55 protein-coding genes and 2 riboswitches (1 of these 57 cut by a window edge) are annotated in these 49,412 nt (G+C 65.9%); of the genes, 42 read left to right on the forward strand and 13 right to left on the reverse strand.

What is annotated here, in order from left to right; translation table 11 throughout:
• The 4 genes from ACYVHH_RS03840 to ACYVHH_RS03855 form a co-directional block, all read left to right on the forward strand.
• Positions 1–75: the end of a gluconokinase gene (locus ACYVHH_RS03840; RefSeq protein WP_460563737.1), read on the forward strand. The gene continues 474 nt to the left of window position 1, outside the view; 75 of the gene's 549 nt are visible here — the last part of the coding sequence; its start codon lies off the left edge, out of view; it ends in the stop codon at positions 73–75.
• Positions 72–554 carry a TRAP transporter small permease gene (locus ACYVHH_RS03845; protein ID WP_460563738.1) on the forward strand — a complete coding sequence of 161 codons (483 nt, stop codon included), beginning with the start codon at positions 72–74 and terminating at the stop codon, positions 552–554. Before ACYVHH_RS03840 ends, ACYVHH_RS03845 begins: the two co-directional genes overlap by 4 nt.
• Entirely contained in the window at positions 551–1,828 is a 1,278-nt protein-coding gene (locus ACYVHH_RS03850) for a TRAP transporter large permease (protein WP_460563739.1), read from the forward strand. Before ACYVHH_RS03845 ends, ACYVHH_RS03850 begins: the two co-directional genes overlap by 4 nt.
• Positions 1,829–1,890: 62 nt before the next feature.
• Positions 1,891–2,907, forward strand: a complete 1,017-nt coding sequence (locus ACYVHH_RS03855) for a TRAP transporter substrate-binding protein (RefSeq protein WP_460563740.1) — start codon at positions 1,891–1,893, stop codon at positions 2,905–2,907.
• A gap of 96 nt (positions 2,908–3,003) precedes the next feature.
• On the opposite strand, the gene fba is transcribed toward ACYVHH_RS03855, so the two are convergent.
• From fba to ACYVHH_RS03870, 3 genes are all read right to left on the reverse strand, one after another.
• Positions 3,004–4,068 (reverse strand): class II fructose-bisphosphate aldolase, encoded by a 1,065-nt coding sequence (fba, locus tag ACYVHH_RS03860; protein WP_460563741.1) that lies wholly within the window; start codon positions 4,066–4,068, stop codon positions 3,004–3,006.
• Between the two features lie 78 nt (positions 4,069–4,146).
• A complete protein-coding gene (glpK, locus tag ACYVHH_RS03865; protein WP_460563742.1) occupies positions 4,147–5,640 on the reverse strand; it encodes a glycerol kinase GlpK in 1,494 nt (497 codons plus the stop codon).
• Positions 5,641–5,657: 17 nt separating this feature from the next.
• Positions 5,658–6,428, reverse strand: coding sequence for a DeoR/GlpR family DNA-binding transcription regulator (locus ACYVHH_RS03870; protein WP_460563744.1), 771 nt, complete (start codon positions 6,426–6,428; stop codon positions 5,658–5,660).
• A gap of 160 nt (positions 6,429–6,588) precedes the next feature.
• Between ACYVHH_RS03870 and ACYVHH_RS03875 the strand changes: the two genes are divergently transcribed.
• From ACYVHH_RS03875 to ACYVHH_RS03905, 7 genes are all read left to right on the forward strand, one after another.
• Positions 6,589–7,665 carry an ABC transporter ATP-binding protein gene (locus ACYVHH_RS03875; RefSeq protein WP_460563745.1) on the forward strand — a complete coding sequence of 359 codons (1,077 nt, stop codon included), beginning with the start codon at positions 6,589–6,591 and terminating at the stop codon, positions 7,663–7,665.
• A complete protein-coding gene (locus tag ACYVHH_RS03880; protein WP_460563746.1) occupies positions 7,665–8,741 on the forward strand; it encodes an ABC transporter ATP-binding protein in 1,077 nt (358 codons plus the stop codon). Before ACYVHH_RS03875 ends, ACYVHH_RS03880 begins: the two co-directional genes overlap by 1 nt.
• Positions 8,738–9,631 carry a carbohydrate ABC transporter permease gene (locus tag ACYVHH_RS03885; RefSeq protein ID WP_460563747.1) on the forward strand — a complete coding sequence of 298 codons (894 nt, stop codon included), beginning with the start codon at positions 8,738–8,740 and terminating at the stop codon, positions 9,629–9,631. Before ACYVHH_RS03880 ends, ACYVHH_RS03885 begins: the two co-directional genes overlap by 4 nt.
• Complete coding sequence (locus ACYVHH_RS03890; protein WP_460563749.1) at positions 9,624–10,481, forward strand: carbohydrate ABC transporter permease; 858 nt, start codon at positions 9,624–9,626, stop codon at positions 10,479–10,481. The genes ACYVHH_RS03885 and ACYVHH_RS03890 overlap by 8 nt, the downstream gene beginning before the upstream one ends.
• 21 nt (positions 10,482–10,502) lie before the next feature.
• On the forward strand, positions 10,503–10,811 hold the full coding sequence (locus ACYVHH_RS03895; protein WP_460563750.1) for a DUF2160 domain-containing protein: 309 nt from the start codon (positions 10,503–10,505) through the stop codon (positions 10,809–10,811).
• 106 nt (positions 10,812–10,917) lie between these two features.
• A complete protein-coding gene (locus ACYVHH_RS03900; protein ID WP_460563751.1) occupies positions 10,918–12,651 on the forward strand; it encodes an ABC transporter substrate-binding protein in 1,734 nt (577 codons plus the stop codon).
• Between the two features lie 60 nt (positions 12,652–12,711).
• Positions 12,712–14,295 (forward strand): glycerol-3-phosphate dehydrogenase/oxidase, encoded by a 1,584-nt coding sequence (locus ACYVHH_RS03905; RefSeq protein WP_460563752.1) that lies wholly within the window; start codon positions 12,712–12,714, stop codon positions 14,293–14,295.
• Between the two features lie 33 nt (positions 14,296–14,328).
• On the opposite strand, the gene pyk is transcribed toward ACYVHH_RS03905, so the two are convergent.
• The gene (gene pyk, locus ACYVHH_RS03910; RefSeq protein WP_460563754.1) at positions 14,329–15,762 is read right to left on the reverse strand and encodes a pyruvate kinase; all 1,434 of its coding nucleotides are present in this window, start codon (positions 15,760–15,762) and stop codon (positions 14,329–14,331) included.
• Positions 15,763–15,994: 232 nt separating this feature from the next.
• Positions 15,995–16,089: riboswitch (cyclic di-GMP riboswitch) on the forward strand.
• A gap of 162 nt (positions 16,090–16,251) precedes the next feature.
• Here pyk and ACYVHH_RS03915 point away from each other — a divergent pair.
• The 17 genes from ACYVHH_RS03915 to flgJ all read left to right on the forward strand — a co-directional run bounded on the left by ACYVHH_RS03915 (position 16,252) and on the right by flgJ (position 29,659).
• Positions 16,252–16,572, forward strand: coding sequence for a flagellar hook-basal body complex protein FliE (locus tag ACYVHH_RS03915; RefSeq protein ID WP_460563755.1), 321 nt, complete (start codon positions 16,252–16,254; stop codon positions 16,570–16,572).
• 43 nt (positions 16,573–16,615) lie between these two features.
• A complete protein-coding gene (gene fliF / locus ACYVHH_RS03920; protein WP_460563801.1) occupies positions 16,616–18,274 on the forward strand; it encodes a flagellar basal-body MS-ring/collar protein FliF in 1,659 nt (552 codons plus the stop codon).
• A complete protein-coding gene (locus ACYVHH_RS03925) occupies positions 18,258–19,286 on the forward strand; it encodes a FliG C-terminal domain-containing protein (protein WP_460563756.1) in 1,029 nt (342 codons plus the stop codon). The genes fliF and ACYVHH_RS03925 overlap by 17 nt, the downstream gene beginning before the upstream one ends.
• A complete protein-coding gene (fliH, locus tag ACYVHH_RS03930; protein WP_460563757.1) occupies positions 19,283–20,011 on the forward strand; it encodes a flagellar assembly protein FliH in 729 nt (242 codons plus the stop codon). The genes ACYVHH_RS03925 and fliH overlap by 4 nt, the downstream gene beginning before the upstream one ends.
• Positions 20,008–21,318, forward strand: coding sequence for a flagellar protein export ATPase FliI (gene fliI, locus ACYVHH_RS03935; RefSeq protein ID WP_460563758.1), 1,311 nt, complete (start codon positions 20,008–20,010; stop codon positions 21,316–21,318). The genes fliH and fliI overlap by 4 nt, the downstream gene beginning before the upstream one ends.
• A complete protein-coding gene (locus tag ACYVHH_RS03940) occupies positions 21,315–21,749 on the forward strand; it encodes a flagellar FliJ family protein (RefSeq protein ID WP_460563759.1) in 435 nt (144 codons plus the stop codon). Before fliI ends, ACYVHH_RS03940 begins: the two co-directional genes overlap by 4 nt.
• 96 nt (positions 21,750–21,845) lie before the next feature.
• Positions 21,846–23,198 (forward strand): flagellar filament capping protein FliD, encoded by a 1,353-nt coding sequence (gene fliD, locus ACYVHH_RS03945; RefSeq protein ID WP_460563760.1) that lies wholly within the window; start codon positions 21,846–21,848, stop codon positions 23,196–23,198.
• A gap of 44 nt (positions 23,199–23,242) precedes the next feature.
• Positions 23,243–23,629, forward strand: a complete 387-nt coding sequence (gene fliS, locus ACYVHH_RS03950; RefSeq protein ID WP_460563761.1) for a flagellar export chaperone FliS — start codon at positions 23,243–23,245, stop codon at positions 23,627–23,629.
• Entirely contained in the window at positions 23,622–23,930 is a 309-nt protein-coding gene (locus tag ACYVHH_RS03955) for a hypothetical protein (protein WP_460563763.1), read from the forward strand. The genes fliS and ACYVHH_RS03955 overlap by 8 nt, the downstream gene beginning before the upstream one ends.
• Positions 23,927–25,024 (forward strand): flagellar hook-length control protein FliK, encoded by a 1,098-nt coding sequence (locus tag ACYVHH_RS03960; RefSeq protein ID WP_460563764.1) that lies wholly within the window; start codon positions 23,927–23,929, stop codon positions 25,022–25,024. Before ACYVHH_RS03955 ends, ACYVHH_RS03960 begins: the two co-directional genes overlap by 4 nt.
• A gap of 15 nt (positions 25,025–25,039) precedes the next feature.
• Complete coding sequence (locus ACYVHH_RS03965; RefSeq protein WP_460563765.1) at positions 25,040–25,510, forward strand: flagellar basal body-associated FliL family protein; 471 nt, start codon at positions 25,040–25,042, stop codon at positions 25,508–25,510.
• Positions 25,511–25,518: 8 nt separating this feature from the next.
• The gene (locus tag ACYVHH_RS03970; protein ID WP_460563802.1) at positions 25,519–26,235 is read left to right on the forward strand and encodes a FliA/WhiG family RNA polymerase sigma factor; all 717 of its coding nucleotides are present in this window, start codon (positions 25,519–25,521) and stop codon (positions 26,233–26,235) included.
• Between the two features lie 22 nt (positions 26,236–26,257).
• Positions 26,258–27,181 (forward strand): flagellar motor stator protein MotA, encoded by a 924-nt coding sequence (gene motA, locus ACYVHH_RS03975; RefSeq protein WP_460563766.1) that lies wholly within the window; start codon positions 26,258–26,260, stop codon positions 27,179–27,181.
• Positions 27,165–28,199: a flagellar motor protein MotB gene (locus ACYVHH_RS03980; RefSeq protein WP_460563767.1), complete on the forward strand. Its 1,035-nt coding sequence runs from the start codon at positions 27,165–27,167 to the stop codon at positions 28,197–28,199. The genes motA and ACYVHH_RS03980 overlap by 17 nt, the downstream gene beginning before the upstream one ends.
• Before the next feature lie 44 nt (positions 28,200–28,243).
• Entirely contained in the window at positions 28,244–28,531 is a 288-nt protein-coding gene (gene flgM, locus ACYVHH_RS03985; protein WP_460563768.1) for a flagellar biosynthesis anti-sigma factor FlgM, read from the forward strand.
• The gene (flgN, locus tag ACYVHH_RS03990; RefSeq protein ID WP_460563770.1) at positions 28,528–28,953 is read left to right on the forward strand and encodes a flagellar export chaperone FlgN; all 426 of its coding nucleotides are present in this window, start codon (positions 28,528–28,530) and stop codon (positions 28,951–28,953) included. The genes flgM and flgN overlap by 4 nt, the downstream gene beginning before the upstream one ends.
• The gene (gene flgJ, locus ACYVHH_RS03995; RefSeq protein WP_460563771.1) at positions 28,940–29,659 is read left to right on the forward strand and encodes a flagellar assembly peptidoglycan hydrolase FlgJ; all 720 of its coding nucleotides are present in this window, start codon (positions 28,940–28,942) and stop codon (positions 29,657–29,659) included. The genes flgN and flgJ overlap by 14 nt, the downstream gene beginning before the upstream one ends.
• Here the strand turns inward: flgJ and flgA are convergent.
• On the reverse strand, positions 29,644–30,369 hold the full coding sequence (gene flgA, locus ACYVHH_RS04000) for a flagellar basal body P-ring formation chaperone FlgA (protein ID WP_460563772.1): 726 nt from the start codon (positions 30,367–30,369) through the stop codon (positions 29,644–29,646). The genes flgJ and flgA overlap by 16 nt on opposite strands.
• Between flgA and flgB the strand changes: the two genes are divergently transcribed.
• The 14 genes from flgB to ACYVHH_RS04070 all read left to right on the forward strand — a co-directional run bounded on the left by flgB (position 30,368) and on the right by ACYVHH_RS04070 (position 42,438).
• Entirely contained in the window at positions 30,368–30,733 is a 366-nt protein-coding gene (flgB, locus tag ACYVHH_RS04005; protein ID WP_460563773.1) for a flagellar basal body rod protein FlgB, read from the forward strand. The genes flgA and flgB overlap by 2 nt on opposite strands.
• Before the next feature lie 2 nt (positions 30,734–30,735).
• The gene (flgC, locus tag ACYVHH_RS04010; protein ID WP_460563775.1) at positions 30,736–31,155 is read left to right on the forward strand and encodes a flagellar basal body rod protein FlgC; all 420 of its coding nucleotides are present in this window, start codon (positions 30,736–30,738) and stop codon (positions 31,153–31,155) included.
• 4 nt (positions 31,156–31,159) lie between these two features.
• A complete protein-coding gene (locus tag ACYVHH_RS04015) occupies positions 31,160–31,831 on the forward strand; it encodes a flagellar hook capping FlgD N-terminal domain-containing protein (RefSeq protein ID WP_460563776.1) in 672 nt (223 codons plus the stop codon).
• An 11-nt stretch (positions 31,832–31,842) separates the two neighbouring features.
• Positions 31,843–33,030 (forward strand): flagellar hook protein FlgE, encoded by a 1,188-nt coding sequence (gene flgE / locus ACYVHH_RS04020; protein ID WP_460563777.1) that lies wholly within the window; start codon positions 31,843–31,845, stop codon positions 33,028–33,030.
• A 10-nt stretch (positions 33,031–33,040) separates the two neighbouring features.
• Entirely contained in the window at positions 33,041–33,769 is a 729-nt protein-coding gene (locus ACYVHH_RS04025) for a flagellar basal body rod protein FlgF (protein ID WP_460563778.1), read from the forward strand.
• A gap of 43 nt (positions 33,770–33,812) precedes the next feature.
• Entirely contained in the window at positions 33,813–34,601 is a 789-nt protein-coding gene (flgG, locus tag ACYVHH_RS04030; RefSeq protein ID WP_460563780.1) for a flagellar basal-body rod protein FlgG, read from the forward strand.
• The gene (gene flgH, locus ACYVHH_RS04035) at positions 34,601–35,263 is read left to right on the forward strand and encodes a flagellar basal body L-ring protein FlgH (protein WP_460563781.1); all 663 of its coding nucleotides are present in this window, start codon (positions 34,601–34,603) and stop codon (positions 35,261–35,263) included. The genes flgG and flgH overlap by 1 nt, the downstream gene beginning before the upstream one ends.
• A gap of 20 nt (positions 35,264–35,283) precedes the next feature.
• Entirely contained in the window at positions 35,284–36,414 is a 1,131-nt protein-coding gene (locus tag ACYVHH_RS04040; RefSeq protein WP_460563782.1) for a flagellar basal body P-ring protein FlgI, read from the forward strand.
• A gap of 11 nt (positions 36,415–36,425) precedes the next feature.
• On the forward strand, positions 36,426–36,872 hold the full coding sequence (locus ACYVHH_RS04045) for a rod-binding protein (protein ID WP_460563783.1): 447 nt from the start codon (positions 36,426–36,428) through the stop codon (positions 36,870–36,872).
• Between the two features lie 44 nt (positions 36,873–36,916).
• Positions 36,917–38,293 carry a flagellar hook-associated protein FlgK gene (flgK, locus tag ACYVHH_RS04050; protein ID WP_460563784.1) on the forward strand — a complete coding sequence of 459 codons (1,377 nt, stop codon included), beginning with the start codon at positions 36,917–36,919 and terminating at the stop codon, positions 38,291–38,293.
• 11 nt (positions 38,294–38,304) lie between these two features.
• Positions 38,305–39,216 (forward strand): flagellar hook-associated protein FlgL, encoded by a 912-nt coding sequence (gene flgL / locus ACYVHH_RS04055; RefSeq protein WP_460563785.1) that lies wholly within the window; start codon positions 38,305–38,307, stop codon positions 39,214–39,216.
• A 20-nt stretch (positions 39,217–39,236) separates the two neighbouring features.
• Positions 39,237–40,328 (forward strand): hypothetical protein, encoded by a 1,092-nt coding sequence (locus tag ACYVHH_RS04060; protein ID WP_460563786.1) that lies wholly within the window; start codon positions 39,237–39,239, stop codon positions 40,326–40,328.
• Positions 40,329–40,440: 112 nt separating this feature from the next.
• On the forward strand, positions 40,441–41,271 hold the full coding sequence (locus ACYVHH_RS04065) for a flagellin N-terminal helical domain-containing protein (RefSeq protein ID WP_460563787.1): 831 nt from the start codon (positions 40,441–40,443) through the stop codon (positions 41,269–41,271).
• Between the two features lie 132 nt (positions 41,272–41,403).
• Entirely contained in the window at positions 41,404–42,438 is a 1,035-nt protein-coding gene (locus tag ACYVHH_RS04070; protein WP_460563788.1) for a hypothetical protein, read from the forward strand.
• On the opposite strand, the gene ACYVHH_RS04075 is transcribed toward ACYVHH_RS04070, so the two are convergent.
• The 8 genes from ACYVHH_RS04075 to pgk all read right to left on the reverse strand — a co-directional run.
• A complete protein-coding gene (locus ACYVHH_RS04075) occupies positions 42,413–44,500 on the reverse strand; it encodes a flagellar biosynthesis protein FlhA (RefSeq protein ID WP_460563789.1) in 2,088 nt (695 codons plus the stop codon). The two genes, ACYVHH_RS04070 and ACYVHH_RS04075, sit on opposite strands and share 26 nt — an antisense overlap.
• A gap of 13 nt (positions 44,501–44,513) precedes the next feature.
• Positions 44,514–45,638 carry a flagellar type III secretion system protein FlhB gene (gene flhB / locus ACYVHH_RS04080; protein ID WP_460563791.1) on the reverse strand — a complete coding sequence of 375 codons (1,125 nt, stop codon included), beginning with the start codon at positions 45,636–45,638 and terminating at the stop codon, positions 44,514–44,516.
• Positions 45,631–46,413 carry a flagellar biosynthetic protein FliR gene (fliR, locus tag ACYVHH_RS04085; protein WP_460563792.1) on the reverse strand — a complete coding sequence of 261 codons (783 nt, stop codon included), beginning with the start codon at positions 46,411–46,413 and terminating at the stop codon, positions 45,631–45,633. Before fliR ends, flhB begins: the two co-directional genes overlap by 8 nt.
• An 18-nt stretch (positions 46,414–46,431) precedes the next feature.
• Complete coding sequence (gene fliQ / locus ACYVHH_RS04090; RefSeq protein ID WP_460563793.1) at positions 46,432–46,704, reverse strand: flagellar biosynthesis protein FliQ; 273 nt, start codon at positions 46,702–46,704, stop codon at positions 46,432–46,434.
• Positions 46,705–46,726: 22 nt separating this feature from the next.
• Positions 46,727–47,488 carry a flagellar type III secretion system pore protein FliP gene (gene fliP, locus ACYVHH_RS04095; RefSeq protein ID WP_460563795.1) on the reverse strand — a complete coding sequence of 254 codons (762 nt, stop codon included), beginning with the start codon at positions 47,486–47,488 and terminating at the stop codon, positions 46,727–46,729.
• Positions 47,489–47,496: 8 nt separating this feature from the next.
• A complete protein-coding gene (locus ACYVHH_RS04100) occupies positions 47,497–47,871 on the reverse strand; it encodes a FliM/FliN family flagellar motor switch protein (RefSeq protein ID WP_460563796.1) in 375 nt (124 codons plus the stop codon).
• Positions 47,872–47,878: 7 nt separating this feature from the next.
• Positions 47,879–48,754 (reverse strand): FliM/FliN family flagellar motor switch protein, encoded by an 876-nt coding sequence (locus ACYVHH_RS04105; RefSeq protein ID WP_460563797.1) that lies wholly within the window; start codon positions 48,752–48,754, stop codon positions 47,879–47,881.
• A gap of 149 nt (positions 48,755–48,903) precedes the next feature.
• A riboswitch (cyclic di-GMP riboswitch) is annotated at positions 48,904–48,999 on the reverse strand.
• 105 nt (positions 49,000–49,104) lie between these two features.
• On the reverse strand, positions 49,105–49,412 hold a 308-nt coding region (pgk, locus tag ACYVHH_RS04110; RefSeq protein ID WP_460563798.1), incomplete at its 5' end, for a phosphoglycerate kinase.

The raw sequence follows: 49,412 nt of genomic DNA on the forward strand, positions 1-49,412 counted from the left end.
ACGGCAGAGGTGGTGGCATGGGTGCGCGCCTCATCTCCCGCAGCGGTGGCAGCCACCGAGGAGGACCGTTCATGAATCTGCGTCAATGGTCCCGGCATGGGGCGGAGGCCTTGATGGCCCTGTGCCTGATCGTCATGGTCGTGGCCGTCTTTGGCAACGTGGTGCTGCGTTACGTCTGGGGCACGGGCTGGGTGGTGTCCGAGGAGCTGTCCCGCCTGCTCTTCATCTGGCTGGTCTGCGTGTCTGCCACGCTGGCCTTCGGCGAAGGCAAACACCTGGGCTTCGACCTGGTGACCAGCCGGTTGCGTGGCGTGCCCGCGGCGGCAGCCCGCTGGCTGACGCTTGCCCTGACGGCAGTGGCGCTGTACTACCTCATCACCGGTTCGTGGGCGCAGGTGGTGGTCGGGTTGGACAGCCGCAGCCCGGTGATGAACTACCCGCTGGCACTGGCCGCCGCCGGAACGCTCTTCATGGGCGTGGTGATGGCCGTGCTGCTGCTGGTGCAGGCCGCGTGCGATCTGACGGGTGAGCGCGCCCAGGAGCAGCAGCCATGACGATTGCACTCTTCCTTCTGGTGCTGTTTGCCGCGATGACGGTGGGCGTGCCGATCGCCTTCGCGCTGATGCTCACGGCTCTGGCGCTGATGGTGCACCTGGACTTTTTCGACGCACAACTCCTGGCGCAGAACGTCCAGGCAGGCTTCGACAGCTTTCCCCTGCTGGCCGTGCCTTTCTTCATCCTGGCGGGTGAACTGATGAACGCTGGCGGTCTGAGCCGCCGCATCATCGAACTGGCGCGGGCCTTTGTCGGCCACATCCAGGGGGGCCTGGGGTACGTGGCCATCGCGGCATCGGTCATGCTCGCGTCGATGAGCGGTTCGGCCATTGCCGACACGGCTGCCCTGGCCACCCTGCTGCTGCCCATGATGCGCAAGCAGCATTACCCCGACGGCACCAGCGCGGGGCTGATCGCCTCGGGCGGCATCATCGCGCCCATCATTCCGCCTTCGATGCCCATGGTCATCTACGGCGTGACGACCAACACCTCCATCAGCAAGTTGTTCCTTGCGGGCATCGTGCCCGGGCTGATGATGGCCGCCGCCCTGGTGCTGGTGTGGCGGCGCGTAGCCGGAAGCAAGGCCCTGCCAGTGGCGGAAAAGACCGCCTGGGCGGAGCGCCGCCGCGTGCTGGGTGGCAGCTTGTGGGCCTTGATGATGCCGGTCATCATCATCGGCGGCCTGCGCATGGGCTTCTTCACCCCCACCGAGGCGGCCGTGGTGGCCGCCGTGTATGCGCTCGTCATCGCCATGTTCGTCTACCGCGAGCTGAACCTGCCGAAGCTGTACCGGGTGCTGGTGGACGCCAGCCGCACCACGGGCGTGGTGATGTTCCTCTGTGGTGCGGCCACCGCCGCCTCGTACATGATCACCCTGGCAGACCTGCCGAACCAGCTGGCCGAGTCGATGGGCCCGCTCCTCGGGCAGCCCGTGCTGTTCATGGCCGTGGTCTGCCTGTTCCTGCTGGCCGTGGGCATGGTCATGGACCTGACGCCGACCATCCTCATCCTGGGGCCGGTCCTGGCGCCGCTGGCGGCGAAGGCCGGGGTCGATCCGGTGTACTTCGGCTTCGTCTTCATCTTCACGGGCTGCCTGGGGCTGCTCACGCCGCCGGTGGGCACGGTGCTCAACGTGGTGGCGGGCGTGGGCCAGTTGCGCATGGAGCCCGTCATCCGTGGCGTCACGCCGTTCCTGCTGGTCTATTTCGCCATGCTGGTGCTGCTGGTGCTTTTCCCATCCATCGTGCTCGGCCCGCTCAAGCTGATGTTCTGACCTTTGCCACACCTCTTGTTTTTCCCGGGCGGCCATGCCGCCATCAACCCAAGGAGATCACCATGAAACTGAAACAACTTGCCGTGACGCTGGCCGTGAGCCTGGCAACACTGGGCGCCGGCTGGGCCCAGGCGCAGGACATCAAGCCCCGCATGATCCGCTTCGGCTATGGCCTGAACGAGCAGTCCAACCAGGGCCGCGCTGTCAAGCTGTTCGCCGAAGAAGTGGAAAAAGCCTCGGGCGGCAAGATGAAGGTGCGCGCCGTCGGCGCGGCCGCGCTCGGTTCCGACGTCCAGATGCAGCAGGCCCTGATCGGCGGCGCCCAGGAGATGATGGTGGGCTCCACCGCCACGCTGGTCGGCATCACCAAGGAAATGGCCATCTGGGACACCCCCTTCCTGTTCAACAACGCCAAGGAAGCGGACGTGGTGCTGGACGGCCCGGTCGGCCAGAAGGTGATGGACAAGCTGCAGGAAAAGGGCCTCGTCGGCCTGGTCTACTGGGAGAACGGCTTCCGCAACCTGACCAACAACAAGCGCCCGGTGGCCAAGCTGGAGGACATGGACGGCATCAAGCTGCGCGTGATGCAGAACAACGTTTTCATCGACAGCTTCAAGACCTTGGGTGCCAACGCAGTGCCGCTGCCCTTCTCTGAGCTGTTCACCGCGCTGGAGACCAAGACCGTCGACGGCCAGGAGAACCCGTTCAACACCATCCTGTCCAGCAAGTTCTACGAGGTGCAGAAGTACCTGACCGTGACCAACCACGTCTACAGCCCGTGGATCGTGCTGGTCAGCAAGAAGTACTGGGACGGCCTGAGCCAGGACGAGAAGAATGTGCTGCTCAACGCGGCGCGCAAGAGCCGTGATTTCGAGCGCAAGGACACCCGCGAGGAAGCCGCCAAGGCGCTGGCCGACCTGAAGGCCAAGGGCATGCAGATCAACGAACTGTCGCCCGCCGAGGCCAACCGCATGCGCGATCGCCTTACCCGCGTGAACGCCAGCGTGGCCGCCAACGTTGGCATGGACCTGTGGAAAGAAACGCAGGACGCCGTGGCCAAGGCCCGTGCGGCCAAATGACGCAGCGGCGCTGATGCCCTGACCCGAAAAAAACAAACCCCGCTTCAAGGCGGGGTTTGTTCTTGGGGCGGCACCTGTTGTGCCGCCGCGATAGGGTCAGTTCACCACCTGGGCCAGCTCGCCCCGGGCGTACCGGGCGGCCACTTCGCTCAAGGAATAGCCCTTGACTTTGGCGGCCTGGCCTTCGCAGCCGAACTCCAGGTAGCGCTGCTTGCACACCGACTGGGCAGCGGCGCGTGCGGGCTTGAGCCATTCGCGGGCGTCGAACTTGTCGGGGTTTTCGGCCAGGAACTTGCGCACTGCGCCGGTCATGGCCAGGCGGATGTCGGTGTCGATGTTGACCTTGCGCACGCCGTGCTTGATGGCTTCCTGGATTTCGGCCACCGGCACGCCGTAGGTTTCCTTCATCTTGCCGCCGTACTGGTTGATCAGGGCCAGCAGGTCCTGCGGCACGCTGCTGGAGCCGTGCATCACCAAGTGGGTGTTGGGAATGCGCGCGTGTATTTCCTTCACGCGGCTGATGGCCAGCACGTCGCCAGTGGGCGGGCGGGTGAACTTGTAGGCGCCGTGGCTGGTGCCAATGGCAATGGCCAGCGCGTCCAGGCCGGTGGCCTTGACAAACTGGGCGGCCTCTTCGGGGTCGGTCAGCATCTGGCTGTGGTCCAGCGTGCCTTCGGCGCCAATGCCGTCTTCCTCGCCGGCCTGGCCGGTTTCCAGGCTGCCCAGGCAGCCCAGCTCGCCTTCCACCGACACGCCCACGCGGTGCGCCATTTCCACCACGCGGCGGGTCACGTCCACGTTGTAGTCAAAGCTGGCGGGGGTCTTGCCGTCTTCCTTCAGCGAGCCGTCCATCATCACCGAGCTGAAGCCCAGGTCGATGGCGCCCTGGCAGATGGCGGGGCTCTGCCCGTGGTCCTGGTGCATCACCACGGGAATGTGGGGGTAGGCTTCACAAGCGGCCTGCACCAGGTGCTTGATGAAGCTTTCGCCTGCGTACTTGCGCGCACCGGCGCTGGCTTGCAGGATGACGGGGGCGCCCACTTCGTCGGCAGCGGCCATCACGGCCTGCACCTGTTCCAGGTTGTTGACGTTGAAGGCGGGAATGCCGTAACCGTGCTCGGCCGCGTGGTCGAGCAGTTCGCGCATGGAAACGAGCGCCATGGGGATCTCCAGGTGGGGGCGAAGGGGTGAAACTCCCCGCATTTTACCGGGGGGTTACCACCCGGTTACCCGTGCGGTTTACCCGGCGGTGGCCTGGCGCACCGCCTTTTCCCACCGGGCCATGCGTTCCAGCGCCTGCTCGCGCGGCAGCGTGGGGTGGAAGGTGCGCTCGGCACGCCAGCGCTGGCGCAGGTCGTCCAGCCCGCGGAACACGCCGGTGTGCAGGCCCGCCAGATAGGCCGCGCCCAGGGCGGTGGTCTCGGTCACGGCGGGGCGCACCACGGGAATGCCCAGCAGGTCGGCCTGTATCTGCATCAGCAGGTCGTTCACGCAGGCGCCGCCGTCCACACGCAGCTCGCTCACCGGCACGCCGCCTGCTGCCACGGCATCGCGGTCCATGGCCTGCAGCAGCGCCGCGCTCTGGAAGGCAATGCTCTCCAGCGCCGCGCGGGCAATGTGCGCCACCGTGGAGCCGCGCGACAGGCCGACGATGGTGCCGCGCGCGTCGGGCGCCCAGTACGGCGCGCCCAGGCCGGTGAAGGCGGGCACGAACATCACGCCGCCCGCGTCGGGCACGCTTTCGGCCAGGGGTTGCACCTCGGCGCTGGAGGCGATGGCGCGCAGGCCGTCGCGCAGCCACTGCACCACCGCACCGCCTATGAACACGCTGCCTTCCAGCGCAAACTGCGGCTGCCCGCCGGGCTGTGCTGCTGCGGTGGTGATGAGCCCGTTGCCGCTGCGCTGGAAGCGCTCGCCCGTGTGCATCAGCATGAAGCAGCCGGTGCCGTAGGTGTTCTTGGCCATGCCGGGGTCGAAGCAGGCCTGACCGAACAGGGCGCTCTGCTGGTCGCCCGCCACGCCACCAATGGGAATGGCCTGCCCGAACAGTGTAGGCAGTGTCTCGCCAAAGGCCGCGCTGGAAGGCAGCACCTTCGGCAGCAGGGAGGGGGGAATGTCCAGCGCCTGCAGCAGCGCCTCGTCCCACGCGTTGCTACGGATGTTGAAAAGCATGGTGCGCGCCGCGTTGCTCACGTCCGTCACGTGGGCGCTGCCACCGGTGAGCTGCCAGATCAGCCAGCTGTCCACCGTGCCAAAGGCCAGCTCGCCGCGTTCGGCCAGTTCGCGTGCGCCGCGCACGTTCTGCAGTATCCAGTGCAGCTTGGTGGCCGAAAAGTACGCGTCTATGCGCAAGCCGGTGCTCTCCAGCACGGCTTCGCCCAGGCCGCGCGCGCGCAGGTCGACGCAGGTCGGCTCGGCGCGGCGGTCTTGCCACACGATGGCGTTGTACAGCGGCTCGCCGGTGCGGCGGTTCCACACCACCGTGGTCTCGCGCTGGTTGGTGATGCCGATGGCCGCCACGTCCTGCGCTTGCAGACCCGCTTTGGCCAGGGCTTCCCGTGCGGTGTCGAGCTGCGTGGTCCAGATCTCCAGCGGGTCGTGCTCCACCCAGCCGGGCTGGGGGTAGATCTGGCGGAACTCGCGCTGCGCCATGGAAACGATGCGCCCGCTCTCGTCAAAGACGATGCTGCGTGAACTGGAGGTGCCCTGGTCCAGGGCAAGCAGGTGTTTCATGGCGGGTCCTTGGGCACTTATGGCTGTGTGGCCACCACGCATTCCACGTCGGCCTTGCTCAGCAGTTCGGTGAAGGTCTGAGGCGGCGCCTCGTCGGTGAAGAGGATGTCCACGTCGCGCAGCGGCCCCAGTTCGACCATGGCCGGGCGGTTGAATTTGGTGTGGTCTGCCGCCAGCCACACCTCGCGCGACTGCTCAATGATGGTGCGCGCCACCTTCACCTCGCGGAAGTCGTAGTCGCGCAGCGTGCCGTCGGCTTCGATGCCGCTGATGCCGATGAGTCCGATGTCCACCTTGAACTGGCGGATGAAGTCCACCGTGGCCTCGCCGACGATGCCCTGGTCGCTGCCGCGCACCACGCCTCCGGCCACGATCACCTCGCAGTCGCGGTTGGCGCTCAGCAGCGCGGCAATGTGCAGGTTGTTGGTGATCACGCGCAGGCCCTGGTGGTGCCGCAGCTCGTGCGCCACCGCCTCGATGGTGGTGCCGATGTTCATGATCAGCGAGCAGCCGTTGGGGATGCGCCGGGCGATGGCCCGCGCCATGCGCGCCTTGCCCTCCGACGCCAGGGCCTGGCGCTGGCGGTAGGCGATGTTCTCGGTCGTGGAGCCCGGCAGGCGCACGCCGCCATGGAAGCGCGCCAGCAGCCCTGCATCAGACAAGTGGCGCACGTCCCGGCGCACGGTCTGCAGCGTCACGCCAAAGCGTTCGGCCAGTGATTCGATGGTCGTCGGGCCGTGGGCGCGCACGGCTTCGATCAGTTCGGTCTGGCGGGGGTTGAGTTCCATGATGCTGCGATTATTCAGCCAAAAACGAACACAAAAGAACCCGTTTTTGGTGATTTAAGGGTAAACACCGAGCAAAAAGAAACAATATCGAACCTTAGAATCCGTCAAACGAAAACACAGGAAAGTCAATGGACCGCATTTCGAACATTGGAGAGCTGCCATGCAACTGACCCTGCAAGGGGTGAGCAAGACCGTTGCCGGGCAGCCCTACCTGTACCCGCTGGACCTGGCGCTGCAACCCGCGCAGGTAACGGTGCTGCTGGGCGCCACCCAGGCGGGCAAGACCACCCTGATGCGCCTGATGGCCGGGCTGGACCGCCCGAGCGAAGGCAGCGTGCTGGTGGACGGCAGCGACGTGACCGGTGTGCCCGTGCGCGAACGCAACGTGGCCATGGTCTATCAGCAGTTCATCAACTACCCGTCGATGACGGTGTTCGACAACATCGCCTCGCCGCTCAAGCTGGCAGGCGTGCGCGACATCGACGAGCGTGTGCGCGCCCTGGCCGCCAAACTGCACATCGAGATGTTCCTGGACCGCCTGCCCTCGGCCCTGTCGGGCGGGCAGCAGCAGCGTGTGGCGCTGGCGCGCGCCCTGGCCAAGAACGCGCCCCTCATGCTGTTCGACGAGCCGCTGGTCAACCTTGACTACAAGCTGCGCGAGGAACTGCGCGAAGAACTCACCCACCTGTTTTCCACGGGGGATTCCACAGTCGTCTACGCCACCACCGAGCCGGGCGAGGCCCTGCTGCTGGGCGGCTACACCGCCGTGCTCGACCAGGGCGAACTGCTGCAGTACGGCCCCACGGCCGAGGTATTCCACCGCCCGGCGTCCATCCGTGTGGCGCGCGCGTTCAGCGACCCGCCCATCAACCTGCTGCAGGCCGATGCCGAGGAGGGCGGTCTGCGCCTGCGCAACGGCGCCTTCATGCCGCTGGCACTGCCACCCGGCGCGCCGCGCGATCTGGTCGTGGGTGTGCGCGCCAGCGCCCTGCGCGAAACCGCCCGCGATGGTGACATTGAACTGGCGGGCAGCGTGGAGCTGGCCGAGATCTCCGGCTCCGACACCTTCGTCCACGTTCACACCGTGCTGGGCGATCTGGTCGCGCAGCTCACGGGCGTGCACGATTTCCAGCTGGGCGAGCCCATCCACCTGTACCTGCACCCCTCCCGCGTGCACGTATTCGACGCGTCCGGCCCGCTGGTGCTGGCGCCGGTCCGTCTTTCGGAGAAACGCTGATGGCCGAAATCCAGCTCGACCTGGCCCACGCTTACCGCGCCAACCCGCGCAGCGATGCCGACTACGCCCTGCTGCCGCTGAAGATGACCTTCCGCGACGGCGGCGCATACGCCTTGCTCGGCCCTTCGGGCTGCGGCAAGACCACCATGCTCAACATCATCTCCGGGCTGCTCGTGCCGTCGCAGGGGCAGGTGCTGTTCGACGGGCGTGATGTCACCCGCGCCAGCCCGCAGGAACGCAACATTGCCCAGGTGTTCCAGTTCCCGGTCATCTACGACACCATGACCGTGGCCGAGAACCTGGCCTTTCCGCTGAAGAACCGCAAGGTGCCCGCCGCGCAGATCAAGGCACGCGTCGGCCAGATCGCCGAGATGCTGGAGATGAGCCACCAGCTCGACATGCGTGCCGCCGGGCTCAGCGCCGACCAGAAGCAGAAGATCTCGCTGGGCCGCGGCCTGGTGCGGCCCGACGTGTCGGCCGTGCTGTTCGACGAACCGCTCACGGTGATCGACCCGCACCTCAAGTGGCAGCTGCGCCGCAAGCTCAAGCAGATCCACCACGAACTCAAGCTCACGCTCATCTACGTGACGCACGACCAGGTCGAGGCGCTCACCTTCGCCGACGAGGTGGTGGTGATGACGCGCGGCCGCGCGGTGCAGGTGGGCTCCGCCGACGCCCTGTTCGAGCGCCCCGCGCACACCTTCGTGGGCCACTTCATCGGCTCGCCGGGCATGAACTTCCTGCCCGCGCATTGCGCTGGCGGTGACTTGACGGTGCTATCCCAGCGCGTGGAGCGCAACGACGGCAAAACATTGCCCGAGGGCGAGTTGCAACTGGGCATACGGCCCGAGTACCTGGGCTTGGCCGAAGGGCCCGGCCCCGGCTGTCTGCTGGCGCAGGTACGCCAGGTGCAGGACATCGGCACCTACCTGCTGCTGACCTGCGAGGTGGGTGAACACCTCGTCAAGGTGCGCCTGTCGCCCGAGGCTGCAGCCCCCGTGGTGGGCGCCAGCGTGCACCTGCGGGTGCTCGACCGGCACACCTGTTTCTACCGCAACGAGGAGCTGGTGGCATGAACCCCAACGACAAACCCGTGAACCAGAAGGCCTGGTGGCTGGTGCTGCCGGTCTTCATCTGCGTGGCCTTCTCGGCCGTGCTGCCACTCATGACCGTGGTCAACTACTCCGTGCAGGACATCATCTCGCCCGAACGGCGCGTGTTCGTCGGCACCGAATGGTTCGTGGCGGTGATGCGCGATAGCGAACTGCACGCAGCCCTCGGGCGCCAGCTCGCGTATTCGCTCTCGGTGCTGGCCATCGAGATTCCCCTGGGCATCGCGCTGGCACTGTCCATGCCCGCACAGGGCTGGAAATCGTCGGCGGTGCTGGTCGTCGTGGCGCTGTCCCTGCTCATTCCCTGGAACGTCGTGGGCACCATCTGGCAGATCTACGGCCGTGCCGACATCGGGCTGCTTGGCTACACCCTGCAGCAAATGGGTTTCGAGTACAGCTACACCGGCGACCCCACCCACGCCTGGCTCACCGTGCTGGTGATGGACGTGTGGCACTGGACGCCACTGGTGGCGTTGCTCGCCTTTGCCGGGCTGCGCTCCATCCCCGACGCCTACTACCAGGCTGCGCGCATTGACGGCGCCAGCAAGTTCGCGGTGTTCCGCTACATCCAGCTGCCCAAGATGCGCGGCGTGCTGATGATCGCCGTGCTGCTGCGTTTCATGGACAGCTTCATGATCTACACCGAGCCCTTCGTGCTCACCGGTGGCGGCCCGGGCAGCGCCACCACCTTCCTGTCGCAGTACCTCACGCAGAAGGCCGTGGGCCAGTTCGACCTGGGCCCCGCCGCCGCCTTCTCGCTCATCTACTTCCTCATCATCCTGCTGTTCTGCTTCGTCCTCTACAACTGGATGCAGAGCATGGGCAACACCCGCAAGGAGGGTCAACATGGTTGAGACGCCGCAGGGCCGCCCCAAGGCGAAAGCCCCCTCCCTCTTCCCTTCCCGTTTCCAGGCGCGATCACTCTTCCTGATCGCCTACCTCGTCTTCGCGCTGCTGCCCATCTACTGGATGGTCAACATGAGCTTCAAGACCAACAACGAGATCCTCTCCAGTTTCTCGTTCTGGCCGCAAAGCTTCACCTGGGACAACTACAAGACCATCTTCACCGATGCGTCCTGGTACTCGGGCTACATCAACAGCCTGATCTACGTGGCCATCAACACGGTGATCTCCATCACCGTGGCGTTGCCCGCGGCTTACGCCTTCAGCCGTTACCGCTTCCTGGGTGACAAGCACGTCTTCTTCTGGCTGCTCACCAACCGCATGACGCCGCCCGCCGTGTTCCTGCTGCCCTTCTTCCAGCTCTACACAACGCTGGGGTTGATGGACACGCACCTGGCCGTGGCCCTGGCGCACCTGGTGTTCAACGTGCCGCTGGCGGTGTGGATTCTGGAAGGCTTCATGAGCGGCATCCCGCGCGAGATCGACGAAACGGCGTACATCGACGGCTACAGCTTTCCGCGCTTCTTCCTCACCATCTTCCTGCCCCTCATCAAGGCGGGTGTGGGTGTGGCGGCCTTCTTCTGTTTCATGTTCAGCTGGGTCGAGCTGCTGCTGGCGCGAACGCTCACCAGCGTCAACGCCAAGCCCATCGTCGCCACCATGACTCGCACCGTCAGCGCCAGCGGTATGGACTGGGCCACCCTCGCTGCCGCTGGCGTGCTCACCATCGTGCCGGGCGCCATCGTCATCTGGTTCGTGCGCCACTACATCGCGAAGGGCTTCGCGATGGGGCGCGTGTAAACACCTACAGAAAGACAAATCATGTTCAGCTGGATGGTCTGGACCACACCCGTGGCCGTTTTCTTCATCTGCATCGCGCTGCTGCTCGCTGGCATGACGGTGTGGGAGATCAAGTCCCCCAACGTTGCGCGCAAGGGCTTCCTGCCCATGGTCACCACGCGTGGCGACCGGCTCTTCATCGGCCTGCTGGGTGCGGCCTACATCAACCTGGCCTTCGTTGGCCTGTCGGGCTGGCTCACCGAATGGTTCGCGCTCGAGGAAGACCCCAGCGTCTGGTACAGCTTCGTGCTTTCCATGGTGTGGCTGGTTTGGGTCATGCGCAAGGGATGAGTGTGCGGCTGCACATTGAGTTTTCACCAAGGTCCGGCCTGGAGTTCCCCGGGGCCGAGCCGTTTGATCAACCTGGGGAATTGACAACCGAGACTGAGGAGACGAGATGAAGTTGCGTTATTCCGTGCTGGCCGTGACGGCCGCCCTGGCCCTGGGCTCCCACGTGGTGTGGGCCGACGAGGCTGCCGCCAAGAAATGGATCGACGGCGAGTTTCAGCCCTCCACGCTGACCAAGGACCAGCAGATGGCCGAGATGAAGTGGTTCATCGACGCGGCCAAGAAGCTGCAGGCCAAGGGCGTGAAGGAAATCTCCGTGGTGTCCGAGACCATCACCACCCACGAGTACGAGTCCAAGACCCTGGCCAAGGCCTTCGAGGAGATCACCGGCATCAAGGTCAAGCACGACCTCATCCAGGAAGGTGACGTGGTCGAGAAGCTGCAGACCTCCATGCAGTCCGGCAAGTCCATTTACGACGGCTGGATCAGCGACTCCGACCTGATCGGCACGCACTGGCGCTACGGCAAGGTCATGAGCCTGACCGACTACATGAACGGCGCGGGCAAGGAATGGACCAACCCCGGTCTGGACTTGAAGGACTTCATCGGCACCAGCTTCACCACCGCACCCGACGGCAAGCTGTACCAGCTGCCCGACCAGCAGTTCGCCAACCTGTACTGGTTCCGCGCCGACCTGTTCGAGCGCAAGGACCTGAAGGACAAGTTCAAGGCCAAGTACGGCTACGACCTGGGCGTGCCGCTGAACTGGAGCGCCTACGAGGACATCGCCGAGTTCTTCACCAACGACGTGAAAACCATCGACGGCAAGCCCATCTACGGCCACATGGACTACGGCAAGAAGGACCCGTCGCTGGGCTGGCGCTTCACCGACGCCTGGCTGTCCATGGCGGGCACGGCGGACAAGGGCATCCCCAACGGCAAGCCGGTGGACGAGTGGGGCATCCGCTCCACGCCCGACGGTTGCAACCCCGTGGGTGCCTCGGTCTCGCGCGGCGGTGCCACCAACTCGCCCGCGGCCGTCTACGCGCTCACCAAGTACGTGGACTGGATGAAGAAGTACGCGCCCAAGGAAGCCACTGGCATGACCTTCGGCGAAGCCGGCCCCGTGCCCGCGCAAGGCCAGATCGCACAGCAGATCTTCTGGTACACCGCCTTCACCGCCGACATGACCAAGCCGGGCCTGCCGGTGGTCAATGCCGACGGCACACCGAAGTGGCGCATGGCTCCCGGCCCCAACGGCCCGTACTGGAAGCAGGGCATGCAGAACGGCTACCAGGACGTGGGTTCCTGGACCTTCTTCAAGGACCATGACGCCAACCGCACCGCTGCTGCCTGGCTGTACGCGCAGTTCGTCACGGCCAAGACCACCAGCCTGAAGAAGACCATCGTGGGCCTGACCCCGATCCGCGAGTCCGACATCCAGAGCAAGGCCATGACCGACCTGGCGCCCAAGCTGGGCGGCCTGGTGGAGTTCTACCGCAGCCCCGCCCGCGTGGCCTGGACGCCCACCGGCACGAACGTGCCCGACTACCCCAAGCTGGCCCAGCTGTGGTGGCAGAACGTGGCACAGGCCGTGACCGGCGAGAAGAGCCCGCAGCAGGCCATGGACAACCTGGCCGACCAGATGGACCAGGTCATGGCCCGCCTGGAACGCGCTGGCATGGACCGCTGCGCGCCCAAGCTCAACAAGAAGGAAGACCCCAAGAAGTGGCTGAGCGACAAGGGTGCACCGTGGGCCAAGCTGGCCAACGAGAAACCCAAGGGTGAAACCATCGAGTACGAGAAGCTGCTCGCCGCCTGGCGTGCTGGCCGCGTGCGCTGATCGGACGCCTTTCACAGCCCAGTGAACCTGCCGTGGCCTTGCGGCCACGGCTACAAGAACATGACACGCGCAGAACAGTGGGCCAGGCTGGCCCGGACAGCCGTTTACGACCTTGCCGTCATCGGTGGCGGTGCCACCGGGCTCGGCGTGGCACTTGATGCTGCGCTGCGCGGATTCTCCGTTGTCCTGCTGGAGTCGCACGACTTCGGCGGCGGCACGTCCTCACGCTCGACCAAGCTGCTGCATGGCGGTGTGCGTTACCTCGCCCAGGGCAACGTGGCCCTGGTGCGCGAAGCGCTTGCGGAGCGCGCCACGGTGCTGCGCATTGCCCCGCATCTGGCGCAGCCACTGCCCTTCGTCATGCCTTCCTACCGCTGGTGGCAGACGCCGTTCTACGGCATCGGCCTCAAGCTCTACGACTTGCTCGCTGGCCGCGCGGGCCTGGGCGCCACACAATGGCTTTCCGCTGGTGAAACTGTGGCCGCGCTGCCCGGTGTGCGCCGCGAAGGTCTGCAAGGCGGCGTGATGTACTGGGACGGCCAGTTCGACGATGCCCGCCTGGCGCTGGCGCTCGCCCGCACCGTGGAACGGGCGGGTGGACTGCCCCTCAACCATGCGGAGGTGCGTGACCTGCGCTCCCTTGATGGCAAGGCAGAAGGCGGCGCACGGTTCGAGTTGCAGGTGAGTGACCGTCTTCAGGGAGGGCATGCAACGGTCTCGGCGCGCGCCGTGGTCAATGCCACCGGTGTCTGGGTGGACCAGGTGCGCCAGCAGGCCATGGGGCATGGCGGCCAGGTGCCGCCTGAGCGGCTGGTCTCGCCCAGCCAGGGCGTGCACGTGGTGGTCGACCGCTCCTTCATGCCTGGTGGGCACGCGCTGCTGGTGCCCAAGACCGAGGATGGGCGCGTGCTGTTCGCGGTGCCCTGGCTGGGCTCCATCATCCTCGGCACCACCGACACACCGCGCCAGGACCTGCCGCGTGAACCCCAGCCCTTCGAGGCCGAGCTTGACTTCATCCTTGGCGAGGCCGGCAAGGTGCTGAGCCGCCCCGTACGGCGGGAGGACATCCGCAGCGTCTGGGTGGGCCTGCGCCCGCTGGTGGCGGCACCATCAGGTACACAAGGGGCCACCAAGAAACTGTCGCGTGAGCACACCATCGTGGCCGACGCCAACGGGCTGGTCACCGTCACGGGGGGCAAGTGGACCACCTACCGCGCCATGGCCGAGGACGTGCTTGACGCCTGCTTCGAAGCGGGCGTGCTGCCCGCGCGCGCTGGGGGTGCGAGCCGAAACCACCTGCTGGTCGGTGCGGACGGACCAAGCCAGCATGCCGCGCTGCACCAGGCACCGGGCGAACATCTGTACGGCAGCGAACGGGCGAAGCTGCACGCCTGCCCGGGGGCTGGCCACGTACTTGGCATGGGCTTGACGGAAGCCATGGTGCGCTTCGCCGCGCGCAGCGAATACGCCGTCACCGTGGAAGACGTACTGGCGCGGCGCTCCCGAGCCCTGTTCCTGGATGCGCGCCAAGCCATCGCGCTGGCCCCCCAGGTGGCCGCTCTGCTGCGCGAGGAAACCGGCCTGGATCCGCAACTCGACGCCTTCCAGGCACTGGCTCTGCGTTACCTGCCGGCCACCGGGTGAGGCCTGGGGGCTGCCCCGGCGCAGGGGCAGCGTTCAGCCGCCAGCGCGGCAGATCTTCAACATGTTGGTGCCGCCCGGCGTGCCCATCGGCTCGCCGCAGGTGATGGCGTAGACGTCACCTGGCTGCATGATGCCGCGTTCCTTCAGGTGGTTCTCGGCCTGCAGCAGCGCGGTATCGCGGTCTGCGCTGGTGTCCATCAGCAGTGGGCGCACGTTGCGGTACAGCGTCATGCGGCGCTGCGAGCTCAGCTTCGACGTCACCGCGTAGATCGGGATGTCCACCTTGTGGCGGCTCATCCACAGCGCGGTCGAACCCGAATCGGTCAGCGCCACGATGGCCTTCGCCCCCAGGTGCGAAGCGGTGAACAGCGCACCCATGGCGATGGACTGGTCAATGCGGCCAAAGGTCTTGCCCATGAAGTCCGACTCCAGCTCGAAGCTGTCGGCCTTCTCGGCTTCCTCGCAGATCTTGGCCATCTCCTGCACCGTCTGCAGCGGGTACTTGCCTGCGGCGGTCTCAGCGCTCAGCATCACGGCATCGGTGCCGTCCAGCACGGCGTTGGCCACGTCACTCACCTCGGCGCGCGTCGGCACCGGGTTCACGATCATGCTCTCCATCATCTGCGTGGCGGTGATCACCACCTTGTCCATCTCGCGGGCCAGTTTGATCATGCGCTTCTGCAGCGCGGGCACCACCGCGTTGCCCACCTCCACCGCCAGGTCACCGCGCGCCACCATGATGCCGTCGCTGGCACGCAGGATGTTTTCCAGCTCGGGGATGGCCTCGGTGCGCTCGATCTTGGCGATCAGCCCAGGCTTGTGCCCCGCCGGTGCCGCGACGTTGCAGAGCTGGCGGGCCAGCTCCATGTCGGTGGCGTTCTTCGGAAAGCTCACCGCCACGTAGTCGGCCTGCAGGCCCATGGCGGTCTTGATGTCGTCCATGTCCTTGGCGGTGAGCGCGGGCGCGGTCAGGCCGCCGCCCTGCTTGTTGATGCCTTTGTTGTTGGACAGCTCGCCGCCAATCACCACCTCGGTATGCACGGCCGGCCCGTCCACGCGCAGCACCTTCAGCACGATCAGGCCGTCGTTGAGCAGCAGCGTGTCGCCAGGCTTCACGTCGCGCGGCAGTTCCTTGTAGTCCAGGCCCACGCCCAGCAGATCACCTGGTTCCGTGCGCGCCGCGTCAAGCACGAAAGCCGCCCCTGCCTCCAGCATCACCTTGCCCTCGGCGAACTTGCCGACGCGGATCTTGGGGCCCTGCAGGTCTGCCATGATGGCTACCTCGCGCCCGGCACGCTGCGCGGCTTCGCGCACCAGTTGAGCGCGGTCGATGTGGTCTTGCGCCTTGCCGTGCGAGAAGTTCAGCCGCACCACGTTCACGCCCGCGCGGATCATGGCTTCGAGCATGGCGGGTTCGCTGGAAGCGGGGCCCAGGGTGGCGACGATCTTGGTGGCGCGCAATGGCATGGTGCTTGTCTCCTGAACATGTTGAGGGCGGTTTTTGCGGACCGGCGCCGCTGCCCATGTAACTCGGTTTCGATTATCGTGGATCGTGGTTACCTAGGGGTTACCAGTTACGTAGGACGTTGTCAGGCGTTCCTGTAAGGAAGCCGGATGGCTGTTGTAAACAGGCCAAAGAACCGGGAAATTTTTCAGACAGGGGGGCTGTACACGTCAAAACAATTTGTTAACATTGGTAACAACTTGTTGGCACACCCGCGCGAAAGGCGGGGTCGCAAAGCCTCCGGTCTAACGTCTGCCCTCCTGGCAGATCACGATAGCGGGGTTGCCGGCAAGGACGTGCCCAGCGCCCTGGGAGGGCGTCCTTGCTGTCAAGGGTCAGTGTGCACTTTGGGTGCACATTGGACTCGCTTTGCCTCCTCGTCTTTCTGCTGGGGTGTGCCGGTTCCCGGTCACCAGTGTCCCTGCGGGTGTCACGCAGAAAGAGGTTAGAGCATGTCTTCTCAGATGTTGGTCCAGATCCAGGCCAGCCTGGCTCAGATGCAGGCGTCGATCGAGCCTGTGGTTGCGCCGTCTGCCGCTGATCCAGGCCCCGCCATGTCTTTTGCCGAGCACATGGGGGCCATGGTGCGTTCCGTGGACGACCAGGGCAAGCAGGCCAGTGACCGCATGGCGGCGGTCGAGCGCGGTGAAAGCGACGACCTGGTGGGCGCCATGCTCAGCAGCCAGCAGGCCAGCCTCTCCTTTTCCATGCTGATGCAGGTGCGCAACAAGGTGGTTGGCGCGGTCGACGAGCTCATCAAGCTGCAGCTCTGAGTCCCGGGAAAGCCTCACCGTGATGAACACGCTCAAACCCCTCATGCTCCAGTGGCAGCCCAAGTCCGGCTGGGGCCGCTGGTTCCGGCCGCAGGCGCTCAAGCCCCTGTTGCCGGTGGTCGTGCTGGCCATTGGCCTGACCGCGCTGACCATGATGTTCCTGTGGAACAGCCAGTCGGCCTACAAGCCGGTTTTCGGTGCCCGGGAAAACGTACCCACCGCAGAGATGCTGGCCGTGCTGGATGGCGAAGGCATTGCCTACCGGCTCCACCCCGACAGTGGGCAGGTGCTGGTGCGTGACGACCAGCTCGGCCGGGTGCGCATGCTGCTGGCCGCCAAGGGCGTGGTGGCCAAGCTGCCCCAGGGGCTGGAACTGGTCGACCGCAACGACCCGCTGGGCGTCAGCCAGTTCGTCCAGGATGTCCGCTTCCGCCGGGGCCTGGAGGGCGAGCTCGCCCAGAGCATCATGGCGCTGGAGCCTGTCAGCCAGGCACGCGTGCACCTGTCGATCGCCCGCTCCTCATCGTTCGTTGCCAGTTCCACAGACAAGAGCTCGGCTTCCGTTGCCCTGACCCTGCACCCTGGCCGCACCCTGGGCGCGGAACAGATCGCCGCGATCATCAACCTGGTGGCCGGCAGTGTGGCCAACCTCGACGCCAAACGTGTCAGCGTGGTGGACCAGTCGGGCAACCTGCTGTCTGCCCGTGTCGACCTGACCGAGGGGTTCGAGGTGGGCAGCCTTGGCAACGAAGCCGCTCATCGCATGCAGGAGGAAGTCCGGCGCAACGCGCAGGCGCTGCTGGCTCCCCTGCTGGGCGATGGGAATTTCCAGGTCAGCGTCACCGTCGAGGTGGACAACGACCGCGTGCAGGAAACCCATGAACGCTACGGCGACGCGCCCAAGATCACCAACGAGGCGATGCGCGAAGAGCTTGACCGCGACCGGCTGGCGCTGGGTGTGCCGGGCTCCCTGAGCAACCGTCCGGTGGCCGCGCCCGACAAGACGCCCGGCGCCGAGGAGGGCAACACCGCCCAGCGCAGCGCCACCACCCGCCAGTATGCCTACGACCGCAGTGTGACCACCATCCAGCGTGGCCGCGGCCAGCTGCGCAAGCAGAACGTCGCGGTGGCCTTGAACCATGCCGTGGCACCCGCAGGCCAGGGCTGGACTGCCGAAGACCTGACCCGCATGGAAAACCTGCTGCGTGGTGGCCTGGGCATAGACGAGGAACGGGGCGACAAGCTGGTGGTCTCGGCCATGCCCTTCCCCTCCAGGACCGAGCCGGTGCCCTGGTGGCGCGAGCGTGAGAACGTGAACGACATGGCCACCTGGGGCGCGTACGCGCTGGCGGCGCTGCTGGCCTACCTGCTGGTGGCCCGTCCGGCCCTGCGCATCCTGCAGCAGGCCGTGGCCAAGCCCAATCAGGCTGAACTGGCGGCGCTGCAGGAACTGCCTGTCGCGCAGGAGCCCGACATGCTCGCGCAAAAGGCCTTGCCGGAACCGGCCATGGCCCCCGGTGGCCTGCAGGCCGACGAGCGTGGCATGCCCGTGGTGCCGCTGCTGGAGGACTACGACTTGCCGCCACCCGGCTCGCCCGTGGATGTGCTGGTGAACCATCTGCGTGTGCTGGCGGGCAAGGAGCCGGAGCGCGTGGCCGAGGTTGTCAAACAGTGGGTGCAGAAAAATGGCGCAGAACACTGATCTCAATCCCGCCGCAGACGGCGATGAACCCAACCAGCTGGAGCTGGCCGCCATCGTGCTGCTGAGCATGGGCGAGAAGGCCGCGGCCGATGTGCTGCGCTGCCTCTCGCGCGAGGAGCTGCTGGCCGTGACCCAGGTGATGTCGCGCCTGAGCGGGATCAAGGTCGGCGAGGTCCGTACCGCCTTGCAACGTTTCTTCGACGACTACCGCCAGCAAAGCGGTGTGCACGGCGCGTCCCGGGCGTACCTGAAGAATGCGCTCGATCTCGCCCTGGGGTCGAACATCGCCAACAGCGTACTCAACAGCATCTACGGCGACGCCATCCGTCCGAAGATGGCCCGCTTGCAGTGGGCTTCGCCCAAATGGGTGGCCGACCGCATCAGCCGGGAGCACGTTCACATGCAGGCGGTGTTCCTGGCGTTTCTGCCGCCGACCCTGGCCAGCGCCGTGACCGATGCCCTGCCCGCGGAAGGGCGGGACCAGGTGCTCATGCAGGTAGCCCGCCTGGACAACGTGGACCACGAGCTGCTGATCGAACTCGAAGAGCTGGTCGAGAACTGCCTGGAGAGTCTGGACACCCAGAGTGCGGCGGTAGAGGGCATCAAGCAGGCAGCCGAGATCCTCAACCGCCTGCCGGGGAACCGCCAGGAAATGGTGGCTCAGATGCGCTCGCGCGATCCGGAGATCGTCTCCCAGATCGAGCGGAGCATGTACGACTTCTACATCCTGTCGCGCCAGAACGAGGCCGTCATCACCCGCATCATCGAAGAGGTGCCGCTGGAGCTGTGGGCCGTGGCGCTCAAGGGGGCCGAGCCGGAACTGCGCCGCGCGATCCTGCAGGCCATGCCGCGCCGTCAGGCGCAGAGTTTCGAGGACACGATGCGCCGCACAGGGCCGGTGCCAATGAGCCGGGTCGAACAGGCCCGCGAAGCCATCATGAACGAAGTCAAGAACCTCGCAGACGCGGGCGAGATCGAGATTCAGCTCTTTGCAGAGGCGGTGGTCGAATGAAGTACTTCCGCCCCCACCGTTTTCCCAACCTGTCCCGCGCCCAGGCCACGCAGTCCGCGCAGTTCGATGGTGCCGCCGTGCAGGATGCCGGTACCGGCTGGCAGGAAGGCTATGAACAGGGACAGGCCCGCGGTTTCGATGAAGGCTACGCGAGCGGGCTGGAACAGGGCCGGCAGGACGGTCTGGCCGAGGGGCGCCGCAAAGGCCTGGAGCTGGGCCGAGAAGACGGGCGTGCCGAGGCCGTGGCCGAATTCGCCAATCTGGCCGTTCCCCTTGACAAGGCCTTGACCAGCCTGCGCAAGCTGCACGACGACTACCAGTCCGCCATGCGACGCGAACTGGTGGACCTGGTGGCCAAGGTGTCGCGGCAGGTGATCCGTTGCGAACTCGCCCTGCAGCCCAAGCAGCTGGTGACGCTGGTCGAGGAGACCCTGTCGGGGATGCCTCCTGCGAACGGCAAGGTCGAGGTGCTTTTCAATCCGCTCGACCTGGAGCGGGTTCTTGACCTCGATCCGCAGCGTGCGCAGATGTGGAACCTGGTGGCCGATCCGCGCCTGGAGGCCGGTGAGTGCCGGGTCAAGAGCGGCGGGCAGGAGGCCGACGCCGGTTGCCGCCAGCGCTTGCAGGCCTGCATCGACCAGATCGAAGCCCAGGTCCTGGGCGACGAGCCTGCCGACGAAACCGCCAGCGCGGCCGTGGTGCAAAACGAAGGGGCCGAGCAGTGATCACTGACCTCATCCGCAAGCTTGAACTCGACGAGGTGCCCGTGGCCACGCCCACCGGGCGCCTGGTCGGCGCATCAGGCTTGCTGCTGCAGGTCAGGGGCTGTCCATTGCATACGGGGCAGCGCTGCAACATCGAGACCGCCCACGGTCAGTGGGTCGAGGCCCAAGTGGTGGGCTTTCGTGAAGACGTTTCCTTTGTCATGCCGTTCAAGCAGACCGAAGGCCTGTCCGCCGGTGCGCGTGTGCTGCCCGTGCCCCGCGGCAGCGGGCTCATGGTCGGCCCTTCGTGGCTGGGGCGCATTGTCAACGGGCTCGGCGAGCCGGTGGATGGCAAAGGCCGCCTGGGTGGCGAGCAGCTTCTGGAGGTGGAGCCACCCAAAGTCAATCCCCTGCGCAAGCAGCCCGTGCACGAGCCGCTGGACGTGGGGGTTCGCGTGATCAATGGCTTGCTCACGCTGGGCCGGGGGCAGCGCGTCGGTCTCATGGCTGGCAGCGGTGTGGGCAAGAGTGTGTTGCTGGGGCTGATCACCCGGCAGACCGTGGCCGACGTGGTGATCGTCGGCCTGATCGGCGAGCGCGGCCGCGAGGTGCGGGAGTTCATCGACCTGTCCCTGGGCGAGGCCGGCCTGCGCCGTTCCATCGTGGTGGTGGCCCCTGCGGACGAGTCCCCCCTGATGCGTTTGCGCGCCACCGAGCTGTGCCACACCCTGGCGGCGCATTTTCGCGACCAGGGGCAGCACGTGCTGCTGCTGGTGGATTCGCTCACCCGTTTTGCCATGGCGCAGCGCGAGGTGGCCCTGGCCCTGGGCGAGCCGCCAGCCACGCGCGGCTACCCGCCATCGGTATTCAGCCTGCTGCCGCAGCTGGTGGAAAGCGCTGGCAACGGCGAGCACAGCCAGGGCAGCATGAGTGCCATCTACACGGTGCTGGCCGAGGGTGATGACCAGCAGGACCCGGTGGTGGACACAGCCCGGGCCATCCTTGACGGCCACATCGTCATGTCGCGTGCGCTGGCAGAGCGCGGGCACTATCCCGCCATCGACGTCGGGGCCTCCATCAGCCGCTGCATGTCGCTTGTGACGGATGCCTCGCACCAGCAGGCAGCTCGTGCTGTCAAGGCTTTGTTGGCCCGCTACAACCAGGTTCGCGAACTGCTGCCGCTGGGGGCATACGTGCCCGGCGCCGATCCGCAGACAGACCGTGCGGTGGAACTGTACCCGCGCATCGAGGGCTACCTGCACCAGGGTGTTCACGAGGCGGCACCCCTGGCCGAATGTCTGAACCGCCTTGAGGGGCTGTGCGCATGAAGACGCCTCAACAACTCCATGCTTTGGGGCACGTGGTGTCGCAGCGCGCCCGCGAGCAGGAACGCCTGGGCGTGGAGCTGGCTCGCCAGCAGGCCGTGCGGGAGCGTTACCGCACCAATCTGGAACGCCTGGAGCGCCTGTGCGAGCAAAGCGGTCCCAGCGGCGCGCAGCCCATGGCCCTGTCGATGAACTGTGCCAACTACAAGCAGGCCGTGATCGGTCTGGCGCAGAACCACAGGGAGCAGCTGGGCCAGCACGAGGCGGAGATGGCCGCGACGCAGCGCGCGCTGGTGGCCGCCACGCAGCGCCACGAGGCGCTCGACCAGTTGCTGCGCCGCCGTCACCAGAGCTGGGCGGCTGACCAGGCCGTGCGTGCCCAGAAGCAGCAGGACGAACAGGCCTCGCAGGTGTGGCTGAGGGGGCAGCGATGACGGCTCGTGCACTTTGCTCCTTAATTTGTGCCCGGTTTGGGTCGCCTTATGCCGTACAGCCGGGGGTGGGTCCCCGGTTTACCGGAGGAAAACACCATGGCTGACATCAATCCGACGTCGTGGGCCACGCAGCTGGCCACGGCTTACACCCAGGGCACCCAAAGCCTGATCACCCAGCAGACCAAGACGGCCGACGCGACAGCCAGCGCCCTGACGAAGTTGCGCACGGCGCTGTCCAACTTCAATGCCGCGCTGGGCAGCTTGTCTGGCAAGAAGAGCCTGCTGCAGAACACGGCCACATTGAGCAACACGGCCGTGGGCACGGCCAAGGCTTCGGCCTCCGCGCAGGCGGGCAGCTATTCCTTCTTCGTGGAGCAGCTGGCCAGCGCGCACCAGGTCGCCTTCGAAGACCTGCCAGCGGTTCCCGTCGTCAGTGGCGGCCCGCTGGTGGTGCAGCAGGCCGATGGATCGAGCTTCACGGTAGATCTGGTGTCGGCCGACCAGGATGGCAACGGCACCCTGTCACAGGCCGAGATCGCCCGGGCGATCAACCTGGCCTCGGGCAACGGAGGCAAAGTCACCGCCAGCATCGTCACGCTCAACGGCCAGGCGCAGCTCATGCTCACGGCAGGCAGTACCGGCGCCGCCGGGCAGATCAGCCTTGACGTCAGCGGGCTGCCTGACAGCGATCTCAAGACCGCCCTGTCCACCTCTCGCCAGATGGTTGCCGCGCAGGATGCCGTCATCTGGCTGGGGGAGCAAGGCACTGGCATGCGCCAGCAGCAGGCCAGCAACACCTTCACCGGCATCGCCGGCGTGGAACTGACGTTCCAGCAAGCCATGACGGCGGGGCAGAGTCCCGTGACGCTGACCGTCGCCTCGGACAGCTCGGGCACGGCCGACAACGTCAACAACTTCGTCACGGCGTTCAACACCTTGAAATCCGTGCTGGACGATCTCACCAAAACCGGCGAGTCAGCCAACCAGCGCGGCATTTTCTCTACCGACGCAGGCGTGCGCTCGCTCAAGTCCAGGCTGAACGACATCCTGCGCCAGAGCTTTGGCGGCACCAGCCTCATGAATCTGGGGGTGTCTGCCGACCGGCAGGGCAAGCTCAGCCTGGATGCCAGCAAGCTCGCGCAGCGCCTGAGTGCGAATCCCGATGTGCTTGACCAGGTGTTCGGCTCGGCCAGCATCACCAACAGCACCGGGGTATTGGGTGCCATGGACCGCGCAGTCGACACCTGGCTCAACTCGACCAATGGCCAGATACAGCGCCGCCAGGACGCCGTCCAGACCCTGCAGAAGACCCTGGCCCAGCGGCAGACCCGCCTGGACGACCAGTTCAACGCCGCGTACGAGCGCTATCTGGCGCAGTTCAGCCGCCTGCAGTCGCTTACCAGTCAGATGGAAGAGACCTCTGGCCTGTTCGGGCAACTTTCCCGCTGAAGCCACGCCAACGCAGACAACCTTTCCAACCATCAAGCCACGCCGTGAACTACGACGCCTACAACAGCTACGTGAACGTCAACCTGGGTGCCCAGACCGCTCAGGCGTCTCCTGTCCAGCTCGTGCTGATCCTGATGAGTGGTCTTCAGGACGAGCTGGCGCGGGCCAAGGCGCACATCGAGGCGCGCCGCCACGAGCTCAAGGCGCTCAGCATCGACCGTTGCGTGAACATCCTCAACGGTCTGGCAAGCGCCCTGGAGACAGATGGAGGCGGCGAGCTGGTGGAGAACCTGGGAGAGTTGTACGACTACTGCGCGCGGCGTCTGCACGCTGCGGGTGTCCAGCTGGATACCGCACCCGTCGATGAAGTGGCCAGCCTGCTCGGCACCCTGCGAGAAGGCTGGGAAGGTCTGCAACGCAACCATGGATGACACCCGGACCATGGAGAAGCTGACCTTGCGTTTGCGCGCCTGCACGCAGAGCCGCGACTGGCAGGCGTTGCAGTCGCTTGACGCGGAAGTGCACGGCCTGTTGGCCCGGCTCGTCGCATCACGCGGGCCGGGCACGCACGACCGAGCGGTCGTTTCGTCCCTGCGTCAGGCGCACGCGCAGGCACTTGAGGTGTGCCGCCAGGCATGCACGCAAGCGCAGACACGCATGCAGGAGCTGTGCCTCCACCGAGAAGGCCGACAGGCCTATGCCATCGCCGAACAATTCGAGGACCAGTCATGACCGTGGCCATACAGACACCCTTGCGCAACCTGGGAATGCCTTCAGCAGAAGGCACGCCCGGTGCCGCTCTTCAGCCGGACGGGTTTGGTCTGGACCTGCCCCTGTTCGTCGACGTCCTGTCGCAATTGCTGCCGCAAGACCTGTTGCCTGCCGTGGCGGACACCGAAACGGCTGAGACGTCCGACGCACAGGGCACCCAGGCGGATGGGGCTGGCGCTGCGTCGGCCATCAACCAGGGCGCGCAAGACCTTGATGCGGGGTTGGCGTTGCGCCTGTCCCTGGCCGCGCAGCCGTTGGCGGCGGGCCTGCATTCGTCGGAATCCGGGCTGGCGGCAACTTCGGGGGCGCCCGTCAGCGGTGTGTCGCGCGGCGCCGCGATGCCGGACGTCTGGGCGTTGAGGATGATGACCGCCGCAGGCGATGAAGAGAAGCTCCCCGCTGGCGCCAAGCTTCAGGGTGTGGGTATCGACGCAGATGCCGCGAACGCCCTCACCGCCAAGCTGGCAGACTCCGGGCGTGCCGCTGCTGCGGGCGCTGTCCAGTCCGTCGGTGAAGGTCAGGCGAAGGCGTCGGGGCAAGTGCAGGCCAGCAGCCCGCTGGCGGTCGATGGAGCACCGAAGGTCGCCGACATGGCCACGGTGGTGCCTGCAACGGGCCATGCGCAGGATGCGCAGGCACCCCTGGCCTTGCACCCCCGTCAACCCAGCCTGTGGCAGCGTCCGCTGGCGCAAGCCCTGGGCGAGCGTCTCCAGATCCAGGGCGCCCAGGGGCAGGAGCGTGCCGTGATCCGGCTGGACCCGCCCATGCTGGGCCGTGTCGAGATCATCCTGCGGCAAGAGGGCGGCAGCTGGCAGGTCCAGCTCAGCGCCACGCATGCCGATGTCACACGGCAGTTGCAGTCCATCAGCGAAGGCCTGCGCCAGGAACTTTCGGTGCGCCAGCAGGCCAGCGTGACCGTGCAGGTCGCGTCCGATCACCTCGGCTCGCCCGACGGGCGACAGCAGCGCCAGCGGCAAGAGAGCCGCGACGAACCGCCTGCACGCGCCAGCGGCGGTGACGAAAAAGACACGGCCCAAACCTTCGATCTGGCCTGAACCCGGTAGCCACACATGAAAAAGAAGCTCAAACTGATTGCATTGGTCCTGGCCGTTTTCATCGTCACTGCCATTGGCGTGGGGGCCGGTGTGCTGTGGTGGGTCAAATCCACGCAGAGCGACGATGCTGTGGCGGCGCAAGAGCGTGCGCCTGCCGAGGACAAGCGCGAGTACAAGTACCTCAGCCTGGACAAGGTCATCGTCATGCTGCGCGCACACGAAGGGTCGCCGCTGTCGAACTACATCGCCGTCGATCTGGTGTTCAAGACCCCCAAGGAAGGCGAAGGCGCCGTCAAGAACCAGTTGCCGCTGCTGCGCAGCATCGTGGTCAAGGCCCTGTCCTCCTACACCCTGGAGCAGGCGGGTCTGCTGACCATCGACGAACTGACCGCCGCCATCAACCAGGCGCTGGACTCCGCCTACAAGGCTGAAGGGCGCGAAAAGCCTTTCACCATGGCCATGATCGGCAAGCTGATCATCGAGTGAGCATGGCCATGCACAACGGTTACACCGAAATCGCGAGCGTGCAGGCGGCAGACCGCTTTGCCGCCGCGGAGGAGCAGCGCCATCTGGTGGCCCATGCACCGATGGTGAAGCGCGTTGTGCGTCAGCTCTCCTCACAGGCCGCGGGCGCCATGGACCGCGACGACATGATGCAGATCGGTCTCATGGGGTTGCTGGAGGCGCTGCGCCGCTACGGCGAGCCCGACGAGCGCTTCGAGGCCTACGCCGTCCTGCGTGTGCGCGGGGCCATTCTCGACGAGCTGCGCCGCCAGGATTGGCGCCCGCGCACGGTGCGGCAGGAGAGCCACCGCGTGCGGGATGGTGTTCGTGAACTGCGCCGCCGCCTCGGGCGCGAACCCAGCGAAGGCGAGATCGTCGCGGCGCTGGGCATGACCGTTGACGACTACATCGCCTACCAGCAAGACACCAACTCCGAGGAGATGGCGAGCTTCGACGAACTCTTGCAAGAGGTGCATGCCCCCTCGGGCGCACAGCATTCGCCTGAGGCCGAGTGGATCGCGCGGCGCAGCATCGAGCAGGCGCTGACGGCACTCAACGAGCGGGAGCAGCGCGTCGTCCAGCTCTATTACGAATTCGAACTCAGTCTCAAGGAAATCGCCGCGGTGCTGCAGCTGACCGAGGCGCGCGTGTGCCAGATCAACAAGTCTGCACTGCAAAAGATGAAGACCCTGCTTCAAACCCACTGACTCAAGAACACGGACTGTATCCATGCAACTGTTTTTTGGCTTCTTCATCGTCATCGCCAGCGTGTTCGGGGGCTTTCTTATCCATGGCGGTCAACTGGGTGTGATCTGGCAGCCGGTCGAACTGATCATCATCGGCGGCGCGGGGCTGGGTGCGATCGTGGTTGGCAACCCGCGCCACGTGCTGACCGAAATGCGGCTGCAACTGGGAAAGATGCTGTCGGCCCGCAAGCGCGACGCCTACGAATTCCAGCGCCAGCTGCTGCTGTTGATGTACGAGCTGTTGCAGACGGCGGCTGGCGGCCTCAAGGCGCTGGACGCTCACGTGGAGGAACCCCACAAGAGTCAGCTGTTCCAGAACTACCCCATGGTGCTGGCCGAGCCCAAGCTGCTGCACTTCATCGTCGACAACTTCCGCCTCATGGCCATGGGCAAGATCAACGAGCACGAGCTGGAGGGCGTGCTCGACCAGGAACTCGAGGCGATTGACGAGGAACTCAACCAGCCTGCCAAGTCACTGCACAAGATCGGCGAGGCCATGCCGGGCTTCGGCATCCTGGCTGCGGTGCTGGGCATCGTCATGGCCATGAACTCCGTGGGTGATGGCGCTGGTGCCGCCGAGATCGCGGCCAAGGTGGCGGCAGCCATGGTGGGCACCTTCATCGGCATCTTCCTGTGCTACGCCGTGCTGGACCCGATCAGCAACATCATGAAGCAGATCGTCAAGAGCGAGATGTCCAACATGGAATGCGTGAAGGTGGTGCTGGTCACGCACCTGTCGGGCAAGCCTGCGTTGCTTGCCATCGATGCGGGCCGCCGTCTCGTGCAGCTCAACATCAAGCCCAGCTTCTCGGAGCTTGAAGGGTGGATCAATGCCCTGAGCGGCAGTGGCGAAGAGAAACCGCAGTTCAACCGCCGTGCAGGAGACCGCCGTGTCCAGCAAGGGTAAGGAACACAAGGCGGCCATCATCAAGCGTGCTGGGCGCCGGCACGAGGAGGAAGGCCATGGCGGCAGCTGGAAGGTGGCGTTTGCCGACTTCTGCCTGGCGCTGATGTGCCTGTACCTCGTGCTGTGGGTGCTGGCCGCGCGCCAGACCGAGGAAATGGAGGCACAGCTCCACAACACCTCCAGCAGCCTGCTGGACCAGAGCAAGGGCCGCATGAGCGAGACCATGGGCGGTCCCCGCGGCAGCCTGATTTCACGCGAACCGCTGCCCCGCCACAACGAGTCCGTGCCCTCGCGCAAGACCGGGACCGGCCCCGACTACCCGGACGAGATCGGCAGTGTCACCGGCAAGAGCCGCGTGCGCTACGAGTCGCCCACCGACCTGCGCGATCTGGCCGAAGTGCTGGCCCGCATGAGCGAGCAAAGCGGCCTGAAGGCCAACCTGCAGACCGTGATCACCCCTTACGGCCTGCGCGTGATGCTGCATGACACCGACAACGAGGGCATGTTCGAACTGGGCAGTTCCGTGCCCACAGCCCGGTTCCGCGGTCTGCTGCAGCAGATGGGACCGTTGTTTGCCCGAATGGAAAACCAGATGCTGATCGTTGGACACACCGACGCGCAGCCTTATGCCGATCCGCGCAACCACGCCCGCTCCAACTGGACGCTGTCCAGCAGCCGGGCCGCAGCCGCACGTGGCCTGCTGGTGGATGGCGGCATGCCCGACGCCAGCGTGCTGCAGATGGTTGGCATGGCCGACCAGGCGCCGCTGGACGTCGCCAACCCCCTGGCGAGCCGCAACCGCCGCATCGAACTGGTCATCCTGACCAAGGCGCAGGCCGAAGGGATCGCCGCGATGTACGGGGCTCCGGAAGTGGTGGCGGAAGAAACCCGCAGGCTGATGCCCAGCGTGGATGCCGTTTTGCCTGGCCCTGGCGTGCTGGCGGTGCTGCGCGACCAGCTGCGTGCTGTCGGCCGGCAGTTGAGTGGCGCCAAGCCACCCGCCCCGGCGGGCCAATGACGGCGAGATACACGATGGATACGAAACCTACCCGAGGCAACCGCATGAGGATCTCCAGCAACACCCCTGTGGATGGCGTCCAGCCGTCCAAGCCCGTTGGCACGGCGAACACCGAAAACACGGCAGCTGCCGCACGCCCCTCGCCCCGCTCCGGGGCTGGCGAACTGCGCTCCGGCGTGCTGCAGCCAGCGATCGCGGCCATGAAGGAAATGCCGGAAATCGATCAGGCGCGCGTGGCAGAGCTGCGCGACGCGCTTGCACGGGGCGAGATCGCTTTTGATCCGCAGAAGCTGGCGCGGCTGATCACCAAGTTTCACGGAGGCCAATCGTGACAACCAAGCGGGAGGTGAGCCGGTACCTCGACATGGTGCGCGCGGACGTGCAGGACTACCATGCCCTGCGTGACCTACTTGACGCACAGTTCGAGGCGGCATTGCGCCACCAGGTGGAGCGCGTCAGGCAGGTCTGCAGCGACATCGCCGGGCTGGTCGACGTCATCGACCAGCGCCGAGCCGAGCGCATGACACTCGCATCCGCCTTGACCAAACAACCGCCTGCAATGGCGCACGCGGCCTTGCAGCGGCGTCTGGGCGCGGCGTCGGCTTCACTGCTGGCCGACTGGACCCGGGAGCTGGAAGGCCTGGTGCGCGAATGCAAGCGCCTGAACCTGCGCAACTGCAGCCTGCTGACCGAACAGCACGAAATCATGCAGCGCGTCCTGCAGCAGGAGGTGTCGACCTATGCGCCTGCCTGACGCCAGCTGGGCCCACGCCACGTCTGCGTCCTCCCAGGCCGCAGCCGGGGCCGTTCGCCCGAACGGCGGCGGCGGGTTCACGCGACTGTGGCGTGAGGTGGATGCCGAGGTCAGGCACTTCATCGAGCACGGCGGCGAGCAGACGCCTGCCATGTCCGTGGAAGGCGCCTGGCAGCGCTGGCGCCTGAACCCGGTGGCGGCCGGTAACCGGTCCGAGTCCGTCACGGCCGAGGGCACGAGCCCGGCTGACCGCGCGGCATTCCTGGCAGACATCCAGGCGCCTGCGGCGGAGGCGGCCCGGCAGCTGGGGGTGGCGCCGGAGCTCGTGGTGGCCCATGCCGCGCTGGAGTCTGGCTGGGGTGCGCGGCCCCTGCGCAACAGCGACGGCTCGAACAGCCACAACTTCTTCGGCATCAAGGCTGGCGGTAACTGGCGAGGCGCCGTGCTGGACGCCATGACCACGGAACACGAGCAAGGCCAGGACGTCAAGCGCGCAGAGCGCTTCCGCAGTTACCCGGACATGGCCAGCGCCATGCGGGACTACGCGCAGCTGCTGCTGGGCAACCCGCGCTACCAGACGGCCTTGAACGCAGGCGGAGACGCCGAGGCATTCGCACAGGGCCTGGCGCGCGGCGGTTACGCCACTGATCCGGACTACGCCCGCAAGCTGGTCCGCGTGGCCCGTCAGCTTCAGTCAGGGGAATGAGGCGTGACGACCCTGTTCAACGGCTCCACCACTCCCTGGTCCACGACCCGGGCATCTATCACCTTGCCGCTGGCGCTGTTGCGCACACGCACCGTCTGCCCCAGCGAGCCGTTGTCCAGGCTTTCACCCGAGTGCGTCACCTGCACGCCACCGGTGCGCGCAACGATCTGCACTGGCGCTCCGCGCCGCACCATCAACTCGGCCAGCAGGAAACGCTTTTGCACCACCTGCCCCGGGCGCAGCGCCCGCCGGCTGGTCTGTGCCTCGGCATCTTCCGGGTGGGCCAGGGCATCGGGCATGGCTGTGATGTCACGTTCCTCGGTTCGCAGGTCGTCGGCCCGTATGGGTTGGCGTGCCGAAATCGGCATTGCAGCCACCACCACCTGTGCCAGCACACGTGCCCGCACCACGAAGGTCTCGCGCCACGCGCCCGCGCCGCTGCAGGTCACGTCGAAGCGCATGCGCGAAAGCTGTTTCGTTTCCGCAGGCCGGATGTCCAGCGGGCGCGAACAGGCGCCGTCGTGGCTCAGCCGCGTCGCGACCTGGATGTCAAACACCGGGTCCTGCCAGTCCTGCGCCTCGGCGAGCGACTGCAGGTACTGCCGGGCCGCTTCCGCGACCTGTTCCTGTGGGGTGTGGGGCTGGGCGAAGGCCAGCCAGGGCCAGCCCAGGCACAGGACCAACCATTTGCAAGAGAAAGGAGAACGCATGGCCATCAATTTCAATCAGGTGCTCGACGTGCATGCCGATGCGCTGAAGCTGCGCGCGGAACGCACCAAGGTGCTGGCTTCCAACCTGGCCAACGTGAACACGCCGGGTTACCAGGCGCGGGACATCGATTTCGCTGCCAGCCTGCGCCGTGCCACCGAGGACGACGCCATGGATCTGCCTCTTGACACGCAGTCCACGGCACTGGGCTACCGCGTGCCGAACCACCCCTCGCAAGATGGTAACACCGTGGAACTCGGGGTCGAGCAGGCAGCTTTTTCACAGAACGCGTCTGATTTCCAGATGAGCCTGACCTTCATCAACATGAAGCTCAAGGGCCTGGCGCAGGCCATTTCGGGGCAGTGACCATGGCATTCAACCAGATCACCCAGATTGCCGGTTCGGCCATGTCCGCACAGACGGTGCGGCTCAACACCATTGCCAGCAACCTGGCCAATGCGAACTCCGCCGCCAGCGAGGAGACCACGGCATACCGCGCCCGCAAGCCGGTGTTTGCCGCCATTTACCAGCGCTCCGACCAGGGCCAGGCGCCCGGCGCGCGCGTGCAGGTGCTGGACGTGGTGGAAAGCACCGAGCCGGTGCGCAAGGTTCACGAGCCCGACCACCCCATGGCAGACGCGGAAGGCAACGTGTTCTATCCCAACGTGAATGCCGTGGCCGAGATGACCGACATGATGTCGGCGTCCCGCGCCTTCGAAACCAATGTCGAGGTGCTGGGGCGCGTGCGCTCCATGCAGCAGTCGCTGCTGCGCCTCGGGGAGAACTGAAATCATGGAAACCCTGCTGTCAGGCGCCAGCGCCGCCAATGCCACCTCGGGCGCTTCCGGGAACGCTGCCGTTGCCCCCAACGGCGACACCAGCAACATGTTCCTCACCCTGCTGGTGGCGCAGATCCGCAACCAGGATCCGCTCAATCCCCAGGACTCCAGCGAGTACGTGAACCAGCTCAACCAGCTGTCGCAAACGCAGGCGCTGCAACAGCTGGTCAGCCAGAACAACGCCAATGCCACCATGCTTGAAGGCCTGCAGGTGCTGGCCATGGGCGCGCAGGTCGGGTCGCAGCTGTCGGTGCAGGTCAGGCAGATCGAACTGGGTACCGAGCCCGTGGCCGGGAGTTTCACGCTGGCCAGCGGCAGCACGCAGACCACGCTGGTGCTCACCGGCGCGGACGGCCTGCCCCGCAAGGTCGAGCTGGGCCCGCGCACCGCTGGCGCGGTCAACTTCGAGGTGGACCCGGTGGCCCTCGGTCTGCCCCCGGGGCGCTACACCATTGCCGTCGATGCCGGTGAACAACCGGCGCCGGCCGTCCAGGTCACGGGCACGCTCAACAGCGTTCGCATGTCCAGCACCGCAGGCATCGTGCTCGATGTCGCGGGCGTGGGCTCCGTTTCTCCCGCCGATGTCACCGCCTTCAACGGTTCCCGCACTTCTTCCCAAAGCTGAAAGGATCGATCATGAGCTTCGAAATCGCGCTCACCGGCATCAACGCCATCAACACCGAGCTGGAGACCATCAGCAACAACATTGCCAACTCCGGCACCTACGGTTTCAAGTCGGGCCGCTCCAACTTCGCCTCCATGTACGCGGGCACTCAGCCCACGGGTGTGGAGGTCTCGTCCATCACGCAGAGCATCGGCATTGGCGGCAGCGTGCTGAACACTGGCCGCGGCATGGACGTGGCCATCAAGGGCAAGGGCTTCTTCGCCACCCGCTCCACCACCGGTGAAATGCTGTACACCCGTGTCGGCATCTTCTCGACGGACAAAGACGGCTTCGTCGTCGACAGCTTCGGCCGCAAGCTGCAAGGCTATGCCGCCGTGCAAGGCAGCACCGCCCTGGGGGCCTTGGGCGACCTCGTGGTGACCAAGGGCCAGCTGGCGGCCAAGGCCAGCGACACGCTGAACTACGTCGGCAACCTTTCCGCCGACTGGGCCGCCCCCGCTGTCACACCCTTCGATGCCGCCGACCCCCAGACTTTCAACGGCTCTTCCGTTTCCGTGGTGTACGACTCGCTGGGTGCGCAGCACACGGTGACCCAATACTTCGTCAAGAGCAACACCAACGAAGTGACCGTGCACTACGCCTTCGACGGGACCGTGCTCGGCACCACCGGCACGCTGCAGTTCGGCACGGACGGCAAGCTCACCTCGCCCGCGGCTCCGGTGACTGTCGCCCTGGGCACGCCCACCGGCGCCGACCCCATCACGGTCGGTGTGAACTACACCGGCACCACGCAGTTCGCCGGGCAGACGACCACCAGTGTCAACGGCACCAACGGCTACGCGTCGGGTGCGTTCACGGGTGTGGCCATCGAGGACGACGGCTCCGTCATGGCGCAATACAGCAACGGCCAGAAGCAGCGCGTGGGCACCGTGGCCCTGGCGACCTTCCCCAACGAAGACAAGCTGGTGGCCGTGAGCGACACGAGCTGGACCGTTTCCAACGAGTCGGGCGATCCCTTGTTCGATGCACCGGGCAACGGGGTCGCGGGGTCGCTCACGGCGGGTGCGCTGGAGCAGTCCAACGTGGACCTGACGGCTCAGCTGGTCCACCTCATGACGGCCCAGCGCAACTACCAGGCCAACACCAAGGTGTTTTCCACGCAGAACGCGATGATGCAGTCGCTGATGCAGTCCGTCTGAGGCGAGCGTCATGGATGCCCTGATCTATACCGCCATGAGCGGCGCCGAACGCGCCATGCGAGCGCAGCAGGTGCGGGCCAACAACCTGGCCAACCTGGACACGCCGGGTTTTCGCGCCGACCTGGAGTTCGCTTCCAGCGAGGCCGTTCCCGGGTACGGTTACGACGACCGCCACATGAGCGAGCTTCACGCCAATGGCGTTTCGGCGCGTGAAGGGGTGCTGCGGCAGACCGGGCGTGACCTGGACGCAGCGGTGGTGGGTGAGGGCTATTTCACCGTGCGCATGGGCAACGACGGTGAGGCCTACACCCGTGCCGGCCAGTTCACCCTCGATGCCGACGGCGGCCTGCGGCTCAACGGCCGCGAGGTGCTGGGCGATGGCGGCGCCATCGTGCTGCCGCCGCACAGCCGCATCGACATCGGCCAGGACGGAACGATTTCCATCCAGCCGCCCGGGCAGACCGAGCTGCAGGCCGTCGACCGGCTCAAGCTGGTGCGGCCGGCCGCGGGCGCGGTCATGAAGAACGAAGCCGGTCTGGTGGTGGCGCGTTCCGGCGAAGACCTGCCCGCCGACGACACCGTGCAGGTTCGCAGCGGCCACCTGGAAGGCAGCAACGTGTCCGCCATCGAGGAGATGGTTGCCACGCTCGCCGTCACCCGTGACTTTGAAATCCAGATGAAGCTGTTGCGCGCCGCCGAAGGCATGGCCGAGGCGGGCAACCGCCTGGTGCGCGGCTGAACGGCCCGATCACATCCCCAACATTGAACAGACAGGAGTCACCATGAACCCCGCTATGTGGATCAGCAAGACCGGCGTGCAGGCACAGGATGCCAAGCTGCAGGCCATTGCCAACAACCTCGCCAACGTGAACACCACCGGCTTCAAGCGCGACCGCGTGGTGTTCGAGGACCTTTTCTACCAGGTCGACAAGCAGCCCGGTGCGGCCGTTGACGGCAACGCTGTGGCACCGTCCGGGGTGCAGCTCGGCAACGGTACCCGCGTGGTCGGCACGCAGAAGGTGTTCACCATGGGCAACCTGCAGACCACCGGGCAGGCGCTTGACGTGGCCATCGTTGGGCAAGGGTTCCTGCAGGTCGAGCTGGCCAATGGCGAAACCGCCTACACCCGTGCCGGCCAGTTGCAGGTCAACGCCGAAGGGCGCCTGGTGAACGCGCAGGGCATGCCCCTGCTGCCCGAAATCACCATCCCTGCCAATGCCACCTCGGTGAGCATCGGCGAGAACGGTACCGTGACCGCTGTGGTGTCGGGCTCCAACACGCCTTCGGAGCTGGGCCAGATCACCCTGGCCGGTTTCATCAATCCGGCTGGCCTGTTGGCCCTGGGTGACAACCTCTACCAGGAAACGGCCGCCAGCGGTACGCCCATCGAGGGCGTGCCGGGCGAGGACGCCCTGGGCAAGCTCAAGCAGGGCGCGCTGGAGGGGTCGAACGTGCAGGTGGTGGAAGAGATGGTCGAGATGATCACCGCGCAGCGCACCTACGAGATGAACACCAAGGTGCTGTCCGCGGCCGACAGCATGATGCAGTACCTGGCCCAGGCGGTGCGCTGATGAGACCTTATCTGCTGCCGCTTCTGGCGGCCTTGCTGCTGTCGGCGTGTGCGGCGATCGAGCCGCCCCAGGCGCCTGCGCTGGCCGACCAGAGCATGCCGCCGCTGCAGCCAGCGGCGCGCAAGGGCCAGTCCGGGGGCGTGTTCCAGGTCGATGCCCCCTGGCTGCTCACGTCCGACAGCCGGGCCTTCCGTCCGGGCGACGTGTTGACGGTGATCCTGCAGGAGACCACGCAGGCCAGCAAACGTGCTGGAACCAACTTCGACAAGAGCAGCGAAACGGCGATCAATCCGATGGTCATCGGCGGCAAGCAGGTGAACGCCACCAACATCGGCTTCGGGGCCGACCGCAACTTCGCGGGCAACGCCAGCAGCACCCAGCAGAATGCCCTGCAGGGGGCCATCACCGTCGTGGTGCACGAAGTGCTGCCCAATGGCCTGTTGCGCATATCGGGTGAGAAGAAGCTCTACCTCAACCAGGGTGAGGAGTTCATCCGCCTCAACGGTTATGCACGCGCGGCTGACATCGACGCCGACAACCGCTTGTCGTCCCAGCGGATCGCCAACGCCAACATCGCCTATTCAGGCAAGGGCACGCTGGCCGATGCCAACAGCGCGGGCTGGCTGACGCGCTTCTTCAACAGTCCCTGGATGCCTTTCTGACGGTCCTCGAGGTCATGTCCATGTCACGCTTCTTCTGTCCAGCCGCCGTGCGGCGCAAGTTCCCGGCGTTTGCGGCCCTGTGTCTTTTCCTGGCCTGTGCGGCCTCCCAGGCCGCGCAACCGCTGCGCAACCTCGTGCAGGTGGAAGGGGTGCGCGACAACCAGCTCATCGGCTACGGTCTCGTTGTCGGGCTCAACGGCTCGGGCGACAGCACGCAGGTGAAGTTTTCCGGCCAGTCGGTGACCAACATGCTCAAGCAGTTCGGCGTCAAGCTGCCCGAGCGCACCGACACCAAGCTCAAGAACGTCGCCACTGTCATGGTCAGCGCGGTGTTCCCCTCGGGCTATCGCAAGGGGCAGACGATCGACATCACTGTCTCATCGCTGGGCGATGCCAAGAGCCTGCGTGGCGGCGTGCTGCTGCTGACGCCCTTGCGCGCCGCAGACGGCGAGGTCTACGCCCTGGCCCAGGGCAACCTGGTGGTGGGCGGGCTGTCGGCACAGGGTGGCAGTGGCTCAAGCGTGACGGTCAATTCGCCCACGGCAGGCCGTGTCCCCAATGGTGCCAGCATTGAGCGCGAGATCGAAACCGATTTCGCCGTCCGCGAAACCGTCAGGCTGAGCCTGAAGCGGCCGCATTTCCAGACCGCCACCAACATTGTCGACACCATCAACCGCCGCTTCGGCGGCATCGCCAGCACGCAGGACGCCACGAGCGTGGAGGTCCGGGCACCTGCGGACCCGACACAACGTGTGGCGTTCGTCGCCCAGCTTCAGGCGCTGTCCATCGACGTGGGCGTGGACGTGCCCAAGGTGATCTTCAACTCACGCACAGGCACCGTGGTCATTTCCGAAGGTGTCCGCGTGCGTCCCGCCGCGGTCTCGCACGGTTCGCTCAAGGTGGTCATCTCGGAGCAGCCCACCGTCAGCCAGCCAGCGCCTTTCTCGCGCGGGGAGACGACCGTGGTGCCCCGTTCGCGCGTGGCGGTGGAAGAGGGCAACGGCCGCATGTTCCACTGGTCCAGGGGCACGCGGCTCCAGGACATCATCGACACCATCAACAGCACCGGTGCCTCGCCCGACGACATCATGGCCATCCTGCAGGCGCTGGACCAGGCTGGTGCCATCGACGGCGAGCTGGTGGTGATCTGAGGAAACCCGTCATGACTTCCATCCCACTGAACGCCGGGTCCGGCATGCTGGCACTCCAGGGAGCCGCCGGTGCGGACGGCTCGGCCCAGACCGCTCCCGCCCCCGCCCCCGCCTTGGACGCGGCCTACCGGGCCCGTGCCGAAGCCGCTGCAGAAAAGTTCGAGGCCTTCTTCATCAGCGAGATGCTCAAGCAGATGCGCCGGGCGGGCAGCGAGCTGGCGCCAGAGGACAGCGTGTTCAAGAGCAAGGTCAACCAGGACATGCTGGACCTGACCGACAACCTGATGGGCGACAACCTGGCCGGGCAAAGGGCTTTCGGCATTGCCGATGCCATCCTGCGCCAGCTGCTGCCGGAAACCGGGGTTGCCAACGCCGGATTTAAGGTTTCCTCCACGCCGGTCGCCTTGCGCCGTCAAGGGGAAGAGGCCGACAAGGCCAGCCCGAGCCGGGAGCCCTGACCCCAACGGGTCAGTGACCGAAGAACGCATCCGAAAGCCACGTCATGACGATTTCCAACAACGCGCTCAGTGGCGCACTGGCCGCACAGGTGGCGCTGAACACCACCAGCCACAACATCGCCAACATCATGACGCCAGGGTTCACCCGCCAGGGCACCCTGCTGGCGACCGTGGGTTCCAGTGGGCTGGCACGCACGTCGGCGGGCAGCGGTGTGTCGGTGCCCACGCTGCTGCGCTTCAGCGACAGCTACAAGAGCCAGCAGCTCTGGCAGGCAGCCTCCGAGCTTGGCGCGCGCACGGTGCCGCAGCCCTATTTCACCCAGCTGGAGCAGGTCATGGGTGACGACAGCTCCAGCATCAACAAAGGCCTTGACGTCTTCTTCGCCGCCCTCAACGCGGCCAGCGTCGACCCGACCTCCAGCCCCTTGCGCCAGCAGGTCATCACCTCGGCGCAGGCGCTGTCGCAGCGGGTCAACAGCCTGAATCAGGTGCTGGTCAACCAGCGGCAGTCGCTGGCCGACCAGCGCAAGGCCACGCTCACACAGATCAACAGCCTCAGCACCGACATCGCCAAGCTCAACGAACAGATCGCCGCCACCCAAGCCACCGGCGTCAACCCTTCCGGGCTGATCGACGCGCGCGACCTGAAGATCGACGCGCTGGCCAGCCTCGTCGGGGTGCAGGTGGTCGATCAGGCCGACGGCACCCGCAGTGTGTCCCTGCGCAACGGTGTACCCCTGGTGGTGGGCGCCCTTGCCGGCACGCTTTCGGAACAAGGCTTTGCCGACGGTTCGCATGTGTTGCAGGTGAAGTTTGCCCGTGAATCCTTCACGCTCGGCAGCCAGCCCCTGGGCGGCCAGCTCGGTGCCATGGAGGACTACGAAACGCGCGTCCTGGTGCCCACGCTCAAGGTCGTCGCCGATCTGGCGCAGTCCATCGCCGACAAGGTCAACACCCAGTTGGCTGCGGGGTTCACCATGAGCGGCAACCCGGGCGCCCCGCTGTTCGAGATCGACACCACCGGCCGTGGCCTGATGAGCGTCCCTGAGGGTCTGCTGGGCCAGGACCTCGGGTTCTCTGCCGACGCAGCGAATCCCGGCAACAGCGACAACCTGTTGCTGCTCATCGATCTGCGCAATCAGAGTGTGAACGCTGGCATGCTGGGCACTGTGCGCATGGGCGACGTGCACACGCAGCTGATCGGCCGACTGGCCATGGAAAGCCAGCAGAACCAGGCCTCTCTGGACACTGCTCAGACCGTGCGCAACCAGGCCGAGGAAAGCTGGAAATCCACCAGCGGCGTCAACCAGGACGAAGAGGCGATGAACCTGATCCAGTACCAGCAGATGTACCAGGCCAACATGAAGGTGATTGCGGTGGCCAACCAGCTGTTCGACGCCACCCTGGCGGCCATTGGTTAAGGAGCGTGATCATGCGCATTGCCAGCACCCAGTACCACACCACCATGAACACGGCCATGCACACCGCGCAAGGCCGCCTTGAAAAGGTCATGCAGCAGATGGCCAGCGGCGACCGCGTGCTGCTGCCGTCGGACGACCCGATCGCCAGCGTGAGGCTGGCGCGCATCGCCAGGGAGGAGGCTGCCCTGGCGCAGTACCGCGACAACATCGCCGCATTGAGCGTGCGGCTGCGCCAGAACGAGGTGTACCTCGACGGTATCGGCAACGATCTGCAGCAGATGCGCGATCTCATGGTCTGGGCGGCTGATGGCGGCAACACGTCCGCCGATCTGAACGCCATGGCAGGTTCCCTCACTGCCTTGCGCGACAGCATCGTGGCCATGGTGAACAGCCGGGACCAGGAGGGCCGCTATGTGTTCTCCGGAACGGCCGTGAACACGCCAACCCTCACCTTGGACACGGCGGCGGCAGCCGGGTCGCGTTACACCCTCACCGGCAACACGGGTGTCCAGCAGGTGGTGGTGGGCAATGGCTTCACACAGGTGGCCAACACCACGCTGGATGGCGTGGACGTGTTTCTCAACCAGCTGGACCTGACCATCCAGTCGTTCTCCGGGGCAGGCGTCAACGTCAACGATCCGGTGGTGCGTGCCGAGCTGACCGCCACCTTCAACCAGCTTGATACGTTCTTCAGTGGTGTCAGCGCCCGCATCGCGCAGTTGGGCGGCGCGATGACTACCCTCGAAACCCTGGACGTCACACACGCCAACGTCAGCCTGTCCAACAAGCAGGCCACCCTGACCCTGGGGCAGCTCGATTACGGGGATGCGGCGGTCAAGCTCAACGGCTACAGCTCGGCCTTGCAGGCCACACAGAAGGCGTACGCCAAGGTCAGCGCCTTGTCGCTCTTCGACGTGATGTGATTCCAGAGGGGGACAGGCTCATGCAGGTCACGCCATACCAGGCTGTGCGCGTGCCCGCCGCATCCGGCCGGGTGTCCGCCGATGGCCCGCAGGGGCTCGTCCCGGGGCTGGAAAGGGCGCGTTCCGCTGCACTGGCAGATGCCGGGAACAGCGGAACGCCAGCCACCGAAAGCCCTCAGGCGCCGCGCCCTGGTTTGCGGGCATGGGAACCTGGGCGGCAGCAGACCATCACCTCGGCGCGACAGGCGCTGGACTACCTTGAACAGTTGTCAGGTCAGTTGCTGCGTCTGCGCAAGGACGTCGCGGCACGTCTGTCCGAGTTGCGGGCGGCGGCCCAACCGCAAGGCGGCAACACCCTGCCCGTTGTGGGTAATGAACCATGGCTTGAATCGCTGGATGCGGTGGAGCGTGTCTGGCAGCAGCGCCCCGAGCTTGCCCGCCAGACGATAGACGGCCAACTGCGGTACGCCGGTGCCATTGGATCGATGCAGGCTTTCCGGGTCAGGGGGCTCGATGCGCAGGCCCTGCAAGGCGGAGGCCGTGAGGTGCTCACCTTTGCGCTGCAGGGTTGGGCGGCAGGCGTCAGCTCGGTCACCCTGGAGCCAGAAGAGGGATTGGCTGCGAATATCCGCCGTCTGGATCTGGCGCTGGGCGCTTCGGGCGTGCGCGCCATGCCCGATGGGCGTGGCGACGTGATCTTCAAAGTCAATGAATCGCTTTGGCCCAGGGTGCGCGACGGGTTGTCCGTAAAGGGCGAAGGGCAGCGGTACGCGGCCGGTGCCTTGCACTGTGTTCGCGCAGAACCCGAACCGGATGCCGTGTCCCCAGCCCAGTGGCGCCGCGCAGCCGACGACACGCAATCGCTGGAGCGCGTGCTCCAGGCCGTGCTCCGGGCCATCGACCGGGTCAAGCATGCCCAGCGGCAGGTCAGCCAGGCCCTGGCCGAGGCGTCCGCAGGTGCCGCCACCGAGGCCGATCCTGCGCAAGCCGCATTTGCCAAGAGCTTCGAGGCGCTGGGCAGTGCGCCAGGCTTTGGCGCGTATGTGCAGGTGGCGCCAGCCCTTGTGGGCATCAGCCGCGAACGCGTGCTGGCACTGCTGTCCGGGGCATGACGGCCCGGTGTGCAAAAAAATCTGCGCACGCATTTAAGTTTCCCTTTCCGGCGTCGCCCAGTGTTGCTGAGGGCATCGATATCCGAAGGCCCCGCACCACAGGAGAATTCACATGCTCAGCTTGCACACCAACTACGCTGCACTGTCTGCCCAGAACGCCACTGGCTCGACCAACAAGACGCTGACCACGTCGATGACCCGCCTGGGCACCGGTTTCCGCGTCAACTCCGCCATGGACGACGCCGCTGGCCTGCAGATCGCCACCCGCCTGAATGCCCAGAGCCGCGGTATGGCTGTGGCCATGCGCAACACCCAGAACGGCATCTCCATGCTGCAGGTGGCAGAAGGCGCCATGAACGAAGTGACCAACATCGTGCTGCGCATGAAGGATCTGGCTACCGAAGCTGCCAACGGTTCCTCCACCGCAACCGACAAGACCGCGATGAACACCGAGTTCGTTGAACTCGGCAACGAACTGACCAACATCCTGACCAACACCAAGTTCGGTGGCCAAGCGCTGTTTGCCGCAGGCGGCACACTGACCGCGGCGGTGACTTTCCAGATTGGTTCCGACGCAGCAGAAACGTTCGCTTTCGATGGCTCCGCCGCCAATACCGCTGTCGACACCGCCGTGACCGCCTTGAAGGGGGGTGATCTGACCACGGCAGCCAACGCAGCTATCACGCTGGCCAACACGACCCTGGACAAAGTGGGCGAACTCCGCGCCAAGCTTGGTTCTGGTGCCAATCGCCTGGACCACGTCTACAACAACCTGGGCAACATGCGTACCAACACCGAAGCTGCCAAGGGCCGTATCATGGACGTGGACTACGCCAGCGAAACCGCCAACATGACCAAGCAGCAGCTCCTGCTGCAGGCCGGCACTTCCATGCTCAAGCAGAGCAGCAGCATGTCTCAGCTGGTGCTGTCTCTCATGCAATAAGCAATCGCTCTTGCGGGGCGGCTTGCCGCCCGCGAAAGCATGTGGAGCCAGCCGTCTTGCGGCTGGCTTTTTTTCTGATGCGTCCCTTCGTGGCCTGGGGGGCGCGCGTCGTCATCACGCGGGGGATGTGCCATGTCGATCGAACGTGTCCATGCGGTGGTGGCAACCCCGGGGACTTTGCAGCGGCAGCGCGGCGAAACGGTGCCCAGCGTTCTTCGCCAGCCTGCCACGGCGGTCGAGGGGGGGCAGCGGCGGCCCGAAGGCGCCGCCACGCGCTGGCGCCCCGATGCGGGCGGCGAGCCCCAGCAGCGCCTGCAGTCTGGCGATGTCGTGCAGGTCCGCGTGGTGGCCACGCAGCCGCGCCTGGAGCTGGAGCTGCTGCCCGACCTGCCGCTGCCCGCGGCCAAGCCCCTGCCTGGCGACGTGCGGTCTATGCGACTGGACCAGGCCGCGCTGTACCAGGTGCATTGGCACATGCCGGACGCCCATGCCCTGGCCACCGTATGGCGGGTGTTGCTGCGCGCGCATGCCCCGCAGCACGCGGCGGGTGCACTGCCTGCCCCGCCAACGCCCCAGGCCGGTGACGATGCACCAATGCCTTCCGTGGGGCGTGAGCTGGCCTTGCCAGCCGCCGTGATGCGTGACGCCCTGGTCGCCATGGACGCCTCTTCGCGCTGGGTGTTTCCCGTCTTTGCCTGGGGCGGCATGCACGTCACGCTGCGGTTGCGCGTTTCGGGGGAGCCGGAATCACCGGGTGGGCGCCAGCGCCGCCGCGACCCGGCCAACACCGTGCTGGAGGTGGTATTGCGTCTGCCCGGGCTGGGGCCGGTGCTGATCCGGCTGCAGTGGGGCGGACATGGCGTGTGGGTAAGCGTGGTGCCGGAGGAGCGTTCGTCCGCCGTGCAACTGGAGGCCGTCTGGCCCGAGCTGCGGGCTGCGCTGTCGCGTTGCCCGTGGCCGGTGCAGGGTTGCAGGCTGGAACTGCAGGCGGGCAGTGTGGGAAGCATGCCGCACCACGACGACAGGCCTGTCGTCTCTCCAGCGCTGCTGGGGGTGGCGGCCGAGCTGGTGTCATTCCTCGCCAGGCAGTGGCCTGCGCAGCCCGGGCGCATCGCCGGGCAGGTGGTTGACCCTTCGGGTTCTAGCCCAGGGAACCCACAATACTGACTTCGCGCTGGTCGGGCACCTCGTTGTACGACAGCACGTGCAGACCCGGGGCGAACAGACGGGCGTAGCGGGCCAGCAGCGGCCGGATCTGGGGCATCACAAGCAGCACCGGGGCCACGGCCAACTGCTTCATTTGTTCCCTTGCCAGCGGCATGTGACTTTGCAGCTGCGATAGCAAATGGGGGTCTACCGGGAAGTTGTCCAGCAGCACCTTGCCGGCTTGCCGCGCCTGGTTGAGCGCGCCCAGCAGCAGGTTCTCCAGCTCGTTGCTCAGGTTGAAGGCACGGATCTCACCTGTCGGCCCGCAGATCTGGCTGACGATCTGGCGGCGCAGCGCGCAGCGCACCTCTGCCGCCAGCAGCAGCGGGTCCTTGGTGGTTTCGGCGTTTTCAAGCAGCGTGGTGGCCACGGGCACGATGTCCTTGAGGGACACGTTCTCTGCCAGCAAGGCGCGGAACACCTTCAGCAGGGCGCTGTGGGTGTAGGCTTTTTCCAGCGCGGCCGACAGCTTGGGGGCCAGCGTCGCCAGGCGCTCGATGAGCGCCGGGACATCCTCGTGCTGGAAGAGTTCCGGCAGGTTGTCGCGCACGACCTTGGTCAGGTGCGTGGCCACGACGCTGGGCAGGTCGACCACCTGGTAACCCAGGCCCAGCGCATGGGCCTTGTGCTGCGGTTCGATCCACACCACCGGCATGGCAAACGACGGATCCACGCCGGGAATGCCGTCCAGGTCGCCATAGACCTGCGGTGAGGGAATCGCCATCAGCCGGTCGGCATGGACCTCCGCCTGCGCCACCACGCTGCCGTGCAGCATGACCACGTACTGGGACGGCTTGAGCCCGAGATCGTCGCGCACGGCCACCAGAGGCAGCAGGATGCCCAGCGACTCGCTCAGCGTCTGCCGCAGGCCCTTGAGGCGCTTGACCAGCGAGGCGCCATGGGCCGGGTCGATCAGCGGCACCAGCTTGTAGCCGACGGACACCGTCAGCGGCTCCACGAAAGGCAGCCCCGCCCAGTCCAGGTCGGGCTGCGCCTCGGTCAGCAAGGCAGCCTGGACGGCCTGCTCCGGCTTGTTCGGGGACCGCAGGTTCTGCTGGCTCATGCGCCATGCGGCGAATCCCAGCACGGCGGCAAAGGCCAGGAAGGTCAGGCGGGGCATGCCCGGGATCAGGGCCAGCGCGGCCATCAGCCCCGCCGCGCTATAGAGCACGCTGGGCGATGCCAGCATCTGCGACGTGACCTGTTTTTCCATGTCGCCCGAATCGCTGATGCGGGTGACGATGATGGCGGCCGACGCGGACAGCAGCAGCGCCGGGATCTGTGCCACCAGGCCGTCGCCGATGGTGAGCAGGGCGTACTGCCTGAAGGCATCGCCAAAGGACAGGTCGTGCATCAGCGCGCCAATGGCCACGCCGCCCACCAGGTTGATCAGCAGGATCAGGATGCCTGCGATGGCGTCGCCGCGCACAAATTTCGATGCGCCGTCCATGGCGCCGTAGAAGTCTGCCTCCGCCGCCACTTCGCGCCGGCGCGCCTGCGCGCCTTCCTGGTTGATCAGGCCGGCGTTCAGGTCGGCGTCGATCGCCATCTGCTTGCCAGGCAGCGCATCCAGCGTGAACCGGGCAGACACTTCGGAAATGCGTTCGGCACCCTTGGTGACCACCACGAAGTTGATGATCATCAGGATGACGAACACCACCAGGCCGACGACGAAGTTGCCGCCGATGACCACGTTGCCGAAGGCTTCGATCACCTGACCGGCCGCGTGCGTGCCCTCGTGCCCGTTGAGTAGCACCACCCGTGTCGAGGCCACGTTCAGGGCCAGCCGCATCAGCGTGGCACCCAGGATCACCGTCGGGAAGACCGAGAAGTCCAGTGGCCGTTTGCTGCTGACGCTGACCAGGATGACGATCATCGCCAGCACGATGTTGAAGGTGAACAGCACGTCCAGCAGCAGCGGCGGCAGCGGCAGGATGATCATGGCCAGCAGCGCCAGCAGCAAGGCCGGCACGGCGTAGCGCAGCTGCTTCAGATCGGTCCAGATGGCTTTGAACGGGTTCATCGTTATAGGGAGTTCAGGTCAGGTTCGAGGGAATGTCCAGGTCGGTGGGCAGCAGCGGCTGCCGGGTGCGTGCGCCCTGGCGGAAGGCCTGGAGCTGCATCACGTAGCGCAGCACTTGTGCGACGGCGCGGTAAAGCGCCACCGGAATCTGCTGGTTGACCTGGCTGGTGTTGTAGATGGCGCGCGCCAGCGGCGGCAGTTCAATGACTTCGACCCCGTTCTCGCGCGCAACCTCGCGGATGAAGAGGGCCATTTCATCAATGCCCTTGGCGATCACGAAAGGCGCGTCGGCCCGGCGGGTTTCGTACTTCAGCGCCACGGCATAGTGCTCGGGGTTCACGATCACGGCATCTGCGGTGGGTACCGTGCGGCGCACATTGCGCCGGGCGATCTGCTGCTGCAGCTGGCGAATGCGCTGGCGCACCTCGGGGCGGCCTTCCGAGCTCTTGTGCTCTTCCTTGACGTCGCGCTTGCTCATGCGCTGTTCGCGCAGGAACACGAAATGCTGCACCGGCAGGTCGATCAGGGCGAACAGCAGGAAAACCCCGCACAGGGCCCAAACGCCATTGAGCGCCAGGCCGATCGCGCCGAGCAGCGCATCGTTGAAAGCCAGGGACTGCAGGCGGGCAAAGGCCGGCACCGACAGGGTGGTGACCTGGTACAGCACCGCGAGCATCACCACGGCCTTGAGTGCTGTGGCCACCGTGCCGGCAACGTGTCTGGGCTTGAAGAGCCGCTGAAAGTAACCCAGCGGGTTCAGCCGCTCCAGCTTGGGCTCCATGTTCTTGGTGGTGAAGATCCAGCCACCCGGGTAGAGCGAACCCAGCGCCACGGCCAGGGGCACCAGCAACAGGGGCGCCACCATCTTGCCCAGCAGCACCATGGTGGAGGAAAAGGCCAGGGACCACACATCTTCCAGCGCGGCCTCGCCATCCAGTGGCGAGAAACCCAGTGCGAACAGGTACTTGAAGTCCTGCTGGTAGGCGGGAACGAGCTGCACCATCAATGCCAGACAGGCCGCGATGCCAACGGCCATGGACACGTCCTTGGACCGTGGCACCTGCCCTTGCTCGCGTGACTTGCGCAGCTTCTGCGGTGTGGCCTTTTCGGTCTTGTCGCCTGTCTGCGATTCAGCCATGGGGCCCTGCCCTCATCAGTTGCTCCAGCAGTTCCAGCGTGCGCTGGGTCAGGCTGATGTAGTGGTCTGGCAGGAACCGGATCATCTGTGTCAGCATGAACAGGCCGAACACCGTGACCAGCGAGAAGCCCAGCGAGAACAGGTTGAACGCTGGCGCGATGCGGTTGAGGAAGCCGAACCCGATCTGTACCACCAGGGCCGAAAAGATCACCGGTATGGCCAGCAGCAGGGCCGCGCTGAACACCCAGGCCACCTGCAGCGGCAGGGTTTCGAGCGCCAGCGAGCTGATGCCGCTGCCCACCGGCCAGGCCCGGAAACTGGCGCCCAGCACCCCGGCGAGCACCAGGTGACCGTCCACCGAAAAGAACACCAGCACGGCCAGAACGTACAGGAAAGCCGACACCACGTCCGAGGAGGTGCCGTTCATCGGATCGTTCATCTGCGCCATGGCCAGCCCCATCTGGCTCGACAGCATGTAGCCCAGCAGCAGGATGGTGGAGACCGCCAGGTGGAACGCCAGGCCGATGAGCAGGCCGATCAAGGCTTGTTCCGCAGTCACGACGATGCCATGCAGCGAGAACGGCGAGATGGCCTGAGGCGGCTGCGCCACCGGCAGCAGAATCACCGCCAGCACCAGGGACAGCAGCACCCTGACCGAGACGGGCACCATGCTTTCGCCCAGCATGGGAGCGGCGCTGACCATGGCCAGCACGCGGCAGAACGGCCACCACAACGCCAGCAGTGTGGCAAGCATCTGGTGGAAGGCCAGCTCCATGGTGCGTGTCGGGGTGCGTCAGAGCACCAGGCTTGCCGCCTGCTGGAAGATGGCCACGCAGAAGTCCATGAGCTGGGAGGCCAGCCAGTGGCCGAGCAGCGCGATCACCAGAAGCGTCACCAGCAGGCGTGGCAGGAAGCTCAGCGTTTGCTCGTTGATCTGGGTGGCCGCCTGGAACAGGCTGACCAGCAAGCCCACGATCAGCGACGGGCCGATCAGGATCATCACCAGAAGCATGACGAGGTACAGGCTCTTGGCAACCAGGTCGACGGCGATTTCGGGGGTCAGCATTTCGGTGCTCCGGTTGGCGGTGTCACAGGGCCCGCACGCTGGTGACGAGGGTGTTGACCGTCAGGGTCCAGCCGTCCACCAGCACGAACAGCAGCAGCTTCAGCGGCAGAGAGATCACCAAGGGCGAAAGCATCATCATCCCCATCGCCATCAGCACGGAAGAAACCACCAGATCGATGACCAGAAAGGGAATGAAGAGCAGGCAGCCGATCTGGAAAGCGGTCTTCAGCTCGCTCAGCACGAACGCGGCCAGCTTCACGGTGAAGGGGTGCTTCATGGGGTCGCTGACCTCAGGCGCGTTGGCCAGGTGAGCGATCTGTTCCAGGGAGCTTTTGCTGGTCTGCGCGAGCATGAAGCGCGACAGCGGCAATTCGGCTTCATGCAGCGCCTGGCTGAGGGTGATCTTGCCCTCGTCGTAAGGCACGAAGGCGTTTTCCCAGATGCGTTCTCCCACCGGGCGCATCACCAGCAGGGTGAGGATGAGCGCCACGCCAGTGACGATGCGGGTGGGCAGGCCTTGCTGCAGGCCCAATGCCTGGCGCAACAGCGACAGCACGATGACGAAGCGCGTGAAGCTGGTCATCATGAGCATCATCGCGGGCAGCAGCCCGAGAAGCGTCATGATGATCAGCACCTGCGTCTTCACCGTGAACTCGGTGGTGGCGCCGTTGCTGGTACTGCCCAGTATCGAAACCGTGTTGGCCCAGCCTTCCGCAGGCCACAGCGTTGCGATGGCCAACGTTCCCGCAACGGCCAGCGGCAGGCGCAGGCCGTGTCGTTGCATGGGGGGCATCATCCTGCCAGGGAATCCAGGCTCACGTCGGTGATCTCGACCACCTTCAACCCGTAGTTCTCGCCCGACACCACCACCTCGGCCCGGCCAATCGCGATGCCGTTGACCTTGATGGTCAGGGGTTCGCCTGCCAGGGTGTCCAGCTCGATCACGCTGTCCTTGACGATGCTCATGAGGTCGTGCAGCGACACCTCGGCCGAGCCCACCTCCAGGGTCAGCGTCACCGGGATCTTGCGCATCAGCTTCATGAGGTTGCGCGGTTGTTCGACCGGGGCCTTGGGCGCTTCGAGTGTCAGGTCGGCGTCGAGGGGCTCGTCCAGCAGCGGCTCGACGGAAAAATCATCGTTGGTCAGGAGGGAGGAGGGGGTTTCCATGATGGTTTCACTCTTCTTCAAAGGAGGTCAGGCATAGCTTGCCCTTGTGTTCCGCGACGGCCGCGCGGAACACCACGGACTCGCCGATGCGCACATCGGCATCGCCCAGGCGCACGGGGATCACGTGGCCGGGTTTCAGGTCCAGCACCTGGCCCAGCAGCATCTGTTTTTCCAGCAGCCGCGCATGCAGTTGCAGCCGCAGTGCCTGCGGCAGATCGGGTGACGGTGCGCGGACGGTGGCATGCCGTTGGGGCGAAAGATGCTCCAGAACGGTGTCCATGCATTGTTCGTCAAGGGTCAGCAGCACATGGCCCACCAGCGAGTCGTCTGCCGCGTGCACCGGCGTCTTGAGCAGCCACGCGCCGATGGCCGGGGGCATGGACTGCCCGGACGTGAGGGGCGTCGCGTCCGTGTTGTCCTTCCCGTCGCCCAGACCGGCGCTGATGCGCGCCAGCGTCGCTTTGACCAGCACCTGGCCCAGGGTGTGGAACAGGCGTTCCTCGGTCGTGGTTTCCGGCGGGGCTTCGTCCGGGGTCTCGCTGGCACCAGGGGACATGGCGCCATACCTGCACGCCAGCAGGTTCAGCAGGACCGGGCGGTCGGCATGGAAGCCTATGCGGCCCTGTTCTGTCGGGTAGTGGAGCCAGCGTGCCATGCGCAGGCCGCCTGACAGTCGTTGCAGCCTGACTTCGCCAAGCCGCAACAGGGGGCTGCGCCGCGGGCCCAGGTATTTGCGCAGGGCGGCCGACAGATCTTCATGCAGCAGCGTGTTGAACTGCTTGAGCAGATGCATGGGACGGCCCAGGTGGCATGGGTCCAGTACCTGGTGTGCCACGGTGGTACTGGTGCGCCTGGCTTGTGCAGAGGTTGCGCTGTGACTCATCGAGTGAGGGGCCGCGACGGCCCGGCAGAGGTCGTGATCACTTGACCTGCCTGCGCAAACGGGAGGGCACAAAACCAGCACCATCAAGCAGGTTGCTGCCATGGGTGATGACAGCAAGCACAATTGCCTGGTCAACAGGCAAGTTGCTTGCTGGCAGCCCCGCTATCGTGACCGGCGCAGTGGCGCCGGTGTTAGACCGGAGGTTTTGCGGCCCCGGCTTTCGCGCGGGAGTGCCAAGAACTTGGCGGCAATCCTAGCGCAAAAGTGTCAAATTGTGTCCACATGTAAGTGGCTTGTTGTGGAAAACCGTCACCCCTTGGTGACGGATGGCCCGATAAATCAGGCGTGCGTCACGCGCGCTTGGCCAGCACCTCGAAAGCCGGCAGGGTCTTGCCCTCCAGCACTTCCAGGAAGGCACCGCCGCCGGTGGAGATGTAGCCCACCTGCTTGTCGATGCCGTACTTGGCAATGGCCGCCAGCGTGTCGCCCCCGCCCGCAATGCTGAACGCCGGGCTCTCGGCAATCGCCTGCGCAATCACCTTGGTGCCGCTCTCGAACGCGGCGAATTCGAACACGCCTACCGGCCCATTCCACACGATGGTGCCCGCTGCTTTGAGTTGCGCGGCCAGCCTGGCTGCCGTCTGCGGCCCGATGTCCA

The organism is Hydrogenophaga aquatica (assembly GCF_054780915.1).

What these genes read in the sequence shown, in the direction of transcription:
- ACYVHH_RS03845 (WP_460563738.1), top strand. Translation starts at nt 72, where the DNA reads ATGAATCTGCGTCAATGGTCCCGGCATGGGGCGGAGGCCTTGATGGCC.
- ACYVHH_RS03850 (WP_460563739.1), top strand. Translation starts at nt 551, where the DNA reads ATGACGATTGCACTCTTCCTTCTGGTGCTGTTTGCCGCGATGACGGTG.
- ACYVHH_RS03855 (WP_460563740.1), top strand. Translation starts at nt 1,891, where the DNA reads ATGAAACTGAAACAACTTGCCGTGACGCTGGCCGTGAGCCTGGCAACA.
- fba (WP_460563741.1), bottom strand. Translation starts at nt 4,068, where the DNA reads ATGGCGCTCGTTTCCATGCGCGAACTGCTCGACCACGCGGCCGAGCAC.
- glpK (WP_460563742.1), bottom strand. Translation starts at nt 5,640, where the DNA reads ATGAAACACCTGCTTGCCCTGGACCAGGGCACCTCCAGTTCACGCAGC.
- ACYVHH_RS03870 (WP_460563744.1), bottom strand. Translation starts at nt 6,428, where the DNA reads ATGGAACTCAACCCCCGCCAGACCGAACTGATCGAAGCCGTGCGCGCC.
- ACYVHH_RS03875 (WP_460563745.1), top strand. Translation starts at nt 6,589, where the DNA reads ATGCAACTGACCCTGCAAGGGGTGAGCAAGACCGTTGCCGGGCAGCCC.
- ACYVHH_RS03880 (WP_460563746.1), top strand. Translation starts at nt 7,665, where the DNA reads ATGGCCGAAATCCAGCTCGACCTGGCCCACGCTTACCGCGCCAACCCG.
- ACYVHH_RS03885 (WP_460563747.1), top strand. Translation starts at nt 8,738, where the DNA reads ATGAACCCCAACGACAAACCCGTGAACCAGAAGGCCTGGTGGCTGGTG.
- ACYVHH_RS03890 (WP_460563749.1), top strand. Translation starts at nt 9,624, where the DNA reads ATGGTTGAGACGCCGCAGGGCCGCCCCAAGGCGAAAGCCCCCTCCCTC.
- ACYVHH_RS03895 (WP_460563750.1), top strand. Translation starts at nt 10,503, where the DNA reads ATGTTCAGCTGGATGGTCTGGACCACACCCGTGGCCGTTTTCTTCATC.
- ACYVHH_RS03900 (WP_460563751.1), top strand. Translation starts at nt 10,918, where the DNA reads ATGAAGTTGCGTTATTCCGTGCTGGCCGTGACGGCCGCCCTGGCCCTG.
- ACYVHH_RS03905 (WP_460563752.1), top strand. Translation starts at nt 12,712, where the DNA reads ATGACACGCGCAGAACAGTGGGCCAGGCTGGCCCGGACAGCCGTTTAC.
- pyk (WP_460563754.1), bottom strand. Translation starts at nt 15,762, where the DNA reads ATGCCATTGCGCGCCACCAAGATCGTCGCCACCCTGGGCCCCGCTTCC.
- ACYVHH_RS03915 (WP_460563755.1), top strand. Translation starts at nt 16,252, where the DNA reads ATGTCTTCTCAGATGTTGGTCCAGATCCAGGCCAGCCTGGCTCAGATG.
- fliF (WP_460563801.1), top strand. Translation starts at nt 16,616, where the DNA reads ATGCTCCAGTGGCAGCCCAAGTCCGGCTGGGGCCGCTGGTTCCGGCCG.
- ACYVHH_RS03925 (WP_460563756.1), top strand. Translation starts at nt 18,258, where the DNA reads ATGGCGCAGAACACTGATCTCAATCCCGCCGCAGACGGCGATGAACCC.
- fliH (WP_460563757.1), top strand. Translation starts at nt 19,283, where the DNA reads ATGAAGTACTTCCGCCCCCACCGTTTTCCCAACCTGTCCCGCGCCCAG.
- ACYVHH_RS03940 (WP_460563759.1), top strand. Translation starts at nt 21,315, where the DNA reads ATGAAGACGCCTCAACAACTCCATGCTTTGGGGCACGTGGTGTCGCAG.
- fliD (WP_460563760.1), top strand. Translation starts at nt 21,846, where the DNA reads ATGGCTGACATCAATCCGACGTCGTGGGCCACGCAGCTGGCCACGGCT.
- ACYVHH_RS03955 (WP_460563763.1), top strand. Translation starts at nt 23,622, where the DNA reads ATGGATGACACCCGGACCATGGAGAAGCTGACCTTGCGTTTGCGCGCC.
- ACYVHH_RS03960 (WP_460563764.1), top strand. Translation starts at nt 23,927, where the DNA reads ATGACCGTGGCCATACAGACACCCTTGCGCAACCTGGGAATGCCTTCA.
- ACYVHH_RS03965 (WP_460563765.1), top strand. Translation starts at nt 25,040, where the DNA reads ATGAAAAAGAAGCTCAAACTGATTGCATTGGTCCTGGCCGTTTTCATC.
- ACYVHH_RS03970 (WP_460563802.1), top strand. Translation starts at nt 25,519, where the DNA reads ATGCACAACGGTTACACCGAAATCGCGAGCGTGCAGGCGGCAGACCGC.
- motA (WP_460563766.1), top strand. Translation starts at nt 26,258, where the DNA reads ATGCAACTGTTTTTTGGCTTCTTCATCGTCATCGCCAGCGTGTTCGGG.
- flgM (WP_460563768.1), top strand. Translation starts at nt 28,244, where the DNA reads ATGAGGATCTCCAGCAACACCCCTGTGGATGGCGTCCAGCCGTCCAAG.
- flgJ (WP_460563771.1), top strand. Translation starts at nt 28,940, where the DNA reads ATGCGCCTGCCTGACGCCAGCTGGGCCCACGCCACGTCTGCGTCCTCC.
- flgB (WP_460563773.1), top strand. Translation starts at nt 30,368, where the DNA reads ATGGCCATCAATTTCAATCAGGTGCTCGACGTGCATGCCGATGCGCTG.
- flgA (WP_460563772.1), bottom strand. Translation starts at nt 30,369, where the DNA reads ATGCGTTCTCCTTTCTCTTGCAAATGGTTGGTCCTGTGCCTGGGCTGG.
- flgC (WP_460563775.1), top strand. Translation starts at nt 30,736, where the DNA reads ATGGCATTCAACCAGATCACCCAGATTGCCGGTTCGGCCATGTCCGCA.
- ACYVHH_RS04015 (WP_460563776.1), top strand. Translation starts at nt 31,160, where the DNA reads ATGGAAACCCTGCTGTCAGGCGCCAGCGCCGCCAATGCCACCTCGGGC.
- flgE (WP_460563777.1), top strand. Translation starts at nt 31,843, where the DNA reads ATGAGCTTCGAAATCGCGCTCACCGGCATCAACGCCATCAACACCGAG.
- ACYVHH_RS04025 (WP_460563778.1), top strand. Translation starts at nt 33,041, where the DNA reads ATGGATGCCCTGATCTATACCGCCATGAGCGGCGCCGAACGCGCCATG.
- flgG (WP_460563780.1), top strand. Translation starts at nt 33,813, where the DNA reads ATGAACCCCGCTATGTGGATCAGCAAGACCGGCGTGCAGGCACAGGAT.
- flgH (WP_460563781.1), top strand. Translation starts at nt 34,601, where the DNA reads ATGAGACCTTATCTGCTGCCGCTTCTGGCGGCCTTGCTGCTGTCGGCG.
- ACYVHH_RS04040 (WP_460563782.1), top strand. Translation starts at nt 35,284, where the DNA reads ATGTCACGCTTCTTCTGTCCAGCCGCCGTGCGGCGCAAGTTCCCGGCG.
- ACYVHH_RS04045 (WP_460563783.1), top strand. Translation starts at nt 36,426, where the DNA reads ATGACTTCCATCCCACTGAACGCCGGGTCCGGCATGCTGGCACTCCAG.
- flgK (WP_460563784.1), top strand. Translation starts at nt 36,917, where the DNA reads ATGACGATTTCCAACAACGCGCTCAGTGGCGCACTGGCCGCACAGGTG.
- flgL (WP_460563785.1), top strand. Translation starts at nt 38,305, where the DNA reads ATGCGCATTGCCAGCACCCAGTACCACACCACCATGAACACGGCCATG.
- ACYVHH_RS04060 (WP_460563786.1), top strand. Translation starts at nt 39,237, where the DNA reads ATGCAGGTCACGCCATACCAGGCTGTGCGCGTGCCCGCCGCATCCGGC.
- ACYVHH_RS04065 (WP_460563787.1), top strand. Translation starts at nt 40,441, where the DNA reads ATGCTCAGCTTGCACACCAACTACGCTGCACTGTCTGCCCAGAACGCC.
- ACYVHH_RS04070 (WP_460563788.1), top strand. Translation starts at nt 41,404, where the DNA reads ATGTCGATCGAACGTGTCCATGCGGTGGTGGCAACCCCGGGGACTTTG.
- ACYVHH_RS04075 (WP_460563789.1), bottom strand. Translation starts at nt 44,500, where the DNA reads ATGAACCCGTTCAAAGCCATCTGGACCGATCTGAAGCAGCTGCGCTAC.
- flhB (WP_460563791.1), bottom strand. Translation starts at nt 45,638, where the DNA reads ATGGCTGAATCGCAGACAGGCGACAAGACCGAAAAGGCCACACCGCAG.
- fliR (WP_460563792.1), bottom strand. Translation starts at nt 46,413, where the DNA reads ATGGAGCTGGCCTTCCACCAGATGCTTGCCACACTGCTGGCGTTGTGG.
- fliQ (WP_460563793.1), bottom strand. Translation starts at nt 46,704, where the DNA reads ATGCTGACCCCCGAAATCGCCGTCGACCTGGTTGCCAAGAGCCTGTAC.
- fliP (WP_460563795.1), bottom strand. Translation starts at nt 47,488, where the DNA reads ATGCAACGACACGGCCTGCGCCTGCCGCTGGCCGTTGCGGGAACGTTG.
- ACYVHH_RS04100 (WP_460563796.1), bottom strand. Translation starts at nt 47,871, where the DNA reads ATGGAAACCCCCTCCTCCCTCCTGACCAACGATGATTTTTCCGTCGAG.
- ACYVHH_RS04105 (WP_460563797.1), bottom strand. Translation starts at nt 48,754, where the DNA reads ATGAGTCACAGCGCAACCTCTGCACAAGCCAGGCGCACCAGTACCACC.